Origin of the sequence: Spartinivicinus ruber (assembly GCF_011009015.1) — a bacterium.
In the GTDB taxonomy this organism is placed as follows: Bacteria; Pseudomonadota; Gammaproteobacteria; order Pseudomonadales; family Zooshikellaceae; genus Spartinivicinus; species Spartinivicinus ruber.
In genome coordinates this window covers 52,995-102,423 of sequence record NZ_CP048880.1, presented here as the reverse complement: position 1 = coordinate 102,423, position 49,429 = coordinate 52,995, and the positions used below count along the sequence as shown (strand labels likewise).

At 41.2% G+C, this 49,429-nt stretch carries 62 protein-coding genes and 4 pseudogenes (1 of these 66 running past the window's edge); 15 read left to right on the top strand and 51 right to left on the bottom strand.

Annotated elements, in window-relative coordinates; translation table 11 throughout:
* Window positions 1-27: 27 nt before the first annotated feature.
* Window positions 28-291, top strand: a pseudogene (locus G4Y78_RS31845) (tail fiber domain-containing protein); the annotation flags it as partial.
* A 259-nt stretch (window positions 292-550) separates the two neighbouring features.
* Here G4Y78_RS31845 and G4Y78_RS30080 read toward each other — a convergent pair.
* A complete protein-coding gene (locus G4Y78_RS30080; RefSeq protein WP_230425792.1) occupies window positions 551-1,780 on the bottom strand; it encodes a transposase in 1,230 nt (409 codons plus the stop codon).
* Between the two features lie 39 nt (window positions 1,781-1,819).
* On the opposite strand from G4Y78_RS30080, the gene tnpA reads away from it, so the two are divergent.
* Window positions 1,820-2,221 carry an IS200/IS605 family transposase gene (gene tnpA / locus G4Y78_RS30075; RefSeq protein ID WP_163836910.1) on the top strand — a complete coding sequence of 134 codons (402 nt, stop codon included), beginning with the start codon at window positions 1,820-1,822 and terminating at the stop codon, window positions 2,219-2,221.
* Window positions 2,222-2,267: 46 nt separating this feature from the next.
* On the opposite strand, the gene vapC is transcribed toward tnpA, so the two are convergent.
* Complete coding sequence (gene vapC / locus G4Y78_RS30070) at window positions 2,268-2,681, bottom strand: type II toxin-antitoxin system VapC family toxin (protein ID WP_163836909.1); 414 nt, start codon at window positions 2,679-2,681, stop codon at window positions 2,268-2,270.
* Window positions 2,681-2,872, bottom strand: a complete 192-nt coding sequence (locus G4Y78_RS30065; RefSeq protein WP_163836908.1) for a type II toxin-antitoxin system VapB family antitoxin — start codon at window positions 2,870-2,872, stop codon at window positions 2,681-2,683. Before G4Y78_RS30065 ends, vapC begins: the two co-directional genes overlap by 1 nt.
* Window positions 2,873-3,086: 214 nt before the next feature.
* Here G4Y78_RS30065 and G4Y78_RS30060 point away from each other — a divergent pair, with 214 nt between their 5' ends.
* Together G4Y78_RS30060 and G4Y78_RS30055 are read left to right on the top strand one after the other, a co-directional pair.
* Window positions 3,087-3,437 (top strand): type II toxin-antitoxin system RelE/ParE family toxin, encoded by a 351-nt coding sequence (locus G4Y78_RS30060; RefSeq protein WP_163836090.1) that lies wholly within the window; start codon window positions 3,087-3,089, stop codon window positions 3,435-3,437.
* Window positions 3,438-3,452: 15 nt separating this feature from the next.
* Window positions 3,453-3,773 carry an XRE family transcriptional regulator gene (locus G4Y78_RS30055; protein WP_163836089.1) on the top strand — a complete coding sequence of 107 codons (321 nt, stop codon included), beginning with the start codon at window positions 3,453-3,455 and terminating at the stop codon, window positions 3,771-3,773.
* Between the two features lie 307 nt (window positions 3,774-4,080).
* Here G4Y78_RS30055 and G4Y78_RS30050 read toward each other — a convergent pair.
* The 4 genes and pseudogenes from G4Y78_RS30050 to G4Y78_RS30035 form a co-directional block, all read right to left on the bottom strand.
* Window positions 4,081-4,368 (bottom strand): annotated as a pseudogene (locus G4Y78_RS30050) (DDE-type integrase/transposase/recombinase); the annotation flags it as partial.
* A 49-nt stretch (window positions 4,369-4,417) separates the two neighbouring features.
* Window positions 4,418-4,624 (bottom strand): annotated as a pseudogene (locus G4Y78_RS30045) (nucleotidyl transferase AbiEii/AbiGii toxin family protein); the annotation flags it as partial.
* Complete coding sequence (locus tag G4Y78_RS30040; RefSeq protein WP_163836906.1) at window positions 4,621-5,229, bottom strand: type IV toxin-antitoxin system AbiEi family antitoxin domain-containing protein; 609 nt, start codon at window positions 5,227-5,229, stop codon at window positions 4,621-4,623. The pseudogene G4Y78_RS30045 and the gene G4Y78_RS30040, both read right to left, overlap by 4 nt.
* Before the next feature lie 106 nt (window positions 5,230-5,335).
* Entirely contained in the window at window positions 5,336-5,524 is a 189-nt protein-coding gene (locus tag G4Y78_RS30035) for a site-specific integrase (RefSeq protein WP_163836905.1), read from the bottom strand.
* A 657-nt stretch (window positions 5,525-6,181) separates the two neighbouring features.
* Here G4Y78_RS30035 and G4Y78_RS30030 point away from each other — a divergent pair.
* The 5 genes from G4Y78_RS30030 to G4Y78_RS30010 all read left to right on the top strand — a co-directional run bounded on the left by G4Y78_RS30030 (window position 6,182) and on the right by G4Y78_RS30010 (window position 8,846).
* A complete protein-coding gene (locus G4Y78_RS30030) occupies window positions 6,182-6,604 on the top strand; it encodes a hypothetical protein (protein ID WP_163836904.1) in 423 nt (140 codons plus the stop codon).
* 261 nt (window positions 6,605-6,865) lie between these two features.
* Window positions 6,866-7,414: a hypothetical protein gene (locus G4Y78_RS30025; protein WP_163836903.1), complete on the top strand. Its 549-nt coding sequence runs from the start codon at window positions 6,866-6,868 to the stop codon at window positions 7,412-7,414.
* 310 nt (window positions 7,415-7,724) lie between these two features.
* Entirely contained in the window at window positions 7,725-8,174 is a 450-nt protein-coding gene (locus G4Y78_RS30020; RefSeq protein WP_163836902.1) for a putative toxin-antitoxin system toxin component, PIN family, read from the top strand.
* On the top strand, window positions 8,146-8,361 hold the full coding sequence (locus G4Y78_RS30015) for a toxin-antitoxin system HicB family antitoxin (RefSeq protein WP_163836901.1): 216 nt from the start codon (window positions 8,146-8,148) through the stop codon (window positions 8,359-8,361). Before G4Y78_RS30020 ends, G4Y78_RS30015 begins: the two co-directional genes overlap by 29 nt.
* A 44-nt stretch (window positions 8,362-8,405) precedes the next feature.
* Window positions 8,406-8,846 (top strand): substrate-binding periplasmic protein, encoded by a 441-nt coding sequence (locus tag G4Y78_RS30010; protein WP_163836900.1) that lies wholly within the window; start codon window positions 8,406-8,408, stop codon window positions 8,844-8,846.
* Here the strand turns inward: G4Y78_RS30010 and G4Y78_RS30005 are convergent, their stop codons facing one another.
* The 3 genes and pseudogenes from G4Y78_RS30005 to G4Y78_RS29995 form a co-directional block, all read right to left on the bottom strand.
* Entirely contained in the window at window positions 8,847-10,286 is a 1,440-nt protein-coding gene (locus tag G4Y78_RS30005; protein ID WP_163836899.1) for a Tn3 family transposase, read from the bottom strand.
* A 201-nt stretch (window positions 10,287-10,487) separates the two neighbouring features.
* A pseudogene (locus tag G4Y78_RS30000) lies at window positions 10,488-12,013 on the bottom strand (IS3 family transposase).
* A 13-nt stretch (window positions 12,014-12,026) separates the two neighbouring features.
* Window positions 12,027-13,754, bottom strand: coding sequence for a DUF4158 domain-containing protein (locus G4Y78_RS29995; protein WP_163836898.1), 1,728 nt, complete (start codon window positions 13,752-13,754; stop codon window positions 12,027-12,029).
* 190 nt (window positions 13,755-13,944) lie between these two features.
* On the opposite strand from G4Y78_RS29995, the gene G4Y78_RS29990 reads away from it, so the two are divergent.
* Together G4Y78_RS29990 and G4Y78_RS29985 are read left to right on the top strand one after the other, a co-directional pair.
* The gene (locus G4Y78_RS29990; RefSeq protein WP_163836109.1) at window positions 13,945-14,535 is read left to right on the top strand and encodes a recombinase family protein; all 591 of its coding nucleotides are present in this window, start codon (window positions 13,945-13,947) and stop codon (window positions 14,533-14,535) included.
* A gap of 448 nt (window positions 14,536-14,983) precedes the next feature.
* Window positions 14,984-15,691, top strand: coding sequence for an outer membrane beta-barrel protein (locus tag G4Y78_RS29985; RefSeq protein ID WP_163836897.1), 708 nt, complete (start codon window positions 14,984-14,986; stop codon window positions 15,689-15,691).
* A 93-nt stretch (window positions 15,692-15,784) separates the two neighbouring features.
* Here the strand turns inward: G4Y78_RS29985 and G4Y78_RS29980 are convergent, their stop codons facing one another.
* Together G4Y78_RS29980 and G4Y78_RS29975 are read right to left on the bottom strand one after the other, a co-directional pair.
* On the bottom strand, window positions 15,785-16,264 hold the full coding sequence (locus tag G4Y78_RS29980; protein WP_163836896.1) for a hypothetical protein: 480 nt from the start codon (window positions 16,262-16,264) through the stop codon (window positions 15,785-15,787).
* 162 nt (window positions 16,265-16,426) lie between these two features.
* On the bottom strand, window positions 16,427-17,218 hold the full coding sequence (locus tag G4Y78_RS29975; protein ID WP_163836895.1) for a rhodanese-like domain-containing protein: 792 nt from the start codon (window positions 17,216-17,218) through the stop codon (window positions 16,427-16,429).
* 332 nt (window positions 17,219-17,550) lie between these two features.
* Between G4Y78_RS29975 and G4Y78_RS29970 the strand changes: the two genes are divergently transcribed.
* Window positions 17,551-17,778 carry a WGR domain-containing protein gene (locus G4Y78_RS29970; RefSeq protein WP_163836894.1) on the top strand — a complete coding sequence of 76 codons (228 nt, stop codon included), beginning with the start codon at window positions 17,551-17,553 and terminating at the stop codon, window positions 17,776-17,778.
* A 30-nt stretch (window positions 17,779-17,808) separates the two neighbouring features.
* Here G4Y78_RS29970 and G4Y78_RS29965 read toward each other — a convergent pair whose 3' ends face one another.
* From G4Y78_RS29965 to G4Y78_RS29950, 4 genes are all read right to left on the bottom strand, one after another.
* Entirely contained in the window at window positions 17,809-18,036 is a 228-nt protein-coding gene (locus tag G4Y78_RS29965; RefSeq protein ID WP_163836893.1) for an EexN family lipoprotein, read from the bottom strand.
* A gap of 123 nt (window positions 18,037-18,159) precedes the next feature.
* Complete coding sequence (locus G4Y78_RS29960; RefSeq protein ID WP_163836892.1) at window positions 18,160-19,023, bottom strand: PAAR domain-containing protein; 864 nt, start codon at window positions 19,021-19,023, stop codon at window positions 18,160-18,162.
* A 167-nt stretch (window positions 19,024-19,190) separates the two neighbouring features.
* A complete protein-coding gene (locus G4Y78_RS29955) occupies window positions 19,191-19,538 on the bottom strand; it encodes a hypothetical protein (protein WP_163836891.1) in 348 nt (115 codons plus the stop codon).
* A gap of 12 nt (window positions 19,539-19,550) precedes the next feature.
* Window positions 19,551-19,766, bottom strand: a complete 216-nt coding sequence (locus G4Y78_RS29950) for a hypothetical protein (RefSeq protein ID WP_163836890.1) — start codon at window positions 19,764-19,766, stop codon at window positions 19,551-19,553.
* A gap of 225 nt (window positions 19,767-19,991) precedes the next feature.
* On the opposite strand from G4Y78_RS29950, the gene G4Y78_RS29945 reads away from it, so the two are divergent.
* Window positions 19,992-20,264 carry an HU family DNA-binding protein gene (locus G4Y78_RS29945; protein ID WP_163836889.1) on the top strand — a complete coding sequence of 91 codons (273 nt, stop codon included), beginning with the start codon at window positions 19,992-19,994 and terminating at the stop codon, window positions 20,262-20,264.
* 21 nt (window positions 20,265-20,285) lie between these two features.
* Here G4Y78_RS29945 and G4Y78_RS29940 read toward each other — a convergent pair whose 3' ends face one another.
* Together G4Y78_RS29940 and G4Y78_RS29935 are read right to left on the bottom strand one after the other, a co-directional pair.
* Window positions 20,286-20,678, bottom strand: coding sequence for a hypothetical protein (locus tag G4Y78_RS29940; protein ID WP_163836888.1), 393 nt, complete (start codon window positions 20,676-20,678; stop codon window positions 20,286-20,288).
* Between the two features lie 39 nt (window positions 20,679-20,717).
* A complete protein-coding gene (locus G4Y78_RS29935) occupies window positions 20,718-21,176 on the bottom strand; it encodes a glycoside hydrolase family protein (RefSeq protein WP_163836887.1) in 459 nt (152 codons plus the stop codon).
* 737 nt (window positions 21,177-21,913) lie between these two features.
* Here G4Y78_RS29935 and G4Y78_RS29930 point away from each other — a divergent pair.
* Window positions 21,914-22,975, top strand: a complete 1,062-nt coding sequence (locus G4Y78_RS29930) for a replication initiation protein (protein ID WP_163836886.1) — start codon at window positions 21,914-21,916, stop codon at window positions 22,973-22,975.
* 56 nt (window positions 22,976-23,031) lie between these two features.
* Here the strand turns inward: G4Y78_RS29930 and G4Y78_RS29925 are convergent, their stop codons facing one another.
* From G4Y78_RS29925 to G4Y78_RS29790, 28 genes are all read right to left on the bottom strand, one after another.
* The gene (locus G4Y78_RS29925) at window positions 23,032-23,940 is read right to left on the bottom strand and encodes a ParB/RepB/Spo0J family partition protein (protein ID WP_163836885.1); all 909 of its coding nucleotides are present in this window, start codon (window positions 23,938-23,940) and stop codon (window positions 23,032-23,034) included.
* 10 nt (window positions 23,941-23,950) lie between these two features.
* On the bottom strand, window positions 23,951-24,616 hold the full coding sequence (gene parA / locus G4Y78_RS29920; RefSeq protein WP_163836884.1) for a ParA family partition ATPase: 666 nt from the start codon (window positions 24,614-24,616) through the stop codon (window positions 23,951-23,953).
* Window positions 24,617-24,965: 349 nt separating this feature from the next.
* Window positions 24,966-25,418, bottom strand: coding sequence for a DUF2793 domain-containing protein (locus G4Y78_RS29915; RefSeq protein WP_163836883.1), 453 nt, complete (start codon window positions 25,416-25,418; stop codon window positions 24,966-24,968).
* A complete protein-coding gene (locus tag G4Y78_RS29910; protein WP_163836882.1) occupies window positions 25,418-28,267 on the bottom strand; it encodes a phage tail protein in 2,850 nt (949 codons plus the stop codon). The genes G4Y78_RS29915 and G4Y78_RS29910 overlap by 1 nt, the downstream gene beginning before the upstream one ends.
* Window positions 28,243-28,440: a hypothetical protein gene (locus G4Y78_RS29905; protein ID WP_163836881.1), complete on the bottom strand. Its 198-nt coding sequence runs from the start codon at window positions 28,438-28,440 to the stop codon at window positions 28,243-28,245. Before G4Y78_RS29905 ends, G4Y78_RS29910 begins: the two co-directional genes overlap by 25 nt.
* A complete protein-coding gene (locus tag G4Y78_RS29900) occupies window positions 28,437-28,667 on the bottom strand; it encodes a hypothetical protein (RefSeq protein ID WP_163836880.1) in 231 nt (76 codons plus the stop codon). Before G4Y78_RS29900 ends, G4Y78_RS29905 begins: the two co-directional genes overlap by 4 nt.
* The gene (locus G4Y78_RS29895) at window positions 28,667-29,467 is read right to left on the bottom strand and encodes a phage BR0599 family protein (protein WP_163836879.1); all 801 of its coding nucleotides are present in this window, start codon (window positions 29,465-29,467) and stop codon (window positions 28,667-28,669) included. The genes G4Y78_RS29900 and G4Y78_RS29895 overlap by 1 nt, the downstream gene beginning before the upstream one ends.
* Window positions 29,464-31,113 carry a hypothetical protein gene (locus tag G4Y78_RS29890; RefSeq protein WP_163836878.1) on the bottom strand — a complete coding sequence of 550 codons (1,650 nt, stop codon included), beginning with the start codon at window positions 31,111-31,113 and terminating at the stop codon, window positions 29,464-29,466. Before G4Y78_RS29890 ends, G4Y78_RS29895 begins: the two co-directional genes overlap by 4 nt.
* Window positions 31,110-32,078: a hypothetical protein gene (locus G4Y78_RS29885; protein WP_163836877.1), complete on the bottom strand. Its 969-nt coding sequence runs from the start codon at window positions 32,076-32,078 to the stop codon at window positions 31,110-31,112. Before G4Y78_RS29885 ends, G4Y78_RS29890 begins: the two co-directional genes overlap by 4 nt.
* Complete coding sequence (locus G4Y78_RS29880) at window positions 32,078-32,989, bottom strand: hypothetical protein (RefSeq protein WP_163836876.1); 912 nt, start codon at window positions 32,987-32,989, stop codon at window positions 32,078-32,080. Before G4Y78_RS29880 ends, G4Y78_RS29885 begins: the two co-directional genes overlap by 1 nt.
* A complete protein-coding gene (locus tag G4Y78_RS29875; protein WP_163836875.1) occupies window positions 32,989-35,925 on the bottom strand; it encodes a tape measure protein in 2,937 nt (978 codons plus the stop codon). Before G4Y78_RS29875 ends, G4Y78_RS29880 begins: the two co-directional genes overlap by 1 nt.
* Window positions 35,891-36,199 carry a phage tail assembly chaperone gene (locus G4Y78_RS29870; protein WP_163836874.1) on the bottom strand — a complete coding sequence of 103 codons (309 nt, stop codon included), beginning with the start codon at window positions 36,197-36,199 and terminating at the stop codon, window positions 35,891-35,893. The genes G4Y78_RS29875 and G4Y78_RS29870 overlap by 35 nt, the downstream gene beginning before the upstream one ends.
* 26 nt (window positions 36,200-36,225) lie before the next feature.
* Window positions 36,226-36,600, bottom strand: coding sequence for a phage tail assembly chaperone (locus G4Y78_RS29865; protein WP_163836873.1), 375 nt, complete (start codon window positions 36,598-36,600; stop codon window positions 36,226-36,228).
* Complete coding sequence (locus tag G4Y78_RS29860) at window positions 36,600-37,538, bottom strand: phage tail tube protein (RefSeq protein ID WP_163836872.1); 939 nt, start codon at window positions 37,536-37,538, stop codon at window positions 36,600-36,602. The genes G4Y78_RS29865 and G4Y78_RS29860 overlap by 1 nt, the downstream gene beginning before the upstream one ends.
* On the bottom strand, window positions 37,539-37,955 hold the full coding sequence (locus G4Y78_RS29855) for a phage tail terminator-like protein (RefSeq protein ID WP_163836871.1): 417 nt from the start codon (window positions 37,953-37,955) through the stop codon (window positions 37,539-37,541).
* A complete protein-coding gene (locus G4Y78_RS29850) occupies window positions 37,952-38,338 on the bottom strand; it encodes an HK97 gp10 family phage protein (RefSeq protein ID WP_178124490.1) in 387 nt (128 codons plus the stop codon). Before G4Y78_RS29850 ends, G4Y78_RS29855 begins: the two co-directional genes overlap by 4 nt.
* Window positions 38,335-38,694, bottom strand: coding sequence for a hypothetical protein (locus G4Y78_RS29845; RefSeq protein ID WP_163836870.1), 360 nt, complete (start codon window positions 38,692-38,694; stop codon window positions 38,335-38,337). The genes G4Y78_RS29850 and G4Y78_RS29845 overlap by 4 nt, the downstream gene beginning before the upstream one ends.
* Complete coding sequence (locus G4Y78_RS29840; RefSeq protein ID WP_163836869.1) at window positions 38,691-39,197, bottom strand: DnaT-like ssDNA-binding protein; 507 nt, start codon at window positions 39,195-39,197, stop codon at window positions 38,691-38,693. Before G4Y78_RS29840 ends, G4Y78_RS29845 begins: the two co-directional genes overlap by 4 nt.
* Window position 39,198: 1 nt before the next feature.
* Complete coding sequence (locus G4Y78_RS29835; protein WP_163836868.1) at window positions 39,199-39,489, bottom strand: hypothetical protein; 291 nt, start codon at window positions 39,487-39,489, stop codon at window positions 39,199-39,201.
* A gap of 31 nt (window positions 39,490-39,520) precedes the next feature.
* Window positions 39,521-40,534 (bottom strand): major capsid protein, encoded by a 1,014-nt coding sequence (locus tag G4Y78_RS29830; RefSeq protein WP_163836867.1) that lies wholly within the window; start codon window positions 40,532-40,534, stop codon window positions 39,521-39,523.
* Window positions 40,535-40,546: 12 nt separating this feature from the next.
* Window positions 40,547-41,296 (bottom strand): hypothetical protein, encoded by a 750-nt coding sequence (locus G4Y78_RS29825; protein ID WP_163836866.1) that lies wholly within the window; start codon window positions 41,294-41,296, stop codon window positions 40,547-40,549.
* A gap of 15 nt (window positions 41,297-41,311) precedes the next feature.
* The gene (locus G4Y78_RS29820) at window positions 41,312-42,412 is read right to left on the bottom strand and encodes a minor capsid protein (RefSeq protein ID WP_163836865.1); all 1,101 of its coding nucleotides are present in this window, start codon (window positions 42,410-42,412) and stop codon (window positions 41,312-41,314) included.
* Complete coding sequence (locus G4Y78_RS29815) at window positions 42,405-43,805, bottom strand: DUF4055 domain-containing protein (protein WP_163836864.1); 1,401 nt, start codon at window positions 43,803-43,805, stop codon at window positions 42,405-42,407. Before G4Y78_RS29815 ends, G4Y78_RS29820 begins: the two co-directional genes overlap by 8 nt.
* Window positions 43,805-45,289, bottom strand: coding sequence for a terminase (locus G4Y78_RS29810; protein ID WP_163836863.1), 1,485 nt, complete (start codon window positions 45,287-45,289; stop codon window positions 43,805-43,807). The genes G4Y78_RS29815 and G4Y78_RS29810 overlap by 1 nt, the downstream gene beginning before the upstream one ends.
* The gene (locus G4Y78_RS29805; protein ID WP_163836862.1) at window positions 45,286-45,909 is read right to left on the bottom strand and encodes a hypothetical protein; all 624 of its coding nucleotides are present in this window, start codon (window positions 45,907-45,909) and stop codon (window positions 45,286-45,288) included. Before G4Y78_RS29805 ends, G4Y78_RS29810 begins: the two co-directional genes overlap by 4 nt.
* Window positions 45,899-46,102: a hypothetical protein gene (locus tag G4Y78_RS29800; RefSeq protein WP_163836861.1), complete on the bottom strand. Its 204-nt coding sequence runs from the start codon at window positions 46,100-46,102 to the stop codon at window positions 45,899-45,901. Before G4Y78_RS29800 ends, G4Y78_RS29805 begins: the two co-directional genes overlap by 11 nt.
* On the bottom strand, window positions 46,099-46,314 hold the full coding sequence (locus tag G4Y78_RS29795; protein WP_163836860.1) for an HP1 family phage holin: 216 nt from the start codon (window positions 46,312-46,314) through the stop codon (window positions 46,099-46,101). The genes G4Y78_RS29800 and G4Y78_RS29795 overlap by 4 nt, the downstream gene beginning before the upstream one ends.
* Window positions 46,315-46,316: 2 nt before the next feature.
* Window positions 46,317-46,721, bottom strand: coding sequence for a 3TM-type holin (locus G4Y78_RS29790; RefSeq protein WP_163836859.1), 405 nt, complete (start codon window positions 46,719-46,721; stop codon window positions 46,317-46,319).
* A 567-nt stretch (window positions 46,722-47,288) separates the two neighbouring features.
* Here G4Y78_RS29790 and rho point away from each other — a divergent pair.
* Window positions 47,289-48,248: a transcription termination factor Rho gene (gene rho / locus G4Y78_RS29785; protein WP_163836858.1), complete on the top strand. Its 960-nt coding sequence runs from the start codon at window positions 47,289-47,291 to the stop codon at window positions 48,246-48,248.
* A gap of 17 nt (window positions 48,249-48,265) precedes the next feature.
* Here rho and G4Y78_RS29780 read toward each other — a convergent pair whose 3' ends face one another.
* The 5 genes from G4Y78_RS29780 to G4Y78_RS29760 form a co-directional block, all read right to left on the bottom strand.
* Entirely contained in the window at window positions 48,266-48,607 is a 342-nt protein-coding gene (locus G4Y78_RS29780) for a hypothetical protein (RefSeq protein WP_163836857.1), read from the bottom strand.
* Between the two features lie 6 nt (window positions 48,608-48,613).
* Window positions 48,614-48,817 carry a type II toxin-antitoxin system TacA family antitoxin gene (locus tag G4Y78_RS29775; RefSeq protein ID WP_163836856.1) on the bottom strand — a complete coding sequence of 68 codons (204 nt, stop codon included), beginning with the start codon at window positions 48,815-48,817 and terminating at the stop codon, window positions 48,614-48,616.
* A complete protein-coding gene (locus G4Y78_RS29770) occupies window positions 48,810-49,061 on the bottom strand; it encodes an AbrB/MazE/SpoVT family DNA-binding domain-containing protein (protein ID WP_163836855.1) in 252 nt (83 codons plus the stop codon). The genes G4Y78_RS29775 and G4Y78_RS29770 overlap by 8 nt, the downstream gene beginning before the upstream one ends.
* Before the next feature lie 88 nt (window positions 49,062-49,149).
* Window positions 49,150-49,359 (bottom strand): hypothetical protein, encoded by a 210-nt coding sequence (locus G4Y78_RS29765; RefSeq protein WP_163836854.1) that lies wholly within the window; start codon window positions 49,357-49,359, stop codon window positions 49,150-49,152.
* A 41-nt stretch (window positions 49,360-49,400) separates the two neighbouring features.
* Window positions 49,401-49,429, bottom strand: partial view of a hypothetical protein gene (locus tag G4Y78_RS29760; protein ID WP_163836853.1) — the 3' portion only. 292 nt of this gene lie beyond the right edge of the window; the window shows 29 of its 321 coding nt (coding positions 293-321); the start codon falls outside the window, past its right edge; the stop codon is at window positions 49,401-49,403.

Sequence of the window (49,429 nt, the reverse complement as noted above, 5' to 3'; positions counted from 1 at the left end):
GTCCCTCTTCGCTTCAGCGACGAAAACCTTAAAACAAACATCCAGCTACTACCCTCCAGCCTAGCAAGACTCACCCAAATTAAGGGCGTATCCTATACCTTTGAACCCACTAATACAGAAGAGTATGGCGTCATAGCCCAAGACATACAGCAAGCCTTTCCTGAGCTTGTGTCTACGCATGATAGCGGCTACCTCCAAGTAGACTATACTGGCTTAATCCCTGTACTGATTGAGGCTGTGAAAGAGCTAAAGCAGGAAGTTGAAGACTTAAAAAGAGAACGTGAAATATAAACTTATACGGTTCTGTCGCATAAATTTTTCAGTTTCCAAGCAGCCTAATCCCTGGACACTCTTATCCTGCTAATGCACAGAACCATCAAAATACAGATAGTTTGATCTTCCCCCCATTTAGCGGACACCCAACTTTAGGATTACACTAGCCTAAATTGAGGTGTCAAAAGAAAAATAAGACTTATCCAATTGAGTTTAAAAAAGAGGCCGTTAGTTCGGTAGCTGTAAAGCTGGTCTGAGCTGTGACATGCTCCCCCCACTAAACGACTGACGTCGCTCTAGTGGGGGCTTCTTGTGACCCAAGCGGTACTGATACCACTTCTTTCGCTGTAGCATCTACGCTGATAGATTTAGCTACAGGGGAACTCTTTACACAAACGCTATGTCCTAGCGCATCAGCTAAAGCAAACTGTTTTATCATGATGGCGGCGTTATGGTCTCTGTCATGCACCGCTCCACATTCACATTGCCATTCACGTATTTTCAAAGACATTTTTTCTTGCTTCAGACCGCAGCTGCTACAAGTTTTAGAGCTAGGTGCAAAGCGGTCTATGGTTAGTAGGTTTTTACCGTTCCATTCACACTTATAACGCAAGGTTGTGATGAACATACCCCAACCACAATCACTAATTGCTCGGGATAATTTACGGTTTTTTACCATGCCTTTGATATTTAGGTTTTCTACTGCAAAGCTAGTTGCGTGGCTTTTGTCAGCCAGTTTTGCTGTTTCTTGATGAATAAAATCATAACGTTGGTTGGCTATTCTTTCATGAATAGTAGCGACACAGCACTTTTGTTTGGCTCTATTATTTGAGCCTTTTTTCTTCCGTGCTAATTTTTTCTGTTCGATAGCAAGGCGGGGTAATGAGTGTTTTTGATAATTAGGGTTATTGGTTTTATTACCTTCGCTATCAATAATAAAATGACTAATTCCAACGTCTAAGCCTAGTGTTTTATTGTCTTCAACGGTTGTAGGAATAGGTGCCGTAAAATTATTATCAACCAAAACACTAACAGTATATTTACCTGATGGAGAGCGCTTAACTGTAACGGTTTTTATCTGTCCGTCAAAACTTCTATGTAGCTTTATTTTGATGCCTTTCAGCTTGGGCAAATTGATTTTATTACCTTCAAAATCAATGGTGACGTGCTGAGGACATTGGAAAGACTGCCAACCTGAATACTTTGATTTGAATTTAGGGAATTTAGTGCGACCTTTGAAAAAGTTACCAAAAGCTGTTTCTAGGTTCATTAGAGAGGCTAGCAAGGCCTGGCTGTTGACCTCACTAAGCCAAGGTTTGTCATCCTTCTTACTTGCAACAATACGCTTCTGTAATTCACTTTTAGAAAGGCTTTTACCAGTCTCTTTATAGTGTTTATCTTTTTCAGCTAAAGCCCAATTGTAGATATGACGAGCGCAACCAAAGTGCTTATCAATTAACACTCTTTGTTCTGCATTAGGATAGATTCTGTACTTATACGCTCTCATGTCGTATATTTTGCCTAAATTACAGTTTAGTGTAAATAGATGAAATCCCATTATCACTGTGTTTATAAGCTAAAATATCATTTAGTGTTAGTAACCAAATACCGTAGAAAGTGCTTCACTAATGACATACTCAATCGCCTTGAAGATATTTGTAATGATCAATGTAAACGCTGGGAAATTGATTTAGAACAGTTTGGCGGTGAAGCAGACCACATACATCTTATGTTGGATATGCACCCTAATATCATGCCCAGTAAATTCATCAATAGCTTGAAGACTGTATCAAGCAGATTGATTAGAAAAGAATATGGCGAACACCTAAAAAAATATTACTGGGAAAAGCCTGTGCTTTGGACAAGAGCTTATTGCTTGATTACGGCAGGTGGTGCACCACTTGAAATGCTAAAACAATATATCGCTAACCAAGAGAGACCTGAATAGCAGTCCTTCAGACTGCCCGCTATCCATCGCCACCTAAACGGCAAAGTTACACAATGCCGCTATAGATGGAGAATTCCGCGAAATCCGTTAAATGGGCTCTGAACCCTTCAAAATCTTTGTCTGAATACAGTAGTGGTATTTTATTTTCAATACAGAATGTGGCAATCATACAGTCAATCGTTTTCCTGACGGTAATTCCCTTCTTCCTTAAAGTTCGGTAGTTTTCGGCACTTTTAATGGCAAGGTGTTGGTTACACAAAGGGTAAATATCAAGTGTTGTTAGTAGCTCTTTAGCTTTTTTAAAGTCTTTATCTTGTCGAAAACCTTGGAGTATTTCAGCCAGGATTAAATCACCAATCACCACTATGTCAGTAGATAGTAGGTTGTCTAATTTGTCAGTGTGGGCAGTTTCTTTACCATTGAAGTAGTCAATCCAAACGCTTGTATCAACAAGAACCACTAATTAGTCCTCATCTCATCTAGATCACCTTCCCAGTTTAGTTTGCCCCGAAACCGCTTAATCTTCTCTTGCTGCTTAAGCTTAATAAGCATCTTCAAACCAGCTTCTACAGCGTCTTTTTTGGTCTTCAAGCCAGTAATCTTAAGAGCTTCAGCCATTAAGTTGTCATCAATATTGATGTTGGTCCGCATTGCTATTTACCTTTAATGTGTATGCTTTAATAAAATTATACACATCAAAGGCATGACAAACAACTTACTTGGTTGATTACTAGTCAAGCTATAATTTAACATCCTCCCCGCCCTCAAAGGACGGGGTTTTACGCACTTTCTGCTAAAATATAACTTTTAAATTATATAACTTTGAAGTTATACTAGACTTAAACTAATAGTAAGATGGGTACCTATGTGGAAGGTTGTTACCGTAGATGAGTTTGACCAATGGTTTTTGGGACTTAACGAGGCTGAACAGGTATCTGTATTGACTGTTATTAAACTGCTTGAAGTTCGTGGGCCTGAACTAGGCCGACCTTATGCAGACACTTTAGAAAGCACTAAGGAAGTCAAAAACCTGAAGGAGCTAAGAACACAACATCAAGGCAGGCCATATCGCATATTCTTTGCCTTTGACCCCAAGCGGCAAGCAGTATTGCTTTGTGGTGGAGATAAAACAGGCGATAAACGCTTTTACAAACGGATGATTCCAATAGCAGAGGGTGAGTTCTTAAAACACTTAGAAAAAGAAGAGCTGCACTAACCGGAGGGTTTGAACATGGCAAAACCATTATCTGAATTACTAAAACAGGTCTCACCTGAAGTGCAGGCAAAAGCCTCTGCTAAAGCAGCTGAGCTACTTACAGAGATGACTCTTGCAGAGCTTCGCCAGTCAAAAGACATTACCCAAACTGAGCTAGCAGAAGCCTTAAGCACAACACAGCCTAATATTGCTAATGTAGAGAAACGGTCAGATGTTTATCTTTCTACCCTTCGCAACTACCTACATGCGCTAGGTGGTGAATTAGAGGTAGTGGCGCGTTTTCCTGATGGTTCAGCAGTAGCTATTAACCAGTATGACAACAATCACACGACATGATAATTCCATATCCGTCCTAGGACACGGGACAACGGTATGTTTCGGCTGTGTGAGATCTAAGGGGTTAGAGTCATGTACAACCCTTGATCACTGGTTCTGTCGGTGGGCTTTTGTTAGTGTTGGCAAGCCTTGTACTGGCCATAACAGACAAAGTGCTAGGAAAGGCTGAGTTTCCTAGCTTTGTATCTAGTGTAAATTGGGCTGGTATCTTACATCAAAACGCTCAGCTAAATTTGCAAGACGTTTATCTAATGGGTTCTGTCGCAAACTTTTCTCAGTTTCAAAAATGCCTGCTTTCAAGACACACTTAACCTGCTAATGCACAAAATTGCTCAAATAGTGTTTTATGTTTTATTGCTGGGTCAGCAAACTGTCCTTTCCTAAGCCTATGGATCAGCTCAATACCAGTTAGTGTAGATCGAGCACTATTAAATGATTTAAAGCCTAACATGGGTCGAGTCATGCGCTTAATAAACCGATGATCCTGCTCAACCCTATTATTGAGGTACTTCACTTGCCTTATAACAACAGGCTTCTCCAGCTCTTTATTTACTTCTGCAATCGCGGCCTTATTCGCTGCACTGCCATCAATGGTGGGATGATACCATACAGTTAGGTGTACAAATTTATTAAGCCACAACACTGGTAGGCCGGTGTGGAATATCAAACCAAAGATCAAAAAGTAAGGCTCCCTTCAATAAAAAAGTGTTGGAATGCGGTGATACGCTGATCCGGTATAGGAGCCTTTCAAGAGCATAACGGGTAAGTACCAGATTGAAATCTTGCTTAGTTGCTCTGGAATGATTTAGTAGACGGGCTCGCACAGATGCAGCCATATTTCGTTTACTCATGAAGTCAGGCTCTCAAGGTAAGGGCGGATAATATTAGTGACACGGCAAATACTGGCATAACGCCATAGCTCATCAATTTGCACTCGCCTGCTTTGCCATGACTCATTTAATGCCTCAAGAGCCACATCTAAGCCTATTTTATTACGGAATTTAAAACAGTCAGCCACCGTCTTAGCAACACAAGTTATGTGCACCGTTACACCTTCCACTAGGTGATCTTCAACTCCTTCAATTAGCGACTCCCCGGAGAATCGTACGACACGAAGCGGAGGGTATTCTATTGTGGGAGCATGAGCTTTATTTGGTATGGCTATCCAGACTTCAAATGGTGCCTGGGTAGTTAGTCCATGAAACTGAAGTGCTGATAGTAAGCAAACCAGTGCTTGAGGGTTCTTTCGGGATACCTCAGCTAGGCTGGTATGTTCTGAAACTGAGCGATCAGGGAGAGAATAGAGCCCCCGGTCAACTCTAACAAGCTGGCCACGTCGAACCATTCGTGTGAGAATCACTCTTGGCACGTTGATAGCGTCCAGATCATGACTCCTAATCAGCCCATGAGAACCGACTAGCTTCAGAACTTGCTGATAATATGTTTCCTGTTTCATGTATCTATGATGTTCCGAATTCGCGGTATTTGTCAATATTTACCGAGAATATGGAACATTTCGGATAGGGGCGAATAAGTCTCTATGCTGTTGACGCTGAAGAAAGTTAGATTTCATACAAATACAGCTCGTGAGTCCCTTTCTCTTCAATGCCCAAGTAGTCCAGGGTTTGCTTCTGGGTGGCATGTCCAAACGCCTCCATCAGCACGGGAACAGGGGCGTTATTACCTTTGCGCTGCCAGTAACCCCACGTTTTGCGTAGTGTGTGGCTGCCGTAGTTGCCTTTCAAGCCCATGTTTCTACACCATTCTTTAACCATCCGGTTGACGGTGGGTACTATGATTTGTTCACACTAACTCTAGAATAATGGATTATCTGTTGTATAGTCCCAGAACAATAGCTGGTTATTATCGGCAGGTTTTGAAAAGGCGATAGGTGAATTGGGTGGAAAATGGAGCACTTAATAGTCTGGGATGCCTGTTGGTTGAGTTTGATACACGGCAGAAGGGTTAGTCCTTGAATATAAAAGACAATTAGTTCGTCAGTAAAAACATCATACAACTAATATAAAACCCGCGCTACTTTATTTATTAAGACTAAAAAATAAAAAAACCTGTCTTAATAAGAAAAAAGACATTATAAAAAAGTATAATTATTACAATTGTTTTAAAATCTGCCTAACATAATTAAGGAGACAGTTGTCAGTAATTGTTTTTATCAATCCATCTCATTAACTATTAAAATTTACTGATATTTATAAAATTTAAATATACTCGATAATTATTAGAGGCGCTCAAAAAAAGTATGGCGTTTCAAACAGATATCGGTGAATTTAGCGAAAATATTATTAGTTTAACTACTAGTAATAAAAAGGCACATTAGTTGATGTGCACAATGTTACACACCAAATTCAATGGCGTACATAAGACATTAATAATTTAGGAGAAGTCTAATGGATAGTAGTATTTTAGGTGTTCTTCGAACTCAGCAGTCAATTGATTTGACAAATGAGGTCAATAGGTTGGATAAGTCTCCAGAAGGAAGCTTAAATGGTAGACTGATTAAGCTTGGCGCATCTTCTCGTTCTGTTTTGAACTTATTTTATAAAGAGGCTCTTCACCAATTTGGAGAGAAGCTATCTTCTACTACTTCTTATGCAGCTCAATTTATGGTTAACAAGTTTGAGCTTGGTGAAGCTGGTATTAATAAACCAAAGACAGGCAAATCTCACATGGTTATCAGCTCTCCTATTGGTCTTTCCACTCCTCATCAACCAAACACTAGTAAATATCCAGACAGTGAAACCTTATCAAAAATGATGTCTGAACAAATGGAACGATCTGGCAATGCGTGGCCAGGAAATCGCCCAAAATAGACTGGTGGCATGCCCAAATTTCAAATACAAACTGGTTAACTTTTGTATAAAATTTAGCCAGTTTAGCCCTTGCAAATCAATCACTTAGGGGGCTGCTACACATAACCTTTTAAGGTATGCATTAAGCAAACTCAAAAACAGGGGGGAAGATCAGAATTTACTTTATTAATGCAGCAGCGATTAATAAAAAAATATGAGGATTATTTGAATATTTATTCTTCTCTCCTTTCATATTATACCTTTATATAAAGGGGATAAGAAATGAGTCTATCAATTAACCAGACACCAAGTACTACAAGAGAGCCTTTAGAAAGCCATAAGCCTACAAAGTTTACGGCTAATTTTAATGGTAAATTATTGAGTATTTTTAAATGCCAAACTGCTATAAATTTATTTAAAAAGCTGCAATTTAAACATAATTTTGCTAATAGTGACTACCACAATTCAGTTAGAATAGATATTTCCCCTGTAACACGAAGAGATAAAAACAGTGTATCTAACTATGAATATATAAAAAGAAGACTAAATACATCTCTACTGAGTTTGAAATCTACAAAGGTGTGTAGAGGTAGAGAAGAAATAAAAAAAGCAGCTGAGTTCAAATCATTTACTGAAGATGAGTCCTACAATTTAATTAAGGAAAAAATCAATGCAGGTGCTAAAAATGGCAAGCTAAAAGCACAAAGTAAGCTTACTTTTTTGTCTGGTTTAGTAATTGAGCAGGGGAAAGTAACAGGTAAAATGCCTATTAGTGAGAGTCAATTTGAACAGCTAAAAGGCCACTTAGACTTTCTTTTTGAAATTTTATAACAGTGAAAAAATGAACAAGAAGCCCAGAAAACTGGGCTTTGAGCAATAACGCCAAGCCATCAAGCAGTCAAACTTGTCAGATACGCATAAAGCCTTAGTCTTTAGTTTATTGGAGCTGTGTTTGTTGCTCATATTCTACAAGAGGGATAACTCTTAGTCCTGTAATGGTTCTGATAAGATGCTTACGATAACTCCTGAATCCCTAGTGTGTAGCAAGCCTTCTGTCTGCATCCAGCCTTATTCACAAATTTTCCCAAAATGATAGCATATATGATAGCTTAATGATGTCTTATACGCTATCATTCATACTATGAAAGTCATTATTGATACTAATATTTTAGTAATCGTGTTACTTAGCCCAAGCAGGCGAAGTGCTAGCTATAAGGTCTTTGAGATGTGCTTAAAACGCCAGTTACAGCCCCAGGTTGGTTGTGCTCTATTTAATGAGTATGAAGATGTCTTGGCTAGGCCTCATATTCAAGAGCGTGCTTCCTATCCTGCAGAGGAGATAGAGCATATACTAGATGGTTTCCTTAGTGTCTGCGTCTGGTCGAAAGTACATTATTTATGGCGTCCAAATTTGAAGGATGAAGGGGATAATCACCTGATTGATTTGGCTGTAGCAAGTAATGCAGCCTACATAATTACAAAGAACATTAAAGATTTAAATTCAGGTGATTTGAGGTTTGGCTTCAGGTCTGTAACACCTGAGAACTTTTTAGAGGTATATCATGGCAACAATAACTTATCGCACCACTGATCAAAAGCGTGACAAGTTAGCTCAAATGGCCAAAGAACAAAACGTGAGTGTAAATAAGGTACTTGATGAGCTAGTTACAATAGCGCTAACAGAACGGGATTCATATTTGCGTTTCTCTGCTAGGGCCAGTAGAGGTGATGCTAATAAAGCACTTGAGATTTTGCAGGCTCGATCCACTGATGATTGATACAACCCCCTTAGTAAGGGGGCCATGTCCTCAAAGAGTTCATAATGGATAGGCTCATAGCTTTTATCCTGATAGTTTTTTCAACTGTAAGCCTTTGTGGTGAAAAAATTCTTATTACTGCTGGTAGCTGGCCTCCCCACATTAGCCGTGACTTAGCTGATTACGGTACTTCTACACAGATTGTATCTGCTGCCTTTGCTTCTGAAGGAATTGATATTGAATACCGATTTTTACCATGGAAGCGAGCATTTGTAACATCTTTAAATGGGATATCTGATGGAACTATCCTTTGGGCGAAAACCTCTGAACGAGAACAAAATTTTTATATCAGTGACCCTGTTAAGGTGTATCAATGGGTTTTTTTTCACCTCAAAGACTACGATTTTGACTGGAAAACATTAGCTGATTTAAAAGGAGTGATGATTGGTGCTACTAGGGGTCCTGTGGAAGAACCCTCGAAAATGACGAGTGCATGGGATAATTGATTAAAGTTCGAGTAATAACTGAGCTTCTTTACTGTCTTCTGATATATTCAAGTCTGATTGACTGTCTCTCCAAAAGAGCTGTTTTACATGCTTCTCCAGAATCTGCGCCATAGCCTCCACGTCAATTTTTCCGTTACTTTTCTTAAAGCTATAACGGCCTGTAAATAGCATGTGCGTCCAAGCAATGGGCGATACTCGGATAAATTCATCAATAGCCTTTTGAGACGCACCATTGGCTAACATTTTCTCATGCACTGAGTTCAGGATCATGCTGTTATATGCAATGATGCAATTGGCAACTAGCCTAGCAGCATGGGCACTGATGCGATTTTCGACAATTTTTTTGCCTTGGAATACGCCTTTGTAGGTTTTTCTGATGTTGTTTTGTAGCTGATGATAAGCTTCAGTTCGGTTTCTTGCGGTTCGAATTGCTTTTCGGAGTTGCATGTCATCAATCAGGTTAAGCACATGGATACTCTTAAAAATAGTGTTATATTCAAACAGTGCGGCTTTTAACCTGGCGTAGCGTGAATGGGAGTTGAGCTTTCGAATGATATTGCTTTGGGTGTTTTCTTGCATTATCAGGGACAATAATACCCGCATCACACCCCGCCGTTGAGAACGAATGCGTTCAACGTTAATAACTCCTTTAGGCTTGATAACGCTAGTATCGTAATCTAAGGGTTGAGCAGCATATAAATTGTCAGCAGCTTCCCGTACATTTTTAATACTAGGGACATAATCTACATCAATAGAGTCCAGCGCTACAAAGTTCAGCTTGTTTAGTGAGTGGTTGTCACCAGTCACCATGTGAATATCAATATCAGTTTTATTGTTGTATATCATGTCGTAAAGTGAGTGGCCTTCATACTCATTCAAACCGATGTTTTTTGCATTCACAGCAACGTAATTAGCGATCAGTGTATAGAGGGATATACCTCGACCTTTACCTAGGTATTTTCTGGAATAGCGTGATTGAATAGTGCTATCAGTAGTCATAAATTTTTGCCCATCAGCGTCAGCCAGCACCTTTTCATCCATTAAATTCCACTGTTTAAAAATCGGCAGCAAATGAATGTAGTTACTGACAATATCATTAGCTGCACACAGTGTATCGATACGAATAAAATCCTCCCGAGTTGATCGCAACTGATTAAGCTCTAAGTCTGACATGTCCGCCATTTTTAAAGCACCAAACCCAAAGGCTTCCGATAATAAGCAAGCGTTTATTGCCTGAGGCAGTGGTTTTTTCCGCTTGGCATAGCGGTCTTTCATGTGGGTAAATCCGTTCCACATACCAATTCGATCGCCAATGAACATCACGATATTGGCTATTTCAGCTTTGGGAAGGTTTTTGAAGAATGCATCGTCCAGCTTCTCAGTGCTGTCATGTAGTAGGCTCCAGTGTTGCAACCCAGTTTTGGTTTCGGTGTTTGTCAACGTAGTTGTCGTGTTATCTTCTTATCTTCATCGAGCTATCTCAAAACGTGAGGCATAATAAATATTAATAATCAATTTAGGGCTAATTATTAATAACACAGACAACACCCATTGCTCCTTCTGGTGGACGCCTTGCGATGCAAAGCATCCATCCTCAGCAGCTTCAATTAAAGAGGGGAGTTGCACAGTTTTAAATGGATATTAACGAGTTTGATTTCTCTCAGGGTTTAAGTGGACTTCATCTGCCAACTCCCAGTTTCGTATATTCCCACTCCATCGGTTAGGGGAAGCTGCTTTAGCTTGCTCATAAACCTGTTTCCGCCGGCTTAAAATAACTAGGTCTTCACCTGTATGGCGTTGTACCGGTGTTACAAACTTTAATCCACTATGCTGATGCTCATGGTTATACCAATGAACAAATTGATCAACCCACCGTTGAGCGCTTTCTAATGAGGTAAACCCTTGGTGAGGGAAATCTGGTCGGTATTTAGTGGTCTTAAATATGGACTCTGCATAAGCATTGTCATTGCTAACTCGCGGTCGACTATAAGAAGGCTCAATACCAAGTTCAGCGAGTTTGACTTGTAAAGCGCTTCCCTTCATTGGACTCCCATTATCTGAATGTAATATCAGGGGCTGCTGGTGAATTTTATGGAGATTTTCCCGCCAGAAGGCTTTCTGTATTAAGTCTGCCGCTAGGCTACTACGCTCACAATCGTGCACCTCCCAGCCAACCACCTTGCGGCTGAAAACATCAAGGATCAAATACAGGTAAAAAAAGATGCCGGTGACGGGACCTGGCAACCAAGTGATATCCCAGCACCAAAGTTGATTAGGGCCTGTCGCCGTGTGGGTGGTTTTCGGTTTGGGTTGACGAGATTGGGTCTTCCCTCGATGGGTTGATAACCCTTCTGCCCGCATGAGCCGATAAAAGCTGGCTTCACTGGCAATATACTCACCTTGATCTGCTAATTTAGGCACAATCTGAGAAGGTGGGAGGTCAGCAAACTCCGGTGAATTCAGCGTTTCTCGCATCTGTTGATGAACATTGGGAGGCAGCTTATTAGGCGGCAATGGACGCTGTGCAGTGGTGCGGCCATCCGGTTGTAGCTCACCGCCTTGCTGCCACCGTTGATAAGTGCGCGGGGTTAACCCTAATACTTCACAGGCCTTAAATTGCCGAGCCCCTGCAGTTGTGGCTTCCCCAATTAACTGAACTGTTTGTTGCCTATCCGCATACGACGTTAGGCTTCCTCGTCCGGTCCCCAGATTGACTGAGCTTTTTTTTGAAGGACTAACAGGGCCGCGGCTTCGGCCAGTGCTTTTTCTTTTCGCTTTAGCTCTTTTTCAAGTTGTTGGCACCGCTGCTTTTCCACTTGCAAGCTTTTCTTTAGCTCCTGGGAGGGTTGCTCTGGCTGAATAAATGCCTGTTTCCACTGCTCAACTTGCTCAACATACAACCCTTTTTTTCGGCAATAGGCTGCTAGCTCTGCTTGAGATAAGGCCGCTGTCTCAATGATCACATTAAGCCTTTGTTCTGATGACCAGCTTTGATTTGATGTTTCTTTCGGCATGTTGGCAGATTGACTTCGCACTTTGGTTTTCCAAGTATGCAGGGTTGACTGAGGAATGCCAGTCATTTTGTGTACCACTGGGACTGATTTATTTTCGGGTGGGAGCAATAGCTTTAAGATATTTTCTTTTTGCTGTTTGGTATATTTAGCCATCAGTTATCTGTCGTCATCTCAGTGAATAAAAACGACAACTAGCCTGACAGAGAGGGGTTTCCCTAATGCTAAATCCAGGATTATTATTTTCTTGGATATTGCAGGTAGTTCGCTCCCAAGCATCATTGAGTTCTTGAAGTACATCATCAAGTCGTTGATCGCAATAAATTGGTATTTTGAGATAGCCAAAATCTGCAGCGATCTTTTCTACGTTGTCTACCAGCTTGTCATCAATTAAGTCATTATCGATATCGCAATAGGAAATACTGTCATTGCAGTATAATCTGCCCCGATCAATTTCATGATAAATTTTCTGGTAAATAAAAAATTCGAAGAGGTATGGATCAATATGGGTATCGGTTGGCTTTCGCTTCAAGTATTTAACCATGCTCTTCGGCACAGTAAATCCAAGATCATCGTAAATCTTCAAGTCTGATGGGCTTTTCCCTCTGGCGTAATGTGATTTCAACACGTCAATCAACCCGCCAATATAGCTGTTGTCTTTGTAGTATTCGAACGTCACTGTCGTGAAAATAGGGCGAAGGTACAGTGAAAAAAGCCGAGATGATTTAGCGTAGTATTCCCATAAAGCAGCTTTTTTATCGAAGGATTTGCCATCCAGAAATTCGGCCAAAGCCGAAAATTGCTCTTTGGGTAAGATACTGTAGGCCACCTCATTTAACTCTTCTTGAGTCATACTCGAACTTCGAGCTGGAAACCACTTCAGGAATTTAGCCAGTTTTGGAAAATTAGTGACGATACTAGAGCTGTGTTCCATTTGAGCTATCGAAGCGTAGGCTTTACCTGCATCCATGATCGCTCGGGTATGATAGTTAAAACTAACTATCAGGTTGTCTATTATTTGCTGATAACGGTGAAAAGCAAAACAGAGGGTGTGCAACCACTGCTGAGGTTGACTCAGCCTTCTTAATCGAGACGCTGTGTATTGCTCAGCAATATCAGCATAATAACGAACCGCATTTTTTGATAGATTTAGTAAAGGAATAAATCTTTTGGCAAAGGTATACAGTTTCTCGATGCGCAAGGCTTTGTCCACTTCTGTTTTGACTGCTGTGTATTGAAAGTCCTTTTGATCAGCGCGGATAATGTTAAGTGTAGTAATACCATCATCCCGATAAATCAGGTCAGCAAGCTGATTACTCATTGACGTAGGTATTGATGCAATGATGGTATTTAATCGATTTTCCTCATCAGAAAATGCTCGACTGAAAATATCCTGAAGTGTCGTATAGGAAGGTATAATAATTTTTTGGTGATCAAAGTAGGCTAATAGCTGGCGGAAGGCACTATGCCCTTTAGGATAGTAATGCAGTAAATCACCAACATGAGCTTGTATTTCAGGTGTAAAATCCGATGTCCAATTGCGATAGCTGAATAAATAAAGAATCGCCTGGCGTTGAATTCGAACATAGTCACGAGAAATACGCCCAGTGAACATTTTCGAGACTGGTCTACTGTAATAGGTGTTTACGATAAACTGGACATCGTTTTTGACTTCATCAAAGGTGAAATTGAAGAATTGCTGTTTAGCTTTGAAATACCCTAGTTGAAGTATAAAATATACACATGTTTTTGTGTTGGCATACTGGGCCAACACTTGTTTCTCTGACTCACTTAGTGAAAAATATAACTTTTGTTCATGCGTATTAAATATTGGCCGTACATAAAGCTCTTCGACTTCCGAGCGGGATAACAGGTGGATGCGTTTAGTGTCTTCCATCACAAGTAACTATTTTACTCCTACCCACAAGGGCCACTGGTACTTTAGCTGAAGCTGTCGGGAAACAGTTGTTTTCCGGTCGGCACAACATTTAGAAAAAAATTACTCTTTTTGTATGCTAAGAAATGTACGGAAAACCCTGTCGATATCATATACTATACGGAAATCATAAACTATGGGTTTTCCGCATATGCTTGTAGGCTACATGCGCGTATCATCTGACTCTGATCGCCAAAACACTGATCTACAACGCGATGCGTTGCTGGCGGCTGGCGTAGATGAGCGGTTTCTGTTCGAAGACCATGCTTCTGGTGTTAAAGATGATCGACCTGGGTTATCAAAAGCCCTGGCATTTGTAAATCCTGGCGATGTACTGATCGTTTGGAAGCTTGACCGGCTTGGTCGATCGTTGTCGCACCTCTTGACTATCATTAACACGTTACAAGAGCGAAAGGTCTCCTTTCGTTCTTTGACTGAGGGAATGGATACCACCACGGCATCTGGTGAGTTGCTATTCCAAGTGTTTGGCGCACTGGCACAGTACGAGCGCAGCTTGATACGCGAGCGTGTCATTGCTGGTTTGGCGGCAGCTAAGCGGCGTGGACGTGTCGGCGGGCGACCACTGGCTATCACAGGAGAAAAACTAGAGGCCATTATTACTGCTCTAGATAGTGGTATGTCCAAGGCAGCTGTCTGTAGAAACTTCGGCGTTAAGCGGACTACGCTCATCGATACGCTTGCCCGTGTCGGTTGGCCAGACAACAATGGTTCAAAAAAGTGAATACCAAACCCTTTTGTCTGACTTAGGCTACAGGAAATAATTCGAGGGTTTACTGCCGAGCTGTCATTACCAGTCTGTACGCTAAATTTTACTGCATCCTAAGATTATTATTTACTAACTCGTCATTTTCGAGGGTTCTTCCACTGGCCCCCTTTCAAATCATATAGTACTTATTTTTTGTTTTATTCTATCCAGTCGTTGATATAAGTTGTCATATCAGACTATTTTTTAAGTATTGATACTTAAGAATGATTTTTTATTTGAAAGCTTTATTTTTTTATAATATATAAGAATCGCGAATATATAATACGTCTTCTTTATTTGTTTTTTATTTTTTTATTTAAAAATAGTGTATAAATGTTTTATTTTATAAGTTAACTAATTCATAAAATACTACTCCTGTTTATTGTTTTAACTTATAAGTTTGTAGTCTATGAGGTTTATTTGCATGAGAAAAACAGTTTTAGCCATTGCCATTGTTAGTACTTTTACTTCTCCAGTTTTCGCCGAGAAAAGCGGTTATTACCTTGGTTTTAGCGCTGGTCAGGCTGATTATGATGATGCTTATGATAAGCATGGAAATTTTGCAATAAATGCAATTACTACCAACGGTCTTGAAAATTCATATAATGGTAGTACTTTTAATACAAGCTCTACAGATAAAGATGGTATTTATAAATTATTCGGTGGCTATCGCTTTAATAATTACTTAGCATTGGAGGCTGAATATACGAAGTTTTCAGATACCAGATCAAATTTATCTGCTAATTCAAACGATGGCTATAGAACAACCAATAACGTTGATAATGAACTTGAGGGTTTTGGACTAAAAGCTATTGGACTTTATCCTATTACAGATAGCTTTGAACTTAAAGCCTCTGCAGGGCTTCTTAGATGGAAACTAGATGAAAAATCAAATGCTATTCGTGAGGTCAATCTGAGTGACACCAGTGAAATAACAACATTTAGACAGGGCTATAACTCAACTGAAAGAGGCACTAGTATTACTGTAGGCCTAGGTGCTAACTACAATATCAATGATCACTTTACAGTTGGCCTCAATTGGGAACGTATTAATGATGTAGGTGAAAAACGGTTTGCTTTTGGTGAAACCGATATTGATACTTATACTGCTTCTTTACAGTACAATTTTTAATCCATTATTGATTACAAATATAGTAAGCGTGATAGCCTCACGTTTACTACTGGAGATGCTTCTTCACGGAAAATCCGTTACCGTGTAACAAGATCACTCATCCCACGGCGCTTTTATATGCCCCGCTTGAAACAACAGTTCTTCAGCCTCGATTATTGTGTCTGATAGCGTTAGTGGCTCGTCAGTTTCGCTAAGCTCTTTGCTCATTTCAACCAGCTTATAATAAGCCCTTCGTGACAATGTAACGTTCTTCTTCTGCTCCCTGGCTTCTTCGTCTTTACGCCGCTTCTGTCGTGCTCTGATAGCACCTCGTAACCGCGTCCAATGCTGTTTTTCTAAATACTTTTCACACCATTTTTGAAGCTCGTCGGGCGCATCATCTGGGAAAATATTAAATGATACTGGGCTGCAACGTTCTAGCTCTTGATCTGGTGTAGAAAGTTCAACGTGTGGTGACCTCCAGTCATACTTAACATGATGACCTATGCTCTTGGGTTCATGTGTTTTGTCGAGCTGATCTTTTAGATAAAGATAAGCATCCATGTAGTTATCTTTGGTGATTCGGAATCGCATAGCTGCTAGCCTGTTACACGGTCACAGATAGAATAGCACACGAATATGTTACACGGTAACAAAAATTTGGGGAGGGATTATAAAAAATAAACCCCGCAAAAGCAGGGCTAAAATTCTCTTTTTGAATGAACATTTCTTCATCCTTGAAGATTTGAAAAACAGTTAAATTTGTAACGACTTTACTCCTTTATCAAGGAAGTAGTAGTTTTGGTATTGGTTGTCTTTTAGATAGTACTGAAGCCACTTAACTTGCTTGCCTACTGCATCAAAAATGAACAGTGTCTTGTCTTGATATTTTTTGTTTTTGATTGCTTTCACTATATTTGTGAAGGGGATGTTTCTTATGCTTTTGTAGTTAGGGTTGAATTTTCGTTGGACTGCCTCCCTAATATCTATAACAATCGCGTTGTTGGTTGATGATAGTTTTTGTTCAAATTCTTCTTTTTTTAGTGTGCGACTCTTAAACTCTTGAGCTGATATAAGTTTTGATAAGTCTGCAGGCTCTTTCCCTAATAAGGCAGAGTGTTGTGGATTTTTCTGAATCCAGTCGAATATGCCTGCATCAAACGCTAGGCAGTTGTCGATTTTTTCATCTGAGAGTTTTTTTGTTGCTTTGTAACTTTTGGCACAAGTATGCCCATTGCAGTAAAGGATTATTTTTTTGTTTGGATTGTCTTCTCTTAGTTTTTTAACTTTATTTACGAATCCTCTGTTTGATAAAGGTATATTGTGTGATTTGGCTATATGAATCACTTCGTATTCAGCTTTTGATCTGACGTCGATAATGATGGTGTTGGTGTATTCATTACTGAGTGTTTGTAGCTCTATTGTTGGAACGTCTTTGTATTTTTCTCTTAGAGGAAAGTCATTAGATGCTGAGTGCGTATTAACTATAGCAGTGAAGGCTAGTAATATTGCTATGCATATGTTTTGACATAGTGTTTGTGTGTTCATTGGTTTTACATCTTTACTACTGTTTAAATTATATAATTATAGCTTACTGCTGTGAATCGGTGCGGCTAGACCAAAATCTTAGATAGTTTATTATTTTCCTGCAGAGCAATGATTTCATGACAAAACACATTAGGAGCTTTCGAGAACCTCGTCATTGTTGCTAGGTATCAAATAGCTTTTAGGGTTAATAGTGGTTAAGCGGGAGTATGAAGGTGAAAACTTACCAGTGATTTAGAAGGCCTTCCTGAACGCTTGCCTAGGGGGCACGAATAAATTGACCTCTATCCCCTGCCCTGCTTTACTTTCAGCTGGTCATTAACTAGGTAATCAGGATGATTCACCTCAAGTTTAGCGACGAAAAATCACATAAATTTTATACGCTGTTGATACAGCAGGACTTATTCGGAAAGTGGTCACTACTGCGTCAATGGGGCAAGATTGGCACAAAAGGCCAGGTGCAAATTGATACGTTTGATAGCTACGAAGAAGCCCGCGCCGTTCAAGACAGACTAGTCAAAGAGAAGCGGCGCAAGGGGTATGCTGGGCCTGTTACCGTGTAACTGATAAGCTATATTTAGCCCTAGCGCTAATTACCATCCAGTATCATCACTTTTTTTAAACCAGCTACTATCCCTTGCTTGGGCTGTTTGAGCATTAATGCAGTTTGGTGTTTCGGCAAGCTCAGTAGGATTGCTATTACACTTTTTGATCATCTCTTTACGTGCTTCGGGGTTTTCTTTATACCACTCTAATGTCTGTACAGTTTCACCACATGCAGATAAAAACAGTGTTACAACAACAATATAAGGTTTTACCATCAATTTAGCTCTCAGTCATTCCAGCAAAAATTGAGAGAAATTTATCACGATCAAAAATTTACTTTTGTCTAGCATCAAGCAAAACCAAATTTGTTATTCCAACTAGGGGTATTTACACTGCCCCTAGAATGTGATGTATAACCCTTTTCCTTCTCTTGATGCCTGCTCTACTAGCTCGAAATATGATCGAAAAAGTTCTTGTAACTCTGGCCGAGCATCTAGCAAACTACGTGACATGTTCCCCCCACTACCCTGCTCCTGTATCCTTTTGGCATAGGACACATCACTTTCACCAGGCCGACGGGCTAAGTGCATATCGTACTGGTCGTATGGTTCTATCTCAGGGTATTCAACGGTAACTTGCTTGACGTGCTCAGGGAGGGGAATGTGTTTGCTGCCATGTTTACCTAAGTAGCCAGTATCAAGGAGCTGACCACTAGCAGCGTCTTTAACAATATAGACCTCACCAGCCAATCCCTTTTCGTTCTGGTCTACGAGTTGTATTTTTACCCAGTTCTTAGGCTTCTCCTGCTCCTTCTTTACTTCACCTTGAATAGTCCCATTGTTAACCGCAGCGTTAAACCCAAGGCCTGAAGAGTCCATGTCACCGAAGTAGTGCATACCCTTATTGCCGTCTAACTCTGGTCTTTCTGGGTCCCGCTGGAAGCCGTACTTCATGCCCTGGAAAGCAACACGGTTAAAGTCTGTTGGGGATATTCCGCTACCGCCAGGAGCACCTGCACGAGCAGTAGAGCTAGCCTCAATCACTCCGCCATGACTCGTCACACTGCCAAGTACTGCAACTGATTTATTATCAACGTTCAGCCAACCAAGGCCAGTGACTATAGATGCGCCGCAAGTTGTCTTATCGCCAACTCGGGCAACCGGCATTCCATCTAATAAGACATTTGATGAACCTTCGGCAACAGCGTTAGTACCACACAAAGGGCAGTTATGTTTATCCCCTATCTTCGCTAAATCTGCCACTGCTTTGCTTCCTTACAACTCAAAACAAAGGCGCGATTTTAGCAAGGTCGTACATCAGATTTCGGTTACTGTTAGTGTTTTTAGAGTTGGCTGGTAAATAAGCAAAAGAAAAAACTTAAGCTCATCTCATATCAACAACCTTACCTACAGGTGTTGTGGATAAGCTGCTAAGTCTGATTTGTGTTGTTGCCGAAATAATAACCAACAACTAGCGAAGCTAACGAGAAGATTGGTGTAACTAATTGAGAAAATATGCTATCCCAACGCTCAGAAAAATTAGGGGCGTGAGTGTTAACGTAAGCTAGGCAGCACAAAATGAAAAGCAGAAGAATTAATAACCCAAGCAAAACCCATTTGGCTAAAGAAAATTTGTTTTTTTCTGGATGGTGCTTAAAGTCATGGACAATATATCTTTCCTTTTTTGACTCACCATCAACAAAAATTGTTTTAGGTTCTACCTTTTCTTTATTGGTGTTTTTTTGATCGCCAACAATAATTGTTTCAATATCACTCATGGATTGCTACAACTAGTTTAAAATTACCCTAGCTGTAACATCATTATTTTGATTTATCAATGCTAAACTTTCGCCGTTTGCTTGGGCCTGGTCTACAGTATCCATCAATAAAATAGCCTTGCGTATAAGCTCCTTTTCATCGCCATTGGTCATGCTTGCTGAGATTTTTTTTATCATCTCCTCAAGGTCTTTTGACAACTCTAAATCATATTGAACTTTGCTGCTCACCTGGTAACCCTCAAGCAAATACACTAATACTCTGATCATATTATATTTGGATTGTGCAATCCAAAAACAATTGCGTAACTTACCTAAGATAATTTATTAGACCATCCTTACATTTAGAATTTATAGCTTCACTTGTTAACTGGGCTAAATGAATATTGTCTTTAATTGGTTTCAACACCCTGCAACTGTGCTATAAAACCTCTTTCAAACATTGAAGGATAGAGAATGAATAAAGCTGAATTAATTGACCTAATTGCAGATAAAGCAGACATATCAAAAGCTCAGGCAAAGGCTGCATTAGATGCCAAACTTGTTAGCATTCAAGAAGCATTAAAAGAAGGTGATCAAGTGCAGCTGGTTGGCTTCGGTACGTTTAAAGTAAAGCACCGTGCGGCCCGAACGGGTAGAAACCCGCAAACAGGTGCAGAAATTCAAATTGCTGCTGCAAATGTTCCGTCATTTGTTGCAGGTAAAGCACTTAAAGAATCATTGAAATAGCTGGTGCCATGCCAGGATGGTCTAGCTGTCCTGGTTAATACTCGCCAAAACACTCATAACAATATCATCAGAAATTTTCTCGGCCTTTGATTTAGAAATAAACTCCTTCTCAGTTTCATATGTTACAACCTTGCTATTCATACAACTTTTATTATCTTCTATAAAAATTACAAAGTCTTTCTCAAACCCAGAAACAACAAGTCTTCCTAATAAAAAACCACCACCATTTTCTACACTTATAACTTTGTACCATAATAAATTTTTGTACAAAGAATCTCCAACCTTACAGTATATTGAACGAACTCCATTATCATTGCTAAAAAGATAGTAATCCTTAGTTATATGTTTTTCGTCACTACAGGAAGACAGCAATGCAGCAAGGATAAGAAGCAAAGTAAAGGTAACTTTTTTCATATATCCTAATTACCTTTAGTTGAAATCAGAGAAGTTAAGCTAATAACCATCAAACCATACGCCAGACAACATCTGATTTGCATGTCTTAGCGCCCTCTTCTTAGTCTGCCTAGCCCAGCGACTATCAAGCATTTCTGTTTTGCCATCGCTCCAACGCTGATCAGCTATTGCTTTCAGAGCCTTTCTAAATTTAAGTAATCCACTGATACCCATTTGATAAGCCATCGAAATCAGTACAGCTTTTCTAGCATCGTTACATGCGGCAACTGCCGTTCTAATTTCAGTATGAGCAAAAGCTTTTTCTTGGAGATCCGCTAAAATTTCATTAAGCCACAAACGACCTACAGACTGTGAAATTTCAAACTGATACAGATTAATAGGTGCTCCTTTGGGGCCGATTTTGAAGCCGTAGCCTATTGTTGGATATCCTTCGGAGCACAAATAAGGCTTTTCTCGCCACCCTTCCTCATACTCAATCAAAGCAATAATACTGCTCAATTTACATACTCCTTTTGACGGATTTTTTACCGTTTTGTAGTACTGTAGTTATAAGACAGTAACGGTTTATTCAAAAGTATACACGAACTAAGTCGTGTATCACACCTGACGCATGATTTAAGCGATGTTTGATGTATAAGTAATGGTTAGGGTGCAGGTATGTATTTAAACTGCTTCTGAGGGCTCTGTGTGAGGGATTCGATTTCTGACTTTATTTCTTGTTACACGGTAACAAGAAAATTTAGAACTAGTTGAAGATTATATCAGCTTTTCTTGGGGTAAAATTCTTTGTATTTCACTCCCACTTTCCTTTAATGCTTTGTTTTTGAATAAAAAATAGGCTTTTTTCTTTTAACTACTGACAACTCTTGTTTGTTGTTTAAAGTGTTTTTATTTTGTTTTTATCTGTTTTTTGTTTTAGGGGAGCTACAGCCCTTATGTAGCAAAGGCTACAGCTCTTAAAGTGGTAGTAAATTACATAGTAAGTGGTAGGAATTTCCATTTAAGTGTGAGGGATTTACATATAAGGTGGTAGGAATTTCCATTTAAGTGGTGGGGATTTCCATTGAAAGTGGTAGAGATTCCCAAAGTGTGAGGAAATTACATTAAGTGGTAGAAATTTCCATTATGAATGAAATTTGATTATTTCAAGGCATAGCTAAGCCATTAGAAAGTGGTAGAGATTTACATTTAAGTGTGAGTAGAATATTCTTGTTTCACACTTAAATGGGGTCTTTATGGATCAAAAGAAGCGATTACGAGTCAACAAAGCTAATGCCTTGATTGAAGCCAAGAGTTACTTTGTTAATGGCGGCGAGGTCTTTGATCATAGGCTGGGGCTTTGGGAACAGAAAGTTGTCCTATCTGTTATTTCAAAGATTCAGCCTAAAGATAAGGGGCAATTGAATTACACCCTTACTTATGAAGAACTATCACAGCTTAGTGAAATATCCATTGCAGAGCTAAAAAGAAAAAAGACAACAGCTATGCTTGTTAAGTTGCGCTCTAAGACAATCGCTATCTTTGATACAGAAGATGCTCCGCTTATAACTGGCTGGTTTTCAGATATTCAACCAAAGCCAAAAGATGGCTTAATAGAGTTCTCTGTTTCTCCAAAGTTAAAGCCTTATTTGCTTGACTTAAATAACAACTTCACCTCTTATCATTTGAAGCAGGTAGTAAAATTAGGGTCGGTATTTTCTATTAGGCTTTATGAGCTTTTACGGCAATATCTACCACTTAAATCAGGCAGAGATAGTAGTGAAAGAGTGATAGAGCTTGGCGAGCTTAGAAGCTATCTAGGTCTGGCAGATTCAAAATATAAGCGATTTCAAGACTTTAAAAGACATGTGTTATTGCCAGCTAAAACTGAGCTTGAAGACAAAACAGACCTAACTTTTGACTTTGAAGGGTTAAGAGTTGGGCGATCTGTAGGAGAGGTTAAGTTTTCAATTCACAAGAATGTTACTTTTGAGGCTGCTGATAGCTCATTGGAGGGAGTTTTAGTTAATGACAATGTTGTTATTGATGAAGAACTAGCAAAGAGAATCAGGGTGTTTATTCCAGATATTAAGCCTAGCCAAATTGACTTATTATTTGCCACATATACAAAAGAAGAGTTATCAGAAAGCCTGGTTGCATTAGCAACAGCTGTTGCTATGGGAAGTATTGAAAAATCGCCTTTATCTTATTACCAGGGTGTTTTATCAAACAAAGCTAAAGAAAGGGTTCCAGAAAGACAAACACAAGACTGGACTGACACTTCATGGGAGGATGAGGTTAGCTTTGATGATTTTTAAAGTTTTGCATGCAAAACTGAGATAATTTGCAATTGCAGTTTTGCATGCAAAACTTGTTATCTTTGACGTATTTTTAAGCCGCTTTGAAGCTCTTTTAATGCTGCTTCAGAAAGGTTAAATACAACAGTTTTCTTATCTAGCTCTATTTGTATCTGAAGTTGACCGCCCTTCTCTATTAAATTTAGCTTTTTAATAGTTGGTGTTTTAGCGGTGGCGCTTTTATTCTTTGATGGTTTACTAGTATTCTCAGCTAACTCTCTGCTTGCTTTTCTTAAAGAGCCCTCTAGTTCTCCTGACTTCCACTGATCTACTAGAACATTCACCGCTTTTTCGTTCTTTTTGGCTGCTCTTGCCAAGTCATAAAGAGCTACAACATCTTGTGTGTCACCATTTAAAGACAGTTGCTTTATATGATCTGGTGCATTCAATAGTGATAGGTATTTACTTAAATGCCCCTTACTTATACCTATCATTGATGCTGCATGAGCTTGGTCATAACCATCAGCCTTGCAAATATCTACCACTCGTTTTATTGCTTCGGCGTTTTCTAATGCTGGAACCTGTTCGCGTTTATTATTCTCGTCAAGTTGCATTAAAAGCACTAGCAAGTCATCAGCTGATCCAGCTCGAACAATCGCAGTGATATTTTTGATTACTTGCGAGTCACTAATAGCACGCCAGCGGCGTTCACCAGCAATTATTTGATACTTTCCACTGTCGCCCTTCTCTTTCACTAAAATAGGCTGCAACTGCCCTTTTGACTCAATACTTTGCTGAAGTTCTTTAAGGGCTTGCTTATCAAATGTTTTGCGGGGCTGATTTAGGTCAGGCTCAAATTGATTTGCGGGCAGAGTTAAATAGCGTCCTTCGCTTTTAGCTGTAGAAACCACCTCATCTTTTACTGCGTCAATTTGAGCTTGAGTAGCCCCTTTTTGAACCTTAAAATTCTTTAAGCTGTTTAGCATTGCTTATTACTCAAGAAAGAATATTTAACACTTCATCGACAAATGCATTCGCGGCGTCAACTGGTTTTGGGTGTTTCTTAGGGTTTGCATCAAAAACGCTTCCACCACTAATAGCCGTTTGTTTAAACACTTCAGAGTCAGGTATTCTTGATTCCATTATAGGGAGTTCAAACTGTTCTAAAGCAGCTTGTATTTCCCTGCCTAAAATTGTTTTATCTTTGGTTCTGCTAATTAAAATACCCGCCTTTGGCTGTCCATCGGCTATCTCTCGCCTGCTGTGAATCATCTCGACAACTGCAGCTGAGTCTTCAATATCATATGGGCTTGGTTGAACAGGAACTATGGCTAAGTCTGACGCTTTAATTACACCCGCTGGTATTTTTAAGTCTGCTAGTGATCCTGGTGAGTCAATAACTATGTAATCAAAGCTATTCCTATAGCTTTTTATTTCATCTGCGATAGTTTCGCGAGGAACAGATATAACACTAGGAAGGTCAGCAACAGTAAAGCCAGACTCAAGGGCTCTTGCGTAAGCTTTAGATGCTGTGCTTTGTTGGTCCGTATCAATCAGTAATACTCTGTTGCCTCGCTTATGTAATCCATGACTTAAAGTTATTGCGTTAGTGGTCTTTGTTGACCCACCTTTTTGGTTAATAAACGATATGACTTTTGCCATTTTTCCCCCAAGCATGTACCACAAGTGCTTTTTAATAAAGTTCAGTTTTGCATGCAAAACTAGTGTCACACTAAGTGTATTTGCTATTAGTTTTGCATGCAAAACTCGACGTGTGTTTTTTAATATTAGACAGTCAGTTTTGCATGCAAAACCATATGTGAAGTTTAAAAAATAATCAATGTGACTAGACTTAGCTACATTGGCGACTAATTATGTTTAAGTTTTTAGTCACTTATATTGCTGGATTAGAAGAGATACACCCATAAGAGAGACACCTTAAAAAAGAGTGTCACTCTAAAGTAGGGGAGGGGTGACACTCTAATCAGGTGTCACTCTGATAGAAAAAAAGTTATGCAATTCTCATATGAACGACACCCGTTTTAGAGTTGACATAAGTACCACCAATTGGAGTACCACCCTCTGCCGCTGCTTCGTCATTCTCATACCTTGCAAGACGGCTACTATATAAATCCCAGTTTTCACCGTTATAGTGCCAGCGTTGCATAGTGTCTTGTGCGGTTACTTCCCATCCATTTCCTGGCGTGTAAACTTCCCAGGCTGAGCCATCCCAGCGAACAAGCTTGTTAATACTTTCTGCCCATACTCCAGTAGCACCAGTAGGCACTAAGTATCGATCACCAGGAGTAGGGGAGGCGGGTGGTTCTGTCGTGGTTGCAGATAGAACAGAGATAACTAAAAGCGCCCCGATGGCTTTTAGATTTTCATCCATCTGCAAATTCCAACCAGACTCGCCAAGTTTCCAGCCGTAATTTAAACCAGTGTTAGGCTCTTTTTTTGCCATTAATGACCACCGTAATATTTACCGTATTGATAGCCGTAACCATCACGATCGACAGTCACGTCATAGCTTTGATTGCTTTGTAATTCGTCGCGCTGAGATGATAGAGATATACGAAGCTTATGATTGAGTCGGCGCTGTCTCATGAATGAGCCGGTACCGCCGCCAATGATTTTTATGTAAGTTCCGGCGTAATCATAGCCTGTTACTGTCTTCATATTTGACGCTTTAATCTGTGCCACTGAAGACATATCGCATTGAAATTCAAAAGCCAGGTTTCTATTTGGATCGTCTAGGTTATGCTGAAAAATCAACCTATCTGCTTCAAATGAAAAAACCCCTTTTGTTCCGGGGTAGGAGCCTTCTTGTTTGGCTTTTGTTAAGTCGTTGAGGCTTGAACCATACCATAAGCCATTTTTGTAACTGCCTTCTTTTTTTACCCTGATTGCAGCAATGGTTTGCCCTGTTTTGTTTTGAAGCTCTAAATCAATTTCTGCTACGTCATTGCCTGAGCTTCGGTTCCAACAAAAAATGTATAACTCCCATGATAAGTCGAAGACTGGGATTATTTCTGGCTGCTCTATAATGCTGGTTGCAGTGGCAGGGTCATAAACATAATGAAAAACCCCTATATCTTTGGTTTGCCCGTAGTTGGTATCCCAGTCAGGGTCATCAGTGTTCAATATGTTTAAATGTGGATCTCGTTCGCGCCGTCTAACCCCTACATTAATAAGCAAGTAACCATCACTTGGCGTATGCTCTCCCTCAATGGCATATTCAAAAATGTTGGTAGGATTTGTTACTTTTTGGCCTAAGTGCTTTTTTTCATCTGTGTAGTTATAGGTATTCCCAGTCAACTCGGACTCATTAACAACCAAGTTATTGTTTTCATCCCATATCTTTAATTTGTATGTAGTGCCTGACTCTGGCCCAACATCTCCAAAGGTGAAACCTTTTAAGTGGTCGGCTTGCTGTACTCTGTCGCGGTGTGCCCAGGATAAAACTAAAGCACCAGTGACGAGCTTAGGATAATACTGATTATTGATTTTGAAGTTGCCGGGTGGATATGGACGAGATGCACGACTGTTGAATCTAACGCTGTCCTGTGGTGCAACACCTAAATCTAGAATACCGCGCCCTGTTGCTGGGGTAATTTTAGCGTGTACTATCTCGCCAGTTTGATAGTTAACGCCGTCCGTTTCGCCGTAATAATCCCAAGCAAAAACACGAGAACCAGAAGGGTGCTTATGTGGGATGGTATCAGCCACACCGCGATTAACTTTTATTTCAGTATCGCTAATCGCGGTGACTTGCATTAGCTCATCATTAATCTGGATGTGTGAGCCAATCTCTACAATATCAATGTCTACAGTTTGGCCGATTGATAATGATGTATCCATATAGCCAGCATCAGCCATTAATAAGGCAGTCGGTGTAAACTCTAACGACTCGACTAACTCATAGCCGCCACCTGAATTCACATGCAAATCAGCATTTAATGCGTCTTCTGCGGGTTTGGTTCCTGCCACAATTAAAAAGCCATCTTCTTTTGCTAGCTTGGCTGCTTCATCCATACCCACCCTTTGTACGACTTCATAATAGGGAGCCTCAACTAATAAACGATAAGGGCAGGGAGCAGGCTCGGATAATGGCAAAGCCCACCCGGTAGGAGTAGGGGAGGCGTAAATAGCCTCACTGAGTGCAAACACATCTTGCACACATTCAATTTTGACTTTGTTGTCGGTGAGGGTGCCGAGCGAGATATTAGTAACCCGCATCACTGTTTCAGACACACCGTATTGTGGCCATTCAAACAGAAATACATCGCCCACATTAAGGCTTGCAGCTTCTCGGTTAGCAATTAAAACACAGCCGATTAATGGATTTGCATAGCCGCGTAAATCGCGAGATGCAACCCGGCTTGCTAGTCCACCGTTAGTAATGCCAGGGTATTTCTGAGTAGTGGAAATAACACAACCTTGTTGTTGTGCTAGGGCTATATCTTGGGCGCTTACTGTCGCATTCTTGCCCGTTGATCTATCCCAATACTGAACAGTGACAGAGTTAGTTAGCTCGCCAACAGTGGGGCGGGTAAAGTCATTAATCTTGCCTACATTGTGCGGCCCTAACTTAATCAGACTTGATTTGTCGTAGTCGTCACGAATCAGCTTAAGGGTAAAGCGGCCTGTTTTCCTATCGACAAATAGTGCGCCATCGATGTGTTTTAAAATCAGTTCTATAAACTTATCGATAGTGGTTTCTTTATCCCATAGCAAAGAAAGCCCAAACCCTTCGGCGTGTAACTGATTAGCAGCATGAATAAAAGAATTGTCGTCTATATCTTCGTCGGTGTAGCCCATACCCCAATCTAAACTAGTCAGGCACTCGCGGATAATGTGGGCGGGGTTCATATCACCGCTGCCAATCTCGGCTTTATCGTTGTACCACTGTGGCCGCCCATCATCCCGAACATGAATACGCTGAACTCTGAAAGCCCAGCGCTTAAGATAAGGATTCATCCCTATATAGACTTGCCTAAGAATGGCGCTAACTACACCACGGAAAGCAGGTATTTTGGATCCAAGCCGAGCCTTTAAGTAATCATTTTTAGGCTGATTTGGGTGACCCATTAAAATATCGACAGAGCCACTAACACCACCCTCGCGCTTTTCACCACCAAATAAATTGCTTGCACTAATATGAAGGCGACCGCCGCCATGTCCGCCTGACCAGGCCCGCTTGCCATCGACATTAATTTGCGTGATTTTATCTACTGGGCCGTGGCATAGCAGCATGTGCATGCCGATGTAGTATTTATACCCGACTGTTACGGCTTTCTTTTTTCCGCCCATTCCGCTAAATCCACTACTTGCTTAGCCATGGCATCGCCAGTTGCTAAAAGCTTTTCTGACTCAATGCCATGCTTTAAAAAATCACCCCAATCTAACCCATGGCGCTCGAAAAACTGCCTTGCTCCTTTGGAGCAAAACAAAGCGCTACGAATATGATTGATACGGATAATCACTTTTTGCCGCCTTTTTTCCGAATAGGCACGGTTCGCAAATGCCCATACCAGGCATTCATTGGGCTTTCAATATCGCGAGTGCCGAATACAACAGGTATTTCTGTGCCTTCTTCATTGGTGGGTATTTTTACGTCTTTTGCTACTGGGGTTTGATCTTGTTGTTTGGGTCGCATTGATACTGCAACCAGTACAAGCGCACCTATCCACGCTACTACAGCAGGCCACATTAGATAATTGAACTCCCGTCAAATGGGTTTCTGGTTGGTATATGCGGAAAGCCGCCGTAATTATCCAGGTTATTAAATTTGTTTAGGCATGTATCAGAAAGGTGATTACAGCCAGGGTATAATTTAACTGTCGTATTTGGCTTTAAGTCATGAAAAGGCCGGGTAATTATTAAATCACTACCATTATGCGAGCTAACAAACCTAACTGCGTCGTCTTCTGTTTTCACCATGCCACCCGTAAACCAACCAGCTTGATAGCGCGATGTTTCTGTCAGCGTTAAATGGGTGCCGTTGATGTTTTGTACTACCGCTTTCACTTCAAACTGCTTTTGATTCACCTGGCATTTATGGTCATACAACACATGGCGACACATACGCTGATATTTGGCCCTAAGCCCTGGCCGTTGAATTGAGGTAAAAACAGACTCGCATTCCAGTGTAATAGTAGAGCCTGCCCCTTTAGCACCTGAAACTCGACCTTTCCAATAAACGATATAGTCGTCGTCTTCCCAATGACCTCTAAAAATCGTAACTGTCGTGGGTAGTTCAGGGCTAAACCCCAAAAACTGCCGCGCAAGTTCGTTATCTCGCGGAAACGTGAGTTTTAGAGCGGCTTTAAAAATATCATCAGTCACATTAACGGATGACCGTTTAATCGGGGCTGGTATATAGGTTTTTGATTGATAAAAAATCTCATGTTCTGAGCTGGTGAAATACCAACGCTGAACACCCTGACCAAATTCATACAGTTCTACCGGTTGGCCACTGTCTGCGCTGGTTTCAATTAAGTCATAGCTCATGCTGGCACCTCTACGACAGCAATAGAAATTTTAGCGTTTCCGGCTTGCGTATGACTGATTTGCACCCGGTCAGCATCGAATCTAACTAAGGACATAAAACAAAGGATCTCAACGTCGGTGGGGTATACAGTTGCACCAAGTGCTTTATCAATACTTAAAACCTCATTACCGTCATCATTGACTGAGCCGCCCAATACACGACGGTAGAAGATCTCGCCAGACTTGGTAATTAGCATCACGTCTTTGATGCCGTAATAGAGTGGGTAGCCAATAGGCCGAACAATAAAGGCCCCTGACTGCGCCGCCATGACTTCAGTCAGGGTTAAATCTTGTCCCCAGCTGGGCAACCAGAATGCTTTTTGTTTTCCTTGGCGGCTATAAATCCATTGCTTAACTCGCCATAACTCAGCCTTACTTGTCGTATGCCAGTTTATTTTTTGCTTGTGTAGTGGGTAGTTAGTTTTAGTGTCAACAATAATTGTGCCGGTGCTGTTATCAATAACCTCTACATCTCTAATAATATTTTCATCGAGCGAACTAACAATTACAGAGCGATCTGTTAAAACATCAATATCACGGTATTTAGGAAAATTAGACGCCGCCAGATTTATATTTTCAGTAACCGAAAAGCTAACGTTGCTTTCTGTAATATCTGAAGCATCACGAGTAAATTTTGCACCGCTATAAGTACGCCCAAAGCGTAATGGCATAACATAAGCATTTTGATAGGGCTTAGATAACGGTAATTTAAGACCTATTTTGCTAGGGCTAACTTCTGTAGTTTCGACAGCTTCGTAATACTCGTCATTATCCCAAACTAAAATAACATCATCTGCGCGGTAATCGGCTGCTGTCGTATTAACTGTAATTTCACTGACTCCAGAGGCTAGAGGGCCGATAAACGCTAAATTAGTCCAAACCGGAACCCCATAAACACGGTGGCCCCATTGTGTCGCAATTGCTTTGGCTCGACTAAATTGGTTGCCATCGAGCAAGTAGTTATAACTGAACTTCTGACGCGGGGCAGGGCGTAAGGCTAACCGTTGCTCGCCCTCGTAAGCTTGCAAAATGTCGGTTTTCCATTCCAGCACCTCAGATACATTAGCTTGTGGGGCAAAAGGCCACACCACAACACGCTTACCTGTTACGACAAGTTTTGTAGGCCCAGTTTCAAAGTTAAAGGTAAACTCAGCGTTAACGACTGGCGGACCATTGACCGATATATTAAGCGTGTATAGCCTGGCTTCTAATCCGCCGAATTGAGTGGGTGCGGTAACTGGCTGGGCTAGTGCTAAGCCTTCCGTTCCACTTTCCACGACACTAGCTAACTTTTTAGGGGTTAAGTAAGCATTCCAGACTTCAACATTACGGGTTTGCTCTGATAGAAGATTACCTAACGATATATGCGCCGGTTTAACATGAATTCGGTAGTAAAAATCGTACTGAAAACCGCGCATTTGAAAGCCTGTATAACGCTGCTTTAGCTCGTCTACAGGTTGTGTATTTTGGATATTGCCAGTTTTAGGACTAGCACTTAACAAACAGCCATACGGCAACACCGCATAAGTGCGGTTATCCAACTCGTTAACGTGATCCCATGGGGCTACCTCAGTAAAAATAGCACCATCAACAATGCGCTTAATCATACAATTTTTCGGTAGGCTAGCCCGTAAATACCCGAATTAGGCTGACCTTTGGGGCCATTTTTACTTTTCACGGGGAAAATTAACCACTCATCATTACCAATATGCATGGATTGGCCGGGAACTAAGTGGGTTATATTCACGATTCGTACATCTGCAGGAGTGCCCAAAATGTAACGGCGACCACCCGTAACACGGGCAATATTCATAATGGGGAATAGGGGAGCTAGCCCATTGAATGTACTAGGCGAATGATGAAAAACGCCGTGTATTGGGCCGCGTTCACCGTTGCGAGGCATGCCGCCCCAGCAGTAACCGTCTTCTTCTCTATCGTAAAAAGTTAGCCAATAGGGGTGGTTAAGGTCTGGTAAATCACACCTTATTCTATCGTAATAGCTTGCATAATAAGCCTTATTATCCCAGGGGTAACCGTGGTAATTGTCACCTGAACTACCAATACGGTTGTTGTATTTTCCATGATACCAGCTGGTGCACACTACATATTCGCCCCCCACATAATCAAATGCTTTATCCAGTGTGCCAACGCTACTATGAGCATAAACACCAGGACTAATTTCTATAACAATATGCAAATACTGCTGAGTACCAAAAAAATAATAGCGCGTAAAAGGCCCTATTAAACCGTTAGTTGCATTTAAAGGGGAATGACCAGGTTGAGCGGGAGCAAGGTTATTGCTGCTATTCCTTTCCATTGTGTTTATATCTGAGTCAAACGAAGTTGATCCATAACATGCGAGCCATGGGCCAGGGTTCCCTTCATCACCATTACCGTTGTCGGTATAAAAATTAAATACCCCTGCTTTTGAATGCTTTAAAGATAGTTCTTTGCCGTTATAGTCAGAGCTATCACGCCATCTTAAAATTTCATAGCCTAATGCATCAGCAAAAATTTTTAATTTATCCAATAAATCATCAACGCCGTTCGCTGGGCCGGTTTCAAAAGCCATTATTTTAACTCCAATGCTAAATAATCTGCCCAGGTAGTACGGTGGATGTTTTGTATTACTAAGTAATCCTGGCCGTTAATCGTAATAATATTTTCTGAGGCGCTTTTATTGCCGGTTATCCAGTAAGCACCGTCTAATTCGCCGTAAACATTTTTAGCGGGTTGGTCTGATGTGTGGAGTATGTAAGGTAGCAGGGTGTAAGTGCTGTCTGTATTTTGTTGGATATTAGATAACTTGCAATTGCCACCACCAAAGCTCCAGGTATCAGTAGGATATAAAAAAATAGTATTTTCACCTCGCCAGCGATGAGAGCTACTATAAGGCTCGCGATTACAAACCCTGCGCCATACGCTATCAATGGTGTAAAGGTAACTACCATAGCCGGGACACTGAAAACCAGAGTGTCTTGCTCCTGTACCAGACCAGCGCTCACCATCTGCATTAGTAGTACCCCCTACAAACAAAGGGTAGGGGTATTGTTGAGGCGTACCATAAGGGAGAATTTTGCCTAAATAAAAATACTCATAAACGGTTGATATTTTGGCAGCAACAATTACTCGCTGGCCATTCGCAATAAACCAATATGGTATTTTATGCTGCCATAAACACACGAAAGCAGATTGTTTATAAGGCTGATCAGCAAAAGAGTGTTCAGGAATGTAACCAACTAAGCCGCAAATATTAAAGTTATAGTAATCATTAGTTGTGTTTTCGTAGGCCCAGATTCCCATATATATTTTTTCAGCACCTGATAAGCCTGGTGCTTTTAAAATAAGTTCATGGCCGTTATTCCAGCGCAATATCTCCCACTGCTGGCCAGTGTTTACAAGCTCTTCATTTGTTGTTAAAAAAATTCTCAGTTTATCAAGCAAATCCAAGTAATTATCAGCGGTTCCAATTTCAACAGCCATTAGCTCAAGGCTCCCTGGTTTCTTCTAACAACATTCATAATTAACTGCTCGCCTTCGTGGGTATCTAAGAAATCGCCAACTATTGCAGGGTCTACAGCATTAACAACCCTTACATTTACTTGGGGCGGTGGTGTTGCTTCTGCTTTTTGACTAGCCTGCTCTAACATTTTGGTTGTGTCTTTACGGCTTGTGACGTTTGCTGGGCCATTGACAAATTCAGGGCCGTACTCACCCACTAAGCCGAATTTACCCGCCGGAATATGGCCACCTTTGTCGTATGCGCCAGAGAAGTTAACCGCTGCAACTTGTGCAACGCCTGCAGCACCTTGGGCGACAGCTAAAGCAATAGGTACAGCATTTGCGGGAGGTGGGGCGCTCGCGGCTGCTTTCATGTACAAAGATTTTGCTTCTAGTAGCGCTTCCGCCAAAGCGTGGGCTTTAGATACAGCAAATAGAGCGCGATAAATGCCGGATTGTTCACCCGCGTAAGCCTTGGCTAGCCCTGCCATACCATCAAAGAACTTGCCAGAGGTGGCTAGCATTTGTTGGTTTTTTTGGTCGTTTAACTGCTGTACTTGCTCATTTCGTTGTTTGGTTAACTCGCTAACTAACTCGGTTTGCTGCTCTTGTGTTAAGGCTTCGTTAGCTAAAATAGCCTCTCTTGTTTTCTCGGCATCCTCATTAATTTTGTTTATTTTTTCTTCAATTGTTTGCTCTTTAGCAAAGTCACCAAGTACGTCAGTTGCATATTGCTTTGTCGCTCGGCCTCTTAAGCTATCCTTTTCCTCTTCACTTTCGCCAGACTCATCAATGGTTTTTAAACGCTCTTGAAAAAGGTCTGTAGCTCGCTCTGGTTCGGTTTTTAAGGCGTTTCTAACCTTGTTAACTTCGCTGTTTTTCTCAATTTCTTCTAGCCGCTTTTGGCGCTCTTCTGCTAGCTGAACTAATAGCTTGGTTTTTTCTTCCTCCGTAATTTGGGTTCGCTTGAGTACAACATTTTGAGCCCTTTTATATTCGTCTTCTAAATCGGCTATTTTTTCATCTGTAGATTTTGGGCTACTTCTAAAACCATCAAGCACGTTAGTAGCAAACTTCTTGTTAAGCCGCTCTAAAAGGTCTTGCTGTAACTTTGAGCCTGTACGGGTTTTCTCTAAAATCTGGTTAAGGCGCTTGTCATAGCTGGACAAAATAAGCTCTTCTTCAGTAGCTAAAGAGTCTTTTATTGTTTGTATTTCATCCGCTTTTTGCTTCTTGAGTGCTGCTAGCTCTTTGTGATATTCAGCAGTTACACGGCCTGTTAGTCTTTGCCTTAACTCGGCTGTGGCTGTTGTGTTATTTCTAACAATCTCCAGGCTAGTTTTATAGTTATCCTTGATTAGTTCTTCTTCAGTTCTCAGGGACTGAGCTAAAGCATCAAATTTTTGCTGATTTTGGTAAGCTTCGATCTTGTCGTAAGCTGCATTAATTGCTTTTAAGTCGGCTTTGGTTGCTTCTTGTTGACTGGCCTTGTAAATATCAATCGCCCTGGCAGTCATACCAAGGGTTGACGCTTCTTCGTTTAATGCGGCTATTCTCTTTTGAACAGCCTCAAGGTTGCCTGAAACACTAAAGCTTACGTCTATTTTGCCTTCTGCCTTGTTGGGCTTAATCTTAGCGCCTGAGTCATCGTATTCAGGTGAAAAACCATACTTTTTTAACAGCTCATTGAGCTGTGTTTTTTTATTTTCTAAAGCTTCAGCTATTTCTTGCTGGTCTAGGTGTAAATCAAATTCCCCATCAATATAAAAGATACCTGTACGGCTTAGGTCGCTACTGTTTTGTAGCGTTTGAAGGCGTGTAATTGCCTGCCTTAAATCTTCTATTTCATCAGTAGAGCCGGAAGCCTTAGCTGCAAGCGTTCCAATTTGCCGCCCAAGGTCAACTAGTTCTGATAAACCCTCCCCAGCAGCACCAATTACCTTTGTAATAGCGGTTCCCAGTGCAACAACGCTTTGTTGAAAGCCTTCGTCAGCTATCAGCTTTCTAAGGTCATCAATAGCGCTAGTTAGTGGTGTTACGTCAGTACGACCAAAGGCGTTTGTAAAATCGTTTTTTAGTTGGGTTAACGCATCGCCAACTGTACGGGGTATTTTTTTATACTCCTCTCGTATTGCATTGGCTTGGTTTAATATTGAACCTGCAACTACTTTACTAGTCAGCTTTCCTTCTTGGGCTAATGCTCTTAGTTCCCCGGTAGTCAGGTTCAGTTCGTCAGCCATAGCACGCGCAAGACGAGGGGCGTTTTCCATTACGCTGTTAAACTCATCACCACGTAGCACACCAGAAGCCAAGCCTTGGCCAAGCTGAATAATTGAATATTTGGCCTCTTCTGCGCTAGCACCACTGATTTTAAATGACTTGTTTACCGTCTCTGTGATGGCTAAAAGCTGCTCATTACTTAATGACATCTCCTTTGTACTGCGAGCTAGCTTTGAATAAAGTCCGACAGTTGCTTCAATATCGGCTCTCGACTCTTGCGCTAAATCAAAAAGAGCAGAGTAAGACTGTCGAGCCTCACTTGCAGAGCTTGAAACTAAATCTAATTGCGCTTGCATCTTTGCAAATGCATCAGCGGCTTGCACAACTTCTCTAATGGCCATTGAGCCAGCAATAGCACTTAACACACCTTTAACACGAGAAAAGGAGTTTGCTAAACCATCTGTTGCTCTAGCGGCGTCTTGGGTGTCACCTTCTAAGCGATCCAGCGAAACACCCAAACGGTTAACAGCTTGTTCGGTTAGTCTTCCTTGCCTTACTAAGTCTCTAATAGCATCTGTTAAGCCGTCTGTAGCCCTTTCTGATCTCTGGCCTTGAATAGCTAACTGCTGCAATACACTAGTTGCAGTGTTAACTCCTGTTGTTTCAACTGCTATTTGCAGCTGTGCCGCTGTCGTCATTAATGATATTCCAGTAAATACGATCTAAGGAGCGGATTAAATCGACTTCCCAGGCTCGCAAATTCTTTTTAGTTAGCTCTGACCAGTGGTATAACTCTGTGAATGTAAGGGTTTCGCTGCTGCGTACTTCAAGCCACCAGTGAAAAATGTATTCTAATTCTTCCGGGCATTTGGGCTGCTCTGCTAACTCTTTAGGCTTTTTACCTGTTGCTTTATAAACCTGTAAAAGCTGTGCTTTTAAGGATTTTTTCGAGCCTTTAGGGGGTAATTGCAACCTTATCTCAGACTCGAAAAATTTAGCTAGTTGCTCTGTTTTTTGCCGAAAAAAAGGGAGCGATCACCCGCCACACTGTCTATTTTTGGCGCAATTTGCGGCGCTTCGCGTAGAAACTTTTTAATATTTTCTGGCGTGCACTCTTCATCAAAAGACCAGTCAGCTACTAAGCTAGCCAATATAGTTAGCTCTGCTTCTTTGTTGGTATATTCTGAATTTTTATTTTTTGCATCCAATAAAACTAATCGCCTAGTTTCGTTTACTGCTTCTTGATAAAAATCAGAATCAACACCACGAATGACTAAGTAGTGCTCGGTTTCTGTTCCATCTGGCAGTGTTAAGGGTAATTTAATACCGGTATTCGCCTTTTCACGGGTAAAAAAATCAGTCATTGAAACCATTAGGCCGACTTCCTTCTAATAATTAAATTTGATCCAGTTACAGAGTCTAATAACGCTTGAAAGGGCATAGTCAGCACAATAGAGCTAGCGCCTGATACGTCAGGTTGTCCACCGGTGTATTTAATACGCGGCAAAACAAAGGTGTATTCGTTGCCTGTGCCATCTGGCAAAGTGAACTCTATGCTTGATTCAATTTCATCAATAAATTTATTAATTAGCGTGGAGTCTTCAAAATAAGCGCTAATTTGGCCTGAAACATTAGATTGGCCGATAGAGGGTGCAATACTTTCTTTAGAACCTACGACATTACGCGCCTCTAAACCATTCTCCAGGGTTAACTGAATTTCAGTAATTACCGCTATCGGGTTGCCAGCTTCTTTCAGTGAGCCGGTAAATGAATCAAGGGGGCTTGTTGTTGATGCCACTTTGTAAGTTGAATCTGCAATAACATCACTGGCCGTACTCATGCCACGACCAACAACGCTTACAGTGCCTGTTACCATCGAATCAGCGTTAATCTGCAACTGTAGTGAGTTGAACTCGCAGCCTCTAAACCTATGATATGGATTAGCGGTGGCGTCTAAATCAGCAAACTTTCTTTCGATAGTGAACGAGCGGCGAACAGTACCGACTTTTAATTCGTCAGTATCAGCAACGGGGCTGTCTTCCTGCCAAGTGCCGCATAGTGTAGCTTCTAGAATAGTGTCAAAGGAGCCGTGTGATAGCTCTATGCTAATGTCGCCGCCAACCTGATAAGAACCGTGTCTAAGGTCGGTTATCTGCCTATCTGCCCGGATCTCTTCAGATTGCAGCGTGTTTTTAGTAAGCGCAAGGGTAGTGCCCGTGTGTCGTATCGGCTCAAACTCTGGTTTTTCTGGTGTTTGCCCTGGTGTAGTCTCCAAGACTAACGACATACTGTGTCTACTTCCGTCAGCCATTTATTTAATTCTCCTGGTTCTTGCAGACCAATAAACTGTTATTACAAGTCGATACCATTCCGCCGGTTGATTACTTGGCCGATTAACACCGCTTGAATTAATAAAAATATTTTGCTCGTTAAAATTAAATCGCTTACCGATATGAAAATAATGAGTAATTTCGTCGGCTTTTTCTAAAGCATCACCATCACCCGAATTAATTGGGAAATTAATATCAATTTGCAAAAATCCGGTGTGCTCGTTTTCGCCGTGATCACCAAGCGTTGCAACCTCTGGCATATTATTAATGATAAAAACCTGCGCCCAGGATTCACCGCCTTTAGGCTCAAAGCTTCGGTTGTCGTAGGCTGTGGGCAGGTTAAAACCACCGTCAACATACGCTTGCATGAGCGTTTTTTTAATTGCTGAAAAACTCATATCGAGTGCTGATTAGCAGCCCTTTGTACAATCTGATTAATGCGAGCGAAGTTTTTTCTAAGCATTCCGCTAGGTGCTTGTCGTGAATAACCAAATTCTAACCGCTCAATATAAGGCAAATTATTTGTTAGATAAGTTGTGCCATCCAAACCACCTAAGTTATTGCGCATCTCGTTAAGCGAAGCATTAGCACCAAAACGCTCTACAGTTGAAGTCTTCGGGTAGCCCGTTGACGTTTGCCAGTTGCCACGGGCTCGGCCTGTATCGACCGGCGTGTCTAGGATGACACCGCTAAATAGCTCTAACTTAATAGCCCTGATGATACGCTCTACAGCCTGCAAAGACTCAACAGAAAACCGGCCTAAATCACTACTAAAACTCACTTGCGCACCTGCACTTTGTAACTAATAGGCGTACCGGCTGGATTAACCGGCAGTATTCGCACTATTTGCCAGGGCTCACCATTCACCAATAATTTATCAGTCGATAACGGCTCAACCTCAGCAGACAACACAAGCAGCATGTCACCTGCCACAATATTCCCGCCTAGCTCGGTTTCAGTCGTTTTAGTAAAACTGGTTAATACGCCACTTGTTTTAAGTTGCTTGGTTGTGCCTGGTGTTACTCTGCCGTTAACTGGGTCGAACGTTTCGCCAGATTCACGAAGCAACACAACAGGTGCGCCCTTATCAGCTAGCAGCTTACTTGCCGTACTTGCCAAACCTTCATAAAAACTCATGCACGCACCAGGAATAAGCCGTTTTTCTTGTATAGCTGAGAAAGTAGGGCTTCAGCTTTAGCAAAAGCAGGTACTTTGTCAGGGGTACTATTGTTTGCATAAGCCACTTCTACAGCACCTTCTACACGCTCTTTAATCACTGCGCCTTTTTCACCAGGTAAGCGGTTAGGCATTAAGTCATGCTCGCGGGCTTCAAGTGCTAGCTGTAACTGGCCATACTCCAAGTTGCGTGGAATCTCTTTCTCACCAACCGATAAGCCATCAAGACGAACGCCACGGCGGGGCCATTGTAGTGGCTGGCGTGGGTTGCTCTTCTCGCCCTGAAATTTGCTAGCTTTAGACTCTAAGTAGTCCATCGCTTTAATTAGCAATACAGCGCACTGGTCGTCTGACAGTTCAGTAAGATCAATGCCGCGAAGCTTGGCAAAGATCCGCAACGTTTCAACACTGGCGTAGCTGTTAGCATTGGGGTTAGTACCGCTACCGTCTTCTATCACTAACATGCTACACATCTCGTCTAAAATCAGGTGCAGCGGCGTTAATGTCAGCACGGGTAATGTCTTGGCCTAGAATTTCCTCAACGGCTTTAACGTTGGGCAAACCGGCATTAGTCCAGTGGGCATCATTCGCTTGGTCTAGTTGGCTTAAAGCTTTAACAATTTTTTCTGATACAGAAATTGGTTGTTCCTTATTATTTTCTAGCGCTTTTCTATTGCGATCCCTAAGTTGCCTGGTGATTTCCTCAAATGTCACCAATTGCCCAGGTATAAAACCATCTTGGTTTTTTTCTGTCATAAAAAACCCTTAAGGGCTTTGCAGCCCTTATTTATCCATTAGTGACCAAAAATGCGAGAGGCATGTTTTTACGATGCACTACACGTTTCCAGTTTTCAGCTTTACGTAAATCTGCGAGCGTTGCTGATGCGGCAGAGACACTGTTACTTGAAAACTGAGTACCGAATGGGTGAATCAACCATGTTTTACGTTCAATTAAATACTCAACACCGCCACCACCACCTTGCAAGCCTTGGCGCTCAACCTCTACTGGAACGTTAGGTTTACCTTCACCATATCCAAACATACCTTCACCAAAAAGCACGCTAAGGTATTTAAAGCCGCTTGTATTACCTGCAATTACAGGCATTCCATCGTCTACTACAATACGTCGTCCTAGGTATGTTGGAATCGTTAAATTACCCTGACTGTCTTTAATAAACTCAATGTCATCGTTGTCTATCATTTTTTGATAAATCATTGAATGAACCGCAATCACTTTGACTTGTTCAAATTGATCTCCCAAAGTAAAAGCTGCATTGACTAACGCACTGCGATTGAATTTATTTTTTTCAGTTGCCGCATTACCATCTTCAATAGCAATACTACACACCATATCGGCATCATTTTGAGCTATGTTTGAGGCCAGTAAACCTTGTGAAGCCGCTAACAAACGGCGTTGCCACTGTCTTTGCCAGTAAACCCCAAATCGATTTCTAATCCGTTGCATTGGAGAACTTCCAGCAATTTCACCTGCAAGGTCTGTGGCACTGTATGCCTGGTTTAAGTAAGCAACTCGTGCTACTTGTTCACCAGAGTCAATTTTATTCGGTTCAGCTCTGTCCTTTGGATCGTCATTTGAGTAGTTTGGCTCTTCTGCTGCATCCAGGTCTCGCCAAAATGGAATATCAATCGTTTTACCACCACTGTTTGCTTTAGCTATTAGCATGTCATTAGAGACTGCAATACCTGCCTGAGCAAAAGCCGTTTTTTCTGGTGAGTTTTCTGCCTGATAATCTGCGTATACTTCAGGTATTATGACATCTGTTAAACGTGTTGTTGGCACTAGTTATTTTCCTTATTCGGCATCTCTAAGTTGACGATACTGCTCAGGATCTTTTCTATAAAGATCGGTTCTTTCAGCTTCAGTTAATTCGCTAAATTTCTTAGTAGCACTGCTACTTTTGCTGCTGGAAGCACTGCTACCAGTAGCGAGAGAGCCTACAATCACTGGGGCAAATGCCGCTTTGTTTGCAAACTCATGCTTGAGTTCATCAAGCGTTAAAGCACTTGGTTTGCCTTCCAAATCATTTACAACAGTCACTAACTGTCCGTTACGTTCAGAAGTAGTAAGACGTGCTTTAATGTGAGGAATTAATAATTCTGCACTACCTTCAACGGCTAATTCAGAAGCCAGGCGTACAGCTTCTTTATCGACTAAAATAGCTTTTAAATTATTTTGAAGTTTTTCAATAGTGCCATTTAATTCATTTTCACGGCTAGTTAATTTCTCTGACCATGCATTTTCACTGTTAGAAAATTTGTCCTGCCATGACTTTTCAAGCGCTTCAATATCACCATTTTTACGGGCGTCAGCATCTTTGTTTTCGTTCATCTTCACCTGCAGGGCTTCTAGTTGCTCTTTAAGCTCGCGGGCCTGATCTTCTGCGGCTTTGCGGGCTGTTTTCTCATGCTCCTTAGCACGTTTTAGTGCGCCGGTATCTTCAATACCATCAACTTTTAAACGGTAAGCGCCGTTTACCTCTTCATACAAGCCGTGCAGATTTTCGTCTACGCCTTCGAGCGAATCTAATTGAAATTTCAACATGAGTTATGACCTTAATTAATTACTGAAAGCTCTTTCAAAAGCAGCGGGTTCTAATTTCCGCATTTGATCAAGCGTAAGCGGTTTAAAATTTCTACCTAAATTTAACGCGGCAAATCTCTCTGCAGATAAGCCACCATTTCTGAATAATTTTGCCCTTGTTTTTCCTAAAGCTTTATCCTGAAAACTAGCTGGTTGAGTTTTTAGCCATTCGTAATAAGTTAGGCCCCCCTTAACCGGTCCGTCTTTACTGGCGCGGGTTCTGTCTTCAGATAGAAAGCTAAACTCTTTGCTAAGCACCGCTATTGTTGTTGACCTACAGCGTATATGTGCTGGAGGCTTTGGGCCTTTGCCTAGTTCAAACTGCATTCCATCTAGTGATCTGCATACAGGTGTAGTGGAACTATCAAGCGTTGAGACCCAACGGTATCCCTCTAAAATATCATCATTCGCTTTCCACGTTTCAAACCGCGCAACAGACGCCACATGTTGTATTGATGTTCTAACAATTGCCTCAGCATTTCGGCTACTAATTGCCAGTAAACCATCACGATAATTATTAGCCCTGGTGCCTCGAATATTTCGAATAATTTGGGCATTTGTTTGCCCCTCGAAAAAGCCCTGTCTTATTGCACCGACTACCCGCTGACGCTCAACCTTTGCCCAGTCTTTGATAAATGCATCAAGCAGTTTACCCCCATCAACCCCACGTACTGAAAGGGGTGTAGCAAATACGGCGGCGTAAATCTGAGTAGCTGCCGGTATCGTAGGTTCAAACTGTTTGCGCTTAATTTCTGGCAACTCGGCTTGTGATTCTGAAACCGCCGCGTCCAGTGTTTTAGCTTCTAGCTCTGCCTGGTATTCTGCAATATCAATTAAACTACCGGCTAACTCGTCGTAATATGCGCTATAAATATTTGCTAGTGCCTTTTGAATCGATTTTAAAAGCTTCTCTAATCGGGTTCGGGAAAATGTAGTTAAATCATTCTCGATTAAACGAAGCTTAATTTCTTTATCAATCTGCTTTAAAAAAGCCGTAAATTGATTGACCTCACCAGATTTAAGCCCCTCTAAAAACACTTGATTACGAACAGTAAAATCAAATAGCGGGTTATTCATCGTCTAATGCTAACCCTGTATCAGCTGTTTCCAATTCTTCTTTAATACTCTCGTCGTCTTTTTCTGGATCAATAACGCCGTATTTTTTGAGCTGCGCCCATAGATCGGAGTCAGGTAAACGGCCAGACTGCCAAGCCTGAATCAAAGCGGTTAGCATCTGCGGTGTAAGCTCAGAGCGGGTAAACTCCTGGTTAAGTGTGTATTCCACATCAGCCGGTGCATTCATAAATTCAGCCATCCAGCTAAGCGCCAGGGTGTAAGCCTCAGAAACATTACTTGCAGCTAGCGACAAAACAGAGTGCTCAGCTTCGTTTTCTGCTTGAGCTTCAGTTGCCGTCTTTACTGCTGAGCCCTTGTCTAGAAGCCTTGCACCTAAAGCAATCATCTGCTGCTCTTTCTGGTCCATGGCTTCTTTTACCATAGTGTTCGGCTGCGCCTGTTTTATGTCGAACTGGCCGCCAGTAGGCAGCAGAATAGGGGAGCGAGAACCAATATAAATACCGTTCTGCTGCAACCAATCCCGCCATTCTTCAGTAAGTCCACTAATAGCAGGTTGTGCCTGCCCAACAAAAAAAGCACTGTCTTCGTAGTCTGCCGAGTTCTGATAATGAGCTAGGTTTAACCGGGCAAGATCAAGCAAAGGTGGCTGATCTATTGTAGTGTCGTTATTCTCGGCACCAATAAACGTGAACGGGATAAAGCGCCAGGGCTGACCTTTGCCATTAAGCGGCTGATACTCGCTATCTATCGACCACACACCATCAGCGTTTTTCTGCCAAATCTCAACATGGTAGAAGCTGTCTAGCCGCAAAACTCTATATTGCTCTATGCTCTCAAGCCCAAAGCCGTCATCTGTCGTCTGCTGTATTGACTCTTTGATAACAACCAATGACAGCAAATGACTTGAGCCGACTTTCTGAGTGCGCCAGTTAATGACGTTCTCTGCGTTCAAACTAACAATGTTAGCCCGTATTAGCCCTGCTTCCTGTTGAGCTTTAGAGGCAGGCGCTTTAACGTTAGGGTAATCAACATACAACGCATGACGGCTTTTGCTCATAATTGCAGCTAAGACGCTCTGTGACTGCTGATAAATGCTAACGCATGAACCGTCTATGTCTTCTTTTACATAGCTTAAAGCCGTTGGCACATTAAGTACTGGCCACTTTTTAAAAACAGCTCCTACAAGCCCCTGGCGAGTTCTGCCAGTAGCGTTATAAAACACAGCTCCTTTCTTGTACTGCTCGTTACGCTCTTTGTTCTGCTTACTGGTATCGCTAGGGTTTAATGTGCGCAGGTATTTTTGAACGTTTTCACCTGCGCAAACATCCTCTACAACTTGCCATTTCTTAGCAGCTTTTACATATTCTGGATGCTGAAAAGTTACGTCAGCCATTAAAAACTAAACCCCATTTTAATTGACATTGCAGGCTTGCTAGCAGATTGCGCAACGGCAAAATAGCGGAAAGCATCAGCACCATGTGACGACCAGTCATGCAACGGTTTGTCTTTCCAAACACCACGCTTGTCGTCCCACTCTTTTCGGTAATTCTCTAAGCAGCTAATACCTTGCTCGCACTTAGCAGCTTCAAATGCACAGCGGGGTAGTAACTCCCTAACAGACTCGATACCCTCATCAATGCCAAGCTTAGGCACCACATGAAACCTTATGCTGTAGTTCTGGCCGTCAATGTCATAGCCTTCTCTGGCAAGCTCTCGACGAGTTTTGCCGTCTCCAGCAAATTCACGATTATCTATGTCATGAGGTGCCCAGTGTTCTGAGTACTGATAGCTCTTATCTTTAATCACCTTCATGTAGTGTCGTAAGCCTTCGCCGGAATTTTCGTAATAATCGATAATGTGAAACTCTGTACCAACCTTGCGAACGAACCAAATAGCCGTAGAGTCACCAATGCCAATATCCCAGTAAGTCGAAACTGGTTGATGACTATTATCTGGTAGCTCACAAATACGTTTCTCACCGTATAAAAATCTAAACTGCTTAGCGTAGTAAGCACCTTCAACTGACTGCTGAAATGCTTCTTCGGGAATACTGGGGTACTCCCTTTTCATATCATCGCCAAGCGTTTTTTCTTTAGCGACATACCAAGCTTTTTGACCTTCAGCTAGCTTTATGCCATGTCTGCTCTCAAGCTCTAAAAAATATTCTCGCAATCTTTCAGGTAGAAAATTATTTGCTTTCAAGGCATAAGCAGGGTTTTTCCACCATGAGAAAAAGAAAAACTTCCAATCAAGTGCAGATAAATTAACCCTGCTTAAAGCTTGTTTTTCTGCTGTCTGGCAATATTCGAAAAAATAGCCTTGTCTGCCTTCTGCAGTTGATTCAATGGTAATAACGCAATTAGCGCTAACTGCCTCAAATGCTCCAGTTACTATTTCGCGTGCTTTATCGGGGTATTTAGCGCAAATTTTCCCAAACTCTGAAATATGTAACCAGCGCAAAGTACCGCCCCGAAACGACGTACTAACCGTGACTGAACCGCCTTTGCTAAATACCAGTTCGCCCGCTCGATCATTGCTAGCGGGGTTTGCACTTCTTATTTCTAAAGGCAAGCGACTATAGGCAAATTTAATTTTTTCTCTAAATAAACGGTTTGCATCGCTTAATGTGTGGGCAATTAATGCACACTTTGCTCCTGAAAAAATAGCTGCATCTAATTGAATAATGCATTGCTCAGTTGTAAAACCTAACTGCCTAGCTTTTAAAATAATATTGCGATTATGCAAGCCTTCATAATATTCAAGTTGTTCAGGAGTCATTTTAAATCTAATTACATGCCCCTCTTTATCGGTGATGTAATAAAGATTATTTAACCTCCAAAATCTATTCCTCAGAAGCTGTTGTACTTTCTTGGTCATCTTCCAAGCGGGCCAGCCTCGGTCTCTTCTTGAGCAATCAAGTCCATCAACTCAGACATTTCCTGCGTAGAATCACTGGCTTTTTCTTCATCAAGGTTATAAGCCTTACGCTCAGTAGCAATCATTCTAGAAAGAGCATTAGTGCAGTTGTTGTAATCTCTCGCTATAGCACTTCGATTTTTGTCAGTTATTTTTGCCTTAAGTATGGAATCCATGATCTTGTCAAAAACTTCCTGGCACTTTTCCAAGGAGTCCATATGCCTGAGAACAACATCTTTAGCGCGTTCTGAAGCTAGGTCTATGATCTCTTCTTCGGTTCGCACTTCATCACTACAACTGAGAGGGTGCGAACCTTCCTGCAGACCATTTGTATCAAGGCTTTCGTCTTTTGTAGTTCGCACTATTTCGCATGTGTTTTTAGTGCAAACCTGACTGCGAACCAACTTGCTTTTGGTCGCTTTTCGAACCTTTTCGGTAAGGTCTCTTTGCCAAGAATCTTTCTTAGCCTGCTTGCGTATTGCTGTATCAGAAACATTATACTTATTAGCAATGGCCCTGATTGAAAGCTGACCAGCTCTATACTCTTTTTCGATGCTTTCCCAATCAGTTTTAGCTGCCATTCTCACAACTCAATTCATACTCAGTCTGCACAACTTTTTTTAGAGTTTTCGTGCTTTGGTTTAAGCTCTTTATAATGCTGCTATAGTTTTCGCTTGTTACTTCTATCTTTGATAAGTCTTCAATGAGTTTTGCTGTACTAGCTTTCATGTGTGCTATGTCAGCTTTATGTTGTAATTGAATGCTGTTTTTCATGATTTGCTAGCCCCATCCATATAATTTTTATTTAACTGTGCCTTTAAAAATTCTATCTCGTGATTTATTTTCTTACGTTTGTAATGCCAATTAACTAAGCAAGTAGTAACCGTGCAGATCACACCAACGGCTAGCGCCCAATCTTGAATAGTAAAACCGGCTATAACCATGCTTGCACCTGATGCATAAGCCGCTGTAGTAGTCTTGCTCATGTTTAACGCCTAGCAACGCCTTTAATCTTTTCCCATGTTCGAACACCGCCGAGCCCTAACAAAGCAAAAACCAGCGTTAATAATTCGCCTGTATTTATGTCTGGTAATTTATTAATTGTTTCTGTTTGACCATACGACATAAGAATTACAATTAACAAATCCCTACCAATCCAGGCATAAGCTAATAAACCAGTACATAACCAACCCAACGCAGGACGCCAACCAGACACAAAAATAGAGGAGTGTTTAGCCTCTTCAATATTTGCTAAAGCCTGTAAAATATGGGGCTTACTAAAGTGTTCATTCAAAATTATTTGAGCTTTTAGCCTTTCTTCATCAGACGTAAAAAGCTCGTCAAGGCCCGTCATTACTGAATCTGACAAGCCTTTAATATTCATAATATCCATTGAAAATTATTTAATTAAAGATCAAAAACTACTCTTATATACGAAAGATAGTGTATTTGCTACAAGCAAAAATCACAGAGGGCTTGTGATTATTAATCTATTTTTTACTTGCAAAATTGAAATGAACTGATCTTTCAAGATTAAAAAATATACGGCAGTATAAAATTTGGGCGCAAATCTCCCTCTATTTAGGTGCCACTTGTCTCACCTGACATAAGCAGCATAGTAACTAATCACATTAAAATCAACAGTTTGCATATACATTATGCAATATTAATTGAACTATGGTGCAGGGGGATTCTTGATCGTTTTTCAGATATCGCTAAACCTTCATTATTGAGCAAAACGGTTCAACTTTTTTCGTGTACAATACGCAACCAACTTAACTAGGAGCACCTATGTCATGTAAGAACTCACAAGTTGGTCTATCAAGCGAAGCCTGCCAAAATCGGTGCTTAACAAGTTATATTTGATAAAGACGAAAAAACATGGGCCTCAATAAAGAGTTGTGAGCTACTGTAAAAATGGCGTAAAACACTTAATTCTCCAGAGCTATAAATAGACATAATGACGAAAAAAATATTACGTTTGAAGGTGAAAAGAAATAAGGACTCCAAACAAGGAGATGAGGTGGTTAAGGATGTATCTCATGATGACCCACAAAAGCGATTTTTAAATGGCGTAGCTATCAATCCTACACAGTGTATTCGCCTAGAATTAGGTTCTCAGCAACTCACCACGCGAGCGATTGATTTGATCTCGCCAATTGGAATGGGTCAACGAGGCTTGATTGTTGCTCCACCAGGCTCGGGAAAAACGACTATTTTGAAACATATTTGCCAAGCAGTGGGGAAAGCTTATCCTGAGATAAAACTTTATGCGTTACTCATTGATGAGCGACCTGAAGAAGTGACTGATTTTAAGCGCAGTGTGCCAGCACAAGTACATGCCTCATCCTCTGATGAAAGCTATGATCAACACGTACGTGTTGCTAATAATCTTCTTAATACCGCTCTTCAGGAGGCTGGCGAAGGTCACAATGTAATGGTTGTCATTGATTCTCTAACAAGGCTTACACGAGTACATAATGCAGGGCAAAAGAACAGCGGTCGTACCATGTCGGGTGGAGTTGACGCTAGAGCTATGGAAATACCACGAAAGCTGTTTGGCGCTGCTAGAAAGATTGAGAATGGTGGATCGCTTACTATTCTAGCGACTGTACTCGTTGATACTGGAAGCCGGATGGACCAGGTGATATTTGAGGAGTTCAAGGGCACGGGTAATATGGAAATTGTTTTATCTCGGGAGATTGCGAATCAGCGAATTTTTCCCGCACTGGATATTGCTAAAAGTAGTACGCGTCGTGAAGAGCTTCTTCTAAATTCGAAAGATATTGAAAGTGTAAGAGTTTTGCGAAAGGCGCTTACGAGCCTTAAACCTGTAGAGGGTGCCAGGAAACTTGTTGAGTTACTTAAGGAATACCCAACGAATGCAGCACTACTAAATATTAAAAATGAAAGCAATTAGGTAATTTATGCCTACACCTAACTCTCTAAATAGCTGTCAATAGCAGCCTCAAAAGCCGCCTTTAGCTCATCCATTGTAGAGCCCTCATAGTTGATTAAGGGTTCTACGGCTAACACCTTTCCATATAACAAATCATCGTCAGCACTATATTCAACAGAACCTTGAAAGCCTTTGTACTGCATTCGCCTTACTCTACCTTTTACATCTTCCGGGCTAGTGTGAACAAAACTTTCATCAGGAGTGCTGGCAAGCTGCTTTAGGTGAATAGTTAGAAACTCTTTGCCTAACCTGTCGTATTCTTTTTTAACTTCAGGATTTTTAAGGACTCGTTTTTTAAGATCATCTAGGCTGTTACCCATTTTTTATCAATCTTCCCAAGGTGCTTTGCTTTCTAACAACTCTTTAAGTGCTGGACTTGGCTCTTGTTCCAGCATTTCTAGAAACTCTTCGTAAATATCATCCTTTAAAATAATGTTTGCTTTCGGGGAATCAAAGTCAATGTCGTCAGCATCTGGCATATGTAGTAAGTCAGCCATGCTTTTTTGGGATTCATCCATACCTTTACTCATCCTCAAATCCTTTTAGCGTATCATCAGCTAAAGGCTCGTCGAAATCTTCAGGTATATCTAGCTTCCCATCCAACAAGCCTATTTTTTTCTTAGGTTGATTTGCTAGAGAGTCATTGCTCATTTTGACTATGTGAGCAACCCCATCCTTAGCAAACACATCTACCATATCACCAGGTTCTAACCCCAGCTCATCACAAATAGCTTTAGGGATAGTGACTTGCCGTTTACTGGTTAATTCATGCATGAAGCACCTACTTTGAAGCCAGTACCTAAGTTAAACTAAGCTCAAGCGCCCAAGGCCTGAGTCTAATCAACTTTGTTAACGGTTAGGCCTAACCCTTGGGCTTTTCGCTTTTAACAATAAACCTCTGAAAATCAGGGTCGGAAAATGCTGCTTTCAGATTCTCATTTGGCTCTTCTGTTTTAGCTTTTTCTAGCAAATCAAGCATCATATTAAAATCACGCTCACTAACTGTAAGCTTCTTCTGCTGCTTTACATAAGGGTTTTGCTCTGAGCTTGAAAAGTCGAAATCATCACACATATATTGCTCCCCCTAACGTTTGCTAGTTAACTTAGGCAAAATTAAATCTCATCACCTGGCATAGGCTCAC

What these genes read in the sequence shown, in the direction of transcription:
- G4Y78_RS29930 (WP_163836886.1), top strand. Translation starts at nt 21,914, where the DNA reads ATGGATCAAAAGAAGCGATTACGAGTCAACAAAGCTAATGCCTTGATT.
- G4Y78_RS30035 (WP_163836905.1), bottom strand. Translation starts at nt 5,524, where the DNA reads ATGGGCTTGAAAGGCAACTACGGCAGCCACACACTACGCAAAACGTGG.
- G4Y78_RS29780 (WP_163836857.1), bottom strand. Translation starts at nt 48,607, where the DNA reads ATGGGTAACAGCCTAGATGATCTTAAAAAACGAGTCCTTAAAAATCCT.
- G4Y78_RS29955 (WP_163836891.1), bottom strand. Translation starts at nt 19,538, where the DNA reads ATGAGTGATATTGAAACAATTATTGTTGGCGATCAAAAAAACACCAAT.
- G4Y78_RS30010 (WP_163836900.1), top strand. Translation starts at nt 8,406, where the DNA reads ATGGATAGGCTCATAGCTTTTATCCTGATAGTTTTTTCAACTGTAAGC.
- G4Y78_RS29990 (WP_163836109.1), top strand. Translation starts at nt 13,945, where the DNA reads ATGCTTGTAGGCTACATGCGCGTATCATCTGACTCTGATCGCCAAAAC.
- G4Y78_RS29845 (WP_163836870.1), bottom strand. Translation starts at nt 38,694, where the DNA reads ATGAGTTTTTATGAAGGTTTGGCAAGTACGGCAAGTAAGCTGCTAGCT.
- parA (WP_163836884.1), bottom strand. Translation starts at nt 24,616, where the DNA reads ATGGCAAAAGTCATATCGTTTATTAACCAAAAAGGTGGGTCAACAAAG.
- G4Y78_RS29875 (WP_163836875.1), bottom strand. Translation starts at nt 35,925, where the DNA reads ATGACGACAGCGGCACAGCTGCAAATAGCAGTTGAAACAACAGGAGTT.
- G4Y78_RS29770 (WP_163836855.1), bottom strand. Translation starts at nt 49,061, where the DNA reads ATGCATGAATTAACCAGTAAACGGCAAGTCACTATCCCTAAAGCTATT.
- G4Y78_RS29795 (WP_163836860.1), bottom strand. Translation starts at nt 46,314, where the DNA reads ATGAGCAAGACTACTACAGCGGCTTATGCATCAGGTGCAAGCATGGTT.
- G4Y78_RS29865 (WP_163836873.1), bottom strand. Translation starts at nt 36,600, where the DNA reads ATGGTTTCAATGACTGATTTTTTTACCCGTGAAAAGGCGAATACCGGT.
- G4Y78_RS29880 (WP_163836876.1), bottom strand. Translation starts at nt 32,989, where the DNA reads ATGGCTGTTGAAATTGGAACCGCTGATAATTACTTGGATTTGCTTGAT.
- G4Y78_RS30030 (WP_163836904.1), top strand. Translation starts at nt 6,182, where the DNA reads ATGGATAGTAGTATTTTAGGTGTTCTTCGAACTCAGCAGTCAATTGAT.
- G4Y78_RS30020 (WP_163836902.1), top strand. Translation starts at nt 7,725, where the DNA reads ATGAAAGTCATTATTGATACTAATATTTTAGTAATCGTGTTACTTAGC.
- G4Y78_RS30065 (WP_163836908.1), bottom strand. Translation starts at nt 2,872, where the DNA reads ATGCGGACCAACATCAATATTGATGACAACTTAATGGCTGAAGCTCTT.
- G4Y78_RS29800 (WP_163836861.1), bottom strand. Translation starts at nt 46,102, where the DNA reads ATGAAAAACAGCATTCAATTACAACATAAAGCTGACATAGCACACATG.
- G4Y78_RS29945 (WP_163836889.1), top strand. Translation starts at nt 19,992, where the DNA reads ATGAATAAAGCTGAATTAATTGACCTAATTGCAGATAAAGCAGACATA.
- rho (WP_163836858.1), top strand. Translation starts at nt 47,289, where the DNA reads ATGACGAAAAAAATATTACGTTTGAAGGTGAAAAGAAATAAGGACTCC.
- G4Y78_RS29775 (WP_163836856.1), bottom strand. Translation starts at nt 48,817, where the DNA reads ATGAGTAAAGGTATGGATGAATCCCAAAAAAGCATGGCTGACTTACTA.
- G4Y78_RS29970 (WP_163836894.1), top strand. Translation starts at nt 17,551, where the DNA reads ATGATTCACCTCAAGTTTAGCGACGAAAAATCACATAAATTTTATACG.
- G4Y78_RS29890 (WP_163836878.1), bottom strand. Translation starts at nt 31,113, where the DNA reads ATGATTAAGCGCATTGTTGATGGTGCTATTTTTACTGAGGTAGCCCCA.
- G4Y78_RS30060 (WP_163836090.1), top strand. Translation starts at nt 3,087, where the DNA reads ATGTGGAAGGTTGTTACCGTAGATGAGTTTGACCAATGGTTTTTGGGA.
- G4Y78_RS30015 (WP_163836901.1), top strand. Translation starts at nt 8,146, where the DNA reads ATGGCAACAATAACTTATCGCACCACTGATCAAAAGCGTGACAAGTTA.
- G4Y78_RS29815 (WP_163836864.1), bottom strand. Translation starts at nt 43,805, where the DNA reads ATGGCTGACGTAACTTTTCAGCATCCAGAATATGTAAAAGCTGCTAAG.
- G4Y78_RS29835 (WP_163836868.1), bottom strand. Translation starts at nt 39,489, where the DNA reads ATGACAGAAAAAAACCAAGATGGTTTTATACCTGGGCAATTGGTGACA.
- G4Y78_RS30055 (WP_163836089.1), top strand. Translation starts at nt 3,453, where the DNA reads ATGGCAAAACCATTATCTGAATTACTAAAACAGGTCTCACCTGAAGTG.
- G4Y78_RS29790 (WP_163836859.1), bottom strand. Translation starts at nt 46,721, where the DNA reads ATGGATATTATGAATATTAAAGGCTTGTCAGATTCAGTAATGACGGGC.
- G4Y78_RS29820 (WP_163836865.1), bottom strand. Translation starts at nt 42,412, where the DNA reads ATGAATAACCCGCTATTTGATTTTACTGTTCGTAATCAAGTGTTTTTA.
- G4Y78_RS29840 (WP_163836869.1), bottom strand. Translation starts at nt 39,197, where the DNA reads ATGTTAGTGATAGAAGACGGTAGCGGTACTAACCCCAATGCTAACAGC.
- G4Y78_RS29940 (WP_163836888.1), bottom strand. Translation starts at nt 20,678, where the DNA reads ATGAAAAAAGTTACCTTTACTTTGCTTCTTATCCTTGCTGCATTGCTG.
- G4Y78_RS29805 (WP_163836862.1), bottom strand. Translation starts at nt 45,909, where the DNA reads ATGGCAGCTAAAACTGATTGGGAAAGCATCGAAAAAGAGTATAGAGCT.
- G4Y78_RS29825 (WP_163836866.1), bottom strand. Translation starts at nt 41,296, where the DNA reads ATGTTGAAATTTCAATTAGATTCGCTCGAAGGCGTAGACGAAAATCTG.
- G4Y78_RS29980 (WP_163836896.1), bottom strand. Translation starts at nt 16,264, where the DNA reads ATGCGATTCCGAATCACCAAAGATAACTACATGGATGCTTATCTTTAT.
- G4Y78_RS29975 (WP_163836895.1), bottom strand. Translation starts at nt 17,218, where the DNA reads ATGAACACACAAACACTATGTCAAAACATATGCATAGCAATATTACTA.
- G4Y78_RS29995 (WP_163836898.1), bottom strand. Translation starts at nt 13,754, where the DNA reads ATGGAAGACACTAAACGCATCCACCTGTTATCCCGCTCGGAAGTCGAA.
- G4Y78_RS30080 (WP_230425792.1), bottom strand. Translation starts at nt 1,780, where the DNA reads ATGAGAGCGTATAAGTACAGAATCTATCCTAATGCAGAACAAAGAGTG.
- G4Y78_RS29985 (WP_163836897.1), top strand. Translation starts at nt 14,984, where the DNA reads ATGAGAAAAACAGTTTTAGCCATTGCCATTGTTAGTACTTTTACTTCT.
- G4Y78_RS29885 (WP_163836877.1), bottom strand. Translation starts at nt 32,078, where the DNA reads ATGGCTTTTGAAACCGGCCCAGCGAACGGCGTTGATGATTTATTGGAT.
- G4Y78_RS29925 (WP_163836885.1), bottom strand. Translation starts at nt 23,940, where the DNA reads ATGCTAAACAGCTTAAAGAATTTTAAGGTTCAAAAAGGGGCTACTCAA.
- G4Y78_RS30040 (WP_163836906.1), bottom strand. Translation starts at nt 5,229, where the DNA reads ATGAAACAGGAAACATATTATCAGCAAGTTCTGAAGCTAGTCGGTTCT.
- G4Y78_RS29965 (WP_163836893.1), bottom strand. Translation starts at nt 18,036, where the DNA reads ATGGTAAAACCTTATATTGTTGTTGTAACACTGTTTTTATCTGCATGT.
- G4Y78_RS29860 (WP_163836872.1), bottom strand. Translation starts at nt 37,538, where the DNA reads ATGGCTGACGGAAGTAGACACAGTATGTCGTTAGTCTTGGAGACTACA.
- tnpA (WP_163836910.1), top strand. Translation starts at nt 1,820, where the DNA reads ATGAAATCCCATTATCACTGTGTTTATAAGCTAAAATATCATTTAGTG.
- G4Y78_RS29910 (WP_163836882.1), bottom strand. Translation starts at nt 28,267, where the DNA reads ATGGGCGGAAAAAAGAAAGCCGTAACAGTCGGGTATAAATACTACATC.
- G4Y78_RS29900 (WP_163836880.1), bottom strand. Translation starts at nt 28,667, where the DNA reads ATGTGGCCTGCTGTAGTAGCGTGGATAGGTGCGCTTGTACTGGTTGCA.
- G4Y78_RS30025 (WP_163836903.1), top strand. Translation starts at nt 6,866, where the DNA reads ATGAGTCTATCAATTAACCAGACACCAAGTACTACAAGAGAGCCTTTA.
- G4Y78_RS29765 (WP_163836854.1), bottom strand. Translation starts at nt 49,359, where the DNA reads ATGTGTGATGATTTCGACTTTTCAAGCTCAGAGCAAAACCCTTATGTA.
- G4Y78_RS29855 (WP_163836871.1), bottom strand. Translation starts at nt 37,955, where the DNA reads ATGAGTTTTTCAGCAATTAAAAAAACGCTCATGCAAGCGTATGTTGAC.
- G4Y78_RS29915 (WP_163836883.1), bottom strand. Translation starts at nt 25,418, where the DNA reads ATGGCAAAAAAAGAGCCTAACACTGGTTTAAATTACGGCTGGAAACTT.
- G4Y78_RS29810 (WP_163836863.1), bottom strand. Translation starts at nt 45,289, where the DNA reads ATGACCAAGAAAGTACAACAGCTTCTGAGGAATAGATTTTGGAGGTTA.
- G4Y78_RS29895 (WP_163836879.1), bottom strand. Translation starts at nt 29,467, where the DNA reads ATGAGCTATGACTTAATTGAAACCAGCGCAGACAGTGGCCAACCGGTA.